53 protein-coding genes are annotated in these 51,614 nt (G+C 64.9%); 25 read left to right on the top strand and 28 right to left on the bottom strand.

Translation table 11 applies throughout. The annotated features are described in order from the left end of the window. The 12 genes from A9W95_RS09825 to A9W95_RS09770 all read right to left on the bottom strand — a co-directional run. Positions 1-324: helix-turn-helix domain-containing protein (locus A9W95_RS09825; RefSeq protein WP_156746104.1), on the bottom strand; the 324-nt coding region annotated here is incomplete at its 3' end. A gap of 85 nt (positions 325-409) precedes the next feature. After that, positions 410-1,357 carry an FAD-binding oxidoreductase gene (locus tag A9W95_RS09820; RefSeq protein ID WP_067411407.1) on the bottom strand — a complete coding sequence of 316 codons (948 nt, stop codon included), beginning with the start codon at positions 1,355-1,357 and terminating at the stop codon, positions 410-412. Between the two features lie 12 nt (positions 1,358-1,369). After that, positions 1,370-2,587 carry a GNAT family N-acetyltransferase gene (locus A9W95_RS09815; protein ID WP_067411449.1) on the bottom strand — a complete coding sequence of 406 codons (1,218 nt, stop codon included), beginning with the start codon at positions 2,585-2,587 and terminating at the stop codon, positions 1,370-1,372. Between the two features lie 103 nt (positions 2,588-2,690). Further along, complete coding sequence (locus A9W95_RS09810; RefSeq protein ID WP_067411404.1) at positions 2,691-4,319, bottom strand: FAD-binding protein; 1,629 nt, start codon at positions 4,317-4,319, stop codon at positions 2,691-2,693. Between the two features lie 91 nt (positions 4,320-4,410). Beyond that, a complete protein-coding gene (locus tag A9W95_RS09805; RefSeq protein WP_067411401.1) occupies positions 4,411-5,163 on the bottom strand; it encodes a PP2C family serine/threonine-protein phosphatase in 753 nt (250 codons plus the stop codon). 10 nt (positions 5,164-5,173) lie between these two features. After that, positions 5,174-6,514 (bottom strand): SRPBCC family protein, encoded by a 1,341-nt coding sequence (locus tag A9W95_RS09800; RefSeq protein WP_067411398.1) that lies wholly within the window; start codon positions 6,512-6,514, stop codon positions 5,174-5,176. A gap of 9 nt (positions 6,515-6,523) precedes the next feature. After that, positions 6,524-8,296, bottom strand: coding sequence for an amidohydrolase family protein (locus A9W95_RS09795; RefSeq protein ID WP_067411395.1), 1,773 nt, complete (start codon positions 8,294-8,296; stop codon positions 6,524-6,526). A 145-nt stretch (positions 8,297-8,441) separates the two neighbouring features. Next, the gene (locus A9W95_RS09790; RefSeq protein WP_067411392.1) at positions 8,442-8,897 is read right to left on the bottom strand and encodes an ATP-binding protein; all 456 of its coding nucleotides are present in this window, start codon (positions 8,895-8,897) and stop codon (positions 8,442-8,444) included. 46 nt (positions 8,898-8,943) lie between these two features. Beyond that, complete coding sequence (locus A9W95_RS09785) at positions 8,944-9,321, bottom strand: STAS domain-containing protein (RefSeq protein ID WP_067411446.1); 378 nt, start codon at positions 9,319-9,321, stop codon at positions 8,944-8,946. A gap of 213 nt (positions 9,322-9,534) precedes the next feature. Then, entirely contained in the window at positions 9,535-10,872 is a 1,338-nt protein-coding gene (locus A9W95_RS09780; protein WP_067411443.1) for an acyltransferase, read from the bottom strand. A gap of 83 nt (positions 10,873-10,955) precedes the next feature. Beyond that, complete coding sequence (locus tag A9W95_RS09775) at positions 10,956-12,107, bottom strand: hypothetical protein (RefSeq protein ID WP_156746103.1); 1,152 nt, start codon at positions 12,105-12,107, stop codon at positions 10,956-10,958. A gap of 130 nt (positions 12,108-12,237) precedes the next feature. Then, entirely contained in the window at positions 12,238-12,618 is a 381-nt protein-coding gene (locus A9W95_RS09770; protein WP_082982993.1) for a hypothetical protein, read from the bottom strand. A 196-nt stretch (positions 12,619-12,814) separates the two neighbouring features. Between A9W95_RS09770 and A9W95_RS09765 the strand changes: the two genes are divergently transcribed. The 6 genes from A9W95_RS09765 (at position 12,815) to A9W95_RS09740 (ending at position 18,233) form a co-directional block, all read left to right on the top strand. Then, on the top strand, positions 12,815-13,930 hold the full coding sequence (locus tag A9W95_RS09765) for a catalase family peroxidase (protein WP_253851610.1): 1,116 nt from the start codon (positions 12,815-12,817) through the stop codon (positions 13,928-13,930). Beyond that, on the top strand, positions 13,927-14,499 hold the full coding sequence (locus A9W95_RS09760) for a cytochrome b (RefSeq protein ID WP_067411387.1): 573 nt from the start codon (positions 13,927-13,929) through the stop codon (positions 14,497-14,499). Before A9W95_RS09765 ends, A9W95_RS09760 begins: the two co-directional genes overlap by 4 nt. A 2-nt stretch (positions 14,500-14,501) precedes the next feature. Further along, positions 14,502-15,122, top strand: a complete 621-nt coding sequence (locus A9W95_RS09755) for a cysteine hydrolase family protein (RefSeq protein WP_067411384.1) — start codon at positions 14,502-14,504, stop codon at positions 15,120-15,122. Between the two features lie 56 nt (positions 15,123-15,178). Then, a complete protein-coding gene (locus A9W95_RS09750; RefSeq protein ID WP_067411381.1) occupies positions 15,179-16,228 on the top strand; it encodes an ABC transporter permease in 1,050 nt (349 codons plus the stop codon). A gap of 2 nt (positions 16,229-16,230) precedes the next feature. Beyond that, positions 16,231-17,223: an ATP-binding cassette domain-containing protein gene (locus tag A9W95_RS09745; protein ID WP_067411378.1), complete on the top strand. Its 993-nt coding sequence runs from the start codon at positions 16,231-16,233 to the stop codon at positions 17,221-17,223. Positions 17,224-17,339: 116 nt separating this feature from the next. Then, complete coding sequence (locus tag A9W95_RS09740) at positions 17,340-18,233, top strand: fructose bisphosphate aldolase (protein WP_067411434.1); 894 nt, start codon at positions 17,340-17,342, stop codon at positions 18,231-18,233. Between the two features lie 73 nt (positions 18,234-18,306). Here the strand turns inward: A9W95_RS09740 and A9W95_RS09735 are convergent, their stop codons facing one another. Next, complete coding sequence (locus tag A9W95_RS09735; protein ID WP_067411376.1) at positions 18,307-19,068, bottom strand: SDR family NAD(P)-dependent oxidoreductase; 762 nt, start codon at positions 19,066-19,068, stop codon at positions 18,307-18,309. Between the two features lie 164 nt (positions 19,069-19,232). Between A9W95_RS09735 and A9W95_RS09730 the strand changes: the two genes are divergently transcribed. Continuing rightward, positions 19,233-20,729 carry a DUF4185 domain-containing protein gene (locus A9W95_RS09730; RefSeq protein ID WP_067411373.1) on the top strand — a complete coding sequence of 499 codons (1,497 nt, stop codon included), beginning with the start codon at positions 19,233-19,235 and terminating at the stop codon, positions 20,727-20,729. A 17-nt stretch (positions 20,730-20,746) separates the two neighbouring features. On the opposite strand, the gene A9W95_RS09725 is transcribed toward A9W95_RS09730, so the two are convergent. Beyond that, complete coding sequence (locus A9W95_RS09725; RefSeq protein ID WP_067411371.1) at positions 20,747-21,577, bottom strand: alpha/beta fold hydrolase; 831 nt, start codon at positions 21,575-21,577, stop codon at positions 20,747-20,749. Between the two features lie 222 nt (positions 21,578-21,799). On the opposite strand from A9W95_RS09725, the gene A9W95_RS09720 reads away from it, so the two are divergent. Together A9W95_RS09720 and A9W95_RS09715 are read left to right on the top strand one after the other, a co-directional pair. Then, the gene (locus A9W95_RS09720) at positions 21,800-22,405 is read left to right on the top strand and encodes a TetR/AcrR family transcriptional regulator (protein WP_067411368.1); all 606 of its coding nucleotides are present in this window, start codon (positions 21,800-21,802) and stop codon (positions 22,403-22,405) included. A 190-nt stretch (positions 22,406-22,595) separates the two neighbouring features. After that, positions 22,596-23,198, top strand: a complete 603-nt coding sequence (locus tag A9W95_RS09715; RefSeq protein ID WP_067411365.1) for a hypothetical protein — start codon at positions 22,596-22,598, stop codon at positions 23,196-23,198. 13 nt (positions 23,199-23,211) lie between these two features. Here the strand turns inward: A9W95_RS09715 and A9W95_RS09710 are convergent, their stop codons facing one another. The 3 genes from A9W95_RS09710 to A9W95_RS09700 form a co-directional block, all read right to left on the bottom strand. After that, positions 23,212-23,766 (bottom strand): DUF3558 domain-containing protein, encoded by a 555-nt coding sequence (locus A9W95_RS09710; RefSeq protein WP_067411430.1) that lies wholly within the window; start codon positions 23,764-23,766, stop codon positions 23,212-23,214. Between the two features lie 50 nt (positions 23,767-23,816). Next, positions 23,817-24,626, bottom strand: a complete 810-nt coding sequence (locus tag A9W95_RS09705) for a polysaccharide deacetylase family protein (RefSeq protein WP_067411427.1) — start codon at positions 24,624-24,626, stop codon at positions 23,817-23,819. A gap of 210 nt (positions 24,627-24,836) precedes the next feature. Continuing rightward, positions 24,837-25,391 (bottom strand): pyridoxamine 5'-phosphate oxidase family protein, encoded by a 555-nt coding sequence (locus A9W95_RS09700; RefSeq protein ID WP_067411362.1) that lies wholly within the window; start codon positions 25,389-25,391, stop codon positions 24,837-24,839. Between the two features lie 120 nt (positions 25,392-25,511). Between A9W95_RS09700 and A9W95_RS09695 the strand changes: the two genes are divergently transcribed. Then, entirely contained in the window at positions 25,512-26,114 is a 603-nt protein-coding gene (locus A9W95_RS09695) for a TetR/AcrR family transcriptional regulator (protein WP_067411424.1), read from the top strand. A gap of 23 nt (positions 26,115-26,137) precedes the next feature. Here the strand turns inward: A9W95_RS09695 and A9W95_RS09690 are convergent, their stop codons facing one another. Together A9W95_RS09690 and A9W95_RS09685 are read right to left on the bottom strand one after the other, a co-directional pair. Next, positions 26,138-26,635 carry an ester cyclase gene (locus A9W95_RS09690; RefSeq protein WP_067411359.1) on the bottom strand — a complete coding sequence of 166 codons (498 nt, stop codon included), beginning with the start codon at positions 26,633-26,635 and terminating at the stop codon, positions 26,138-26,140. Next, positions 26,632-27,372 (bottom strand): cutinase family protein, encoded by a 741-nt coding sequence (locus A9W95_RS09685; RefSeq protein ID WP_067411357.1) that lies wholly within the window; start codon positions 27,370-27,372, stop codon positions 26,632-26,634. The genes A9W95_RS09690 and A9W95_RS09685 overlap by 4 nt, the downstream gene beginning before the upstream one ends. Before the next feature lie 266 nt (positions 27,373-27,638). Here A9W95_RS09685 and A9W95_RS09680 point away from each other — a divergent pair, with 266 nt between their 5' ends. Both A9W95_RS09680 and A9W95_RS09675 read left to right on the top strand, forming a co-directional pair. Beyond that, positions 27,639-28,721 carry a sulfate ABC transporter substrate-binding protein gene (locus A9W95_RS09680; RefSeq protein WP_067411354.1) on the top strand — a complete coding sequence of 361 codons (1,083 nt, stop codon included), beginning with the start codon at positions 27,639-27,641 and terminating at the stop codon, positions 28,719-28,721. 16 nt (positions 28,722-28,737) lie between these two features. Continuing rightward, positions 28,738-30,507: a SulP family inorganic anion transporter gene (locus A9W95_RS09675; RefSeq protein ID WP_067411351.1), complete on the top strand. Its 1,770-nt coding sequence runs from the start codon at positions 28,738-28,740 to the stop codon at positions 30,505-30,507. 6 nt (positions 30,508-30,513) lie between these two features. Here the strand turns inward: A9W95_RS09675 and A9W95_RS09670 are convergent, their stop codons facing one another. Next, entirely contained in the window at positions 30,514-31,335 is an 822-nt protein-coding gene (locus tag A9W95_RS09670; RefSeq protein ID WP_067411348.1) for an SDR family oxidoreductase, read from the bottom strand. A 113-nt stretch (positions 31,336-31,448) separates the two neighbouring features. Here A9W95_RS09670 and A9W95_RS09665 point away from each other — a divergent pair, with 113 nt between their 5' ends. Beyond that, a complete protein-coding gene (locus tag A9W95_RS09665) occupies positions 31,449-32,042 on the top strand; it encodes a bifunctional 2-polyprenyl-6-hydroxyphenol methylase/3-demethylubiquinol 3-O-methyltransferase UbiG (RefSeq protein ID WP_082982996.1) in 594 nt (197 codons plus the stop codon). On the opposite strand, the gene A9W95_RS09660 is transcribed toward A9W95_RS09665, so the two are convergent. Both A9W95_RS09660 and A9W95_RS09655 read right to left on the bottom strand, forming a co-directional pair. Next, the gene (locus A9W95_RS09660) at positions 32,039-32,857 is read right to left on the bottom strand and encodes an SDR family NAD(P)-dependent oxidoreductase (protein WP_067411345.1); all 819 of its coding nucleotides are present in this window, start codon (positions 32,855-32,857) and stop codon (positions 32,039-32,041) included. The two genes, A9W95_RS09665 and A9W95_RS09660, sit on opposite strands and share 4 nt — an antisense overlap. 5 nt (positions 32,858-32,862) lie before the next feature. Then, complete coding sequence (locus A9W95_RS09655) at positions 32,863-33,270, bottom strand: nuclear transport factor 2 family protein (RefSeq protein WP_067411343.1); 408 nt, start codon at positions 33,268-33,270, stop codon at positions 32,863-32,865. A gap of 133 nt (positions 33,271-33,403) precedes the next feature. Between A9W95_RS09655 and A9W95_RS28300 the strand changes: the two genes are divergently transcribed. The 4 genes from A9W95_RS28300 to A9W95_RS09635 all read left to right on the top strand — a co-directional run bounded on the left by A9W95_RS28300 (position 33,404) and on the right by A9W95_RS09635 (position 37,777). Further along, positions 33,404-34,369: a LysR family transcriptional regulator gene (locus A9W95_RS28300; RefSeq protein ID WP_067411341.1), complete on the top strand. Its 966-nt coding sequence runs from the start codon at positions 33,404-33,406 to the stop codon at positions 34,367-34,369. An 84-nt stretch (positions 34,370-34,453) separates the two neighbouring features. Beyond that, on the top strand, positions 34,454-35,860 hold the full coding sequence (locus tag A9W95_RS09645; protein WP_067411339.1) for an MmgE/PrpD family protein: 1,407 nt from the start codon (positions 34,454-34,456) through the stop codon (positions 35,858-35,860). Between the two features lie 56 nt (positions 35,861-35,916). Further along, positions 35,917-36,687 (top strand): DUF2127 domain-containing protein, encoded by a 771-nt coding sequence (locus tag A9W95_RS09640; RefSeq protein WP_067411337.1) that lies wholly within the window; start codon positions 35,917-35,919, stop codon positions 36,685-36,687. A gap of 358 nt (positions 36,688-37,045) precedes the next feature. Continuing rightward, a complete protein-coding gene (locus tag A9W95_RS09635) occupies positions 37,046-37,777 on the top strand; it encodes a 5'-methylthioadenosine/adenosylhomocysteine nucleosidase (RefSeq protein ID WP_156746106.1) in 732 nt (243 codons plus the stop codon). Here A9W95_RS09635 and A9W95_RS09630 read toward each other — a convergent pair. Then, a complete protein-coding gene (locus tag A9W95_RS09630) occupies positions 37,770-38,348 on the bottom strand; it encodes a CGNR zinc finger domain-containing protein (RefSeq protein WP_253851609.1) in 579 nt (192 codons plus the stop codon). The genes A9W95_RS09635 and A9W95_RS09630 overlap by 8 nt on opposite strands. A gap of 87 nt (positions 38,349-38,435) precedes the next feature. Here A9W95_RS09630 and A9W95_RS09625 point away from each other — a divergent pair, with 87 nt between their 5' ends. The 3 genes from A9W95_RS09625 to A9W95_RS09615 are packed head-to-tail and all read left to right on the top strand — an operon-like array spanning position 38,436 to position 40,474. Further along, on the top strand, positions 38,436-39,128 hold the full coding sequence (locus tag A9W95_RS09625) for an SDR family oxidoreductase (protein WP_067411414.1): 693 nt from the start codon (positions 38,436-38,438) through the stop codon (positions 39,126-39,128). A gap of 27 nt (positions 39,129-39,155) precedes the next feature. Continuing rightward, on the top strand, positions 39,156-39,638 hold the full coding sequence (locus tag A9W95_RS09620) for an SRPBCC family protein (protein ID WP_067411333.1): 483 nt from the start codon (positions 39,156-39,158) through the stop codon (positions 39,636-39,638). A gap of 29 nt (positions 39,639-39,667) precedes the next feature. Next, complete coding sequence (locus A9W95_RS09615) at positions 39,668-40,474, top strand: SDR family oxidoreductase (RefSeq protein ID WP_067411330.1); 807 nt, start codon at positions 39,668-39,670, stop codon at positions 40,472-40,474. A gap of 4 nt (positions 40,475-40,478) precedes the next feature. Here the strand turns inward: A9W95_RS09615 and A9W95_RS09610 are convergent, their stop codons facing one another. Beyond that, positions 40,479-41,123, bottom strand: coding sequence for a DUF5134 domain-containing protein (locus tag A9W95_RS09610; RefSeq protein WP_067411328.1), 645 nt, complete (start codon positions 41,121-41,123; stop codon positions 40,479-40,481). Between the two features lie 114 nt (positions 41,124-41,237). On the opposite strand from A9W95_RS09610, the gene A9W95_RS09605 reads away from it, so the two are divergent. Beyond that, complete coding sequence (locus A9W95_RS09605) at positions 41,238-43,151, top strand: cytochrome c oxidase assembly protein (RefSeq protein WP_067411410.1); 1,914 nt, start codon at positions 41,238-41,240, stop codon at positions 43,149-43,151. Positions 43,152-43,158: 7 nt separating this feature from the next. On the opposite strand, the gene A9W95_RS09600 is transcribed toward A9W95_RS09605, so the two are convergent. Genes A9W95_RS09600 through A9W95_RS09585 form a run of 4 tightly spaced genes read right to left on the bottom strand, consistent with a single transcriptional unit; the run spans position 43,159 to position 47,645 of the window. Further along, on the bottom strand, positions 43,159-43,377 hold the full coding sequence (locus A9W95_RS09600) for a heavy-metal-associated domain-containing protein (RefSeq protein WP_067411325.1): 219 nt from the start codon (positions 43,375-43,377) through the stop codon (positions 43,159-43,161). Continuing rightward, positions 43,326-45,641 (bottom strand): cation-translocating P-type ATPase, encoded by a 2,316-nt coding sequence (locus A9W95_RS09595; RefSeq protein ID WP_082982992.1) that lies wholly within the window; start codon positions 45,639-45,641, stop codon positions 43,326-43,328. Before A9W95_RS09595 ends, A9W95_RS09600 begins: the two co-directional genes overlap by 52 nt. A 58-nt stretch (positions 45,642-45,699) precedes the next feature. After that, positions 45,700-47,064, bottom strand: coding sequence for an adenylate/guanylate cyclase domain-containing protein (locus tag A9W95_RS09590; protein ID WP_067411323.1), 1,365 nt, complete (start codon positions 47,062-47,064; stop codon positions 45,700-45,702). Between the two features lie 2 nt (positions 47,065-47,066). Continuing rightward, on the bottom strand, positions 47,067-47,645 hold the full coding sequence (locus tag A9W95_RS09585; RefSeq protein ID WP_371328045.1) for a TetR/AcrR family transcriptional regulator: 579 nt from the start codon (positions 47,643-47,645) through the stop codon (positions 47,067-47,069). Positions 47,646-47,760: 115 nt separating this feature from the next. Between A9W95_RS09585 and A9W95_RS09580 the strand changes: the two genes are divergently transcribed. From A9W95_RS09580 to A9W95_RS09565, 4 genes are all read left to right on the top strand, one after another. Then, positions 47,761-48,714: an oxygenase MpaB family protein gene (locus A9W95_RS09580; protein ID WP_067411318.1), complete on the top strand. Its 954-nt coding sequence runs from the start codon at positions 47,761-47,763 to the stop codon at positions 48,712-48,714. An 81-nt stretch (positions 48,715-48,795) separates the two neighbouring features. Next, positions 48,796-49,560 (top strand): SDR family oxidoreductase, encoded by a 765-nt coding sequence (locus A9W95_RS09575; protein ID WP_067411315.1) that lies wholly within the window; start codon positions 48,796-48,798, stop codon positions 49,558-49,560. A 37-nt stretch (positions 49,561-49,597) separates the two neighbouring features. Beyond that, the gene (locus A9W95_RS09570) at positions 49,598-50,446 is read left to right on the top strand and encodes an NmrA family NAD(P)-binding protein (RefSeq protein WP_067411313.1); all 849 of its coding nucleotides are present in this window, start codon (positions 49,598-49,600) and stop codon (positions 50,444-50,446) included. Positions 50,447-50,603: 157 nt separating this feature from the next. Further along, complete coding sequence (locus A9W95_RS09565) at positions 50,604-51,491, top strand: SDR family NAD(P)-dependent oxidoreductase (RefSeq protein ID WP_067411310.1); 888 nt, start codon at positions 50,604-50,606, stop codon at positions 51,489-51,491. Positions 51,492-51,614: the final 123 nt, after the last annotated feature.

Below are 51,614 nucleotides of genomic sequence, written 5' to 3'. Positions count from 1 at the left end.
CTCGCGCCGGGTTCCGGAGCGCTGTACAAGCACTTCGCGTCCAAGAGAGACCTGCTGGAAGCCGCCGTTGCGCACCGCGTCTTCGACGCTGGCTGGCTGTTCGGCGTCGTACTGCTCGCGTGCGTCGACGATGCTGTTCATCCGGTGCGCAACGGCGGCTTCCAGCAGGTCTCTCTTGGACGCGAAGTGCTTGTACAGCGCTCCGGAACCCGGCGCGAGGCCCGACGCGCGCTGGATGTCAGCCACCGACGTCGCTCCGTATCCCTTGTCGGCGAACAGCTTGAGCGCTGCGGCCAACAACCGGTCACGGCCCGACGATTGCATGGTGAGAGAGTACTCACTCACTGCACCGGGCCGCTAGACGGTTGTTGCCTTTATCACTCGACTCGCCGGCGCGGCGGGACCGCGTTCAGCCCAGCAATAACTCGCCGGGCGGCTCGTTCTCCAACACCGACCTGGCCAACAGGGCGCCGAGCAGCGGCCCGAATTTCATTAAGTTGCTGCCGACGAAGGCGACGACCCGCCCCCGCCGGGCGACTGTCCAACCGTCACCGCCGGTGTCCAGCCATGGCGCGCGCACGGTGACGCAGTCGACTTGGTCCACCGGCGACAGGGTAGGAAACAGCGCGCGTACCGCGTCGGGGTCCGGTTCCTCCTGACCAAAAGCCCAGCGGCCGGTGCTGCCCAAAGGTAAGCCGTATCCCTCGGGTGCCGACAGGCATGCGGCGCCGGTGGCGTCGGTGCCCTCGTAGGTGAAGCGCGTGTGGGGACCGAATTCGACGTCGAGCGGACCGAAAAGTGCTTCGGTCTGCACGCCGGCACAAATGAGCACGCGCTCGCCGGTCAACATGGTTCCGTCGGCGAAGGTGACCGAGCCGTCGTCGGCCACTGTCACCGCCTCCGCCCGATGAATGTCGGCGCGGCGCGCCAGGGCGCTCAACGCACGGCGGATGCGCAGACTGCCCCCCAGGGGATCGAAGAGTCCGGTCTCCCACGGCGCGGCAAGAAACGGTATTCGGGACCGGATGTCGGCCCGGTCGAGGTGGGAGAACGCGGCGTCGGCCGCCGCCATTGCCGCAGCCGTGTCCTCGCGGGCGCCGGCGGCGATGAAGCCTTCCGAGCCCAGCAGTCGCCCCACTCCCAATTCGGCCTCCCAGCGCTGCCAGCCCGCGCGGGCCTGCTTGGCCAGATCGCACAACTCCGGCCGCTGGTGGGCGATGCGGAATATCCGAGCCAGTCCGATGGATTGTTCGGCGAACGGCGCACCGCGTTCGACAACGACCGCTCGCTGTCCACGCCGCAACACTTCGTAAGCGGTTGCCAGCCCGCAGATTCCGGCCCCGATGATGATGATCATGCTGTTCCCGCGTTAGAAGTAGAATCCTGCATGCGGAACATCGGTTACGGCGAACAGCCGATCGGCCGTGGCAACTGCGTCCGATTCCGCCGGCTCAGCCAGCCCGGCGAAGGCAACACCACGCCAGGTCGCACCGCCGAGCAGGACAGCCGCAAGTCCGGCCGCTCCGACTTTGAGGTCAGCGGGCCGATCGGTCGGTTCGGCGCCTGCGCCGGTAATGGTGAATCTGGCCGAATTGTGTTGCAGCACCGGATCATCGATGGCAATGGTAACGGTGCCGTCACCGGTATACCGGCGCTTGGTGAGCGCATGGTGGGCGTCGATGACCCGCAACCATGTTTCATCGTGCACCGCGGTCACCCGCGCGGCCCGCCGGTCAGCAAGCAGCCAAGGTAACGGGTCGTCGATAGGTAGCGACCAAAACACCACGCGGTCAATGAGATCCAAGCCGAACAGAAAGCGCATGAGGCCTAGATACGCCGCAGCGGAAGGGGCGAAGAAGTCCTCGACCACGATGGTGCGCTGTTCGCTGATGAACCATCGGTCGGTGTCGATGGGCCGGTAACGCGCGAATCCCGACTCCGACCCCGGTTCGCCGTGCACCGCAAAGTAAGACGGCTCGGGGGATGATTCGCTGCGCAGGCACCGGCTCTGCCACCAAACACCCGGGCGGTCAATGGTTCCCGGTCGTGCCGGTCGATGTTCGGCGTAAATGCGGGGCAGCACGTCCCAGGCCTCGGTCGCGTCGAGCAGACGCACCCGCCCGCCCGTAGCAGCGCCGGACCGCAGGGTGGCTCGTGCGGTCTGTACCTCCACGCTCTGCGAGGAACTGGCCACCCCGTAGCCGTAGCGTTCATAGATCGTCGCCTCGGAGGCGCGCAGCGTCGCGACCACTTCCCCGCGCGCGGCGATGTCGTGCAACTGGTGGCGGACCAACGCGGTCGCGATCCCGCGCCGGGTGAACGGCGGTAACACGCCGATGTGCGTCACGCCCGCGTGGCCCACGATCGCCCCGCCGGGTAGGGTCAGTCCTCCGCTGGTCGCATCCGCGGTGCCGACGAGCTGCCCGTCGACGAAGGCGCCGATGGTCCGTCCCGGTTCCAGCAAGGTGGTGATCTGGCCGGGGCTCAGTTTGGACACCGGCGGAAGGCCGATCATGGCGGCGCGGAAGACGTTCGCCGCGGCGACCAGGTCGCTCTCGGATTCCAGAACGCGGACTTCGGGGTTCATGCGGCTGGCGAGATCGCTCATGTTCCCTTCTGGCGTTCGGCAGGGTTGGCAACCCACCTGAGCGTGGCAGATGTCGAAGCGCTACCGCAATCGCAGGCGGTGGTTAGCCGGCGATCTGATGTGCCGGTCTCGATGTGGCCGCGCACCTTCCGGCGCGGCGCCCCGAGAACACGCAGTCGGCCAGGGACAGCCCGCTCACGTAGGAATTGGAGCACACGCCCAGCGCCGTTCGCCCGGCGCTGAACAATCCCGGAATCGGATTTGCCGCCTGGTCGAGAACCGCCCCGGTGCCTTCGTCGACTCGGATGCCGCCCAGGGTGAGCATGGGCGTGGGGTTGATCAAGCTGGGTCGTACCGAAATGTTGAGCAAGGTGTAGGGCGGCCGGCTGATGCGGCACACGAACTCCTTGGGCTTCCCGGCGGGGTCTGGATTTCCGGAGTCAAAGGCCTCGTTGTGCGCTGCCACCGTCGCCAGTAGACCGTCGGGGTCCACGCCGGCGGCCCGCGCGACGTCGGCCAACGACGACGCGCGCACCGAGTCGGCCGCCATCAGCGCGGCCGACTGGGCACGCTGAAACCACAACGGTTGCCTGACCAGCTGTCGCCGCGCCGCTTTCATCAGCGCGGCATCGGCGAGGATCCATCCCTTGCCGTCGTGCTGGCGGACCATGGCTTGGCCGACGGCCGCGCCGTACCGAGTTTCGTCGATGATGCGGCGCCCCTGTTGGTCGACGATGATCGCGCCGATGAACGCGCTGGGGGGACTGATGAACCGCCAGGCCGAGACGTTATCCATCCGGTCTGCCACCGCACCGACGCTTAGGGCGAGCTTGATTCCGCTTCCGTCGTCACCGCTGGTTCCCAGCTGCAGTCCGTTCAGGTACTGCGGCGCGTACCGGTGGATCCACTCCCGGTTGGCGATGAAGCCCCCCGCGCAGAGGATGACCGCGCGCCGGGCCTCGATCCGCACCGGTCGGGCATAGCGCCGTTCCAGCTCTCTGAGACGTCGCTCCATCGCACGGCGCAGCGGAGGGTAATAGATACCCGGTTTGGCCGACAACTGCGCCATACCGGCGTATCGGCGGCGGATGCGCGGCGGTGCGTAATGCATTGTCAGTGCTTCGATTCCGGTTACTCGACCGGTCGAATCTTGAATGAGCTTGGTCGCGGTGGTGTGCGGGTGCAGTCGAACGCCTTGCGCCAGTGCAGCTTTGGCCAGCGGCGCGTACAGCTGCTTGCCGGAGGTGCCCTTGCCCTTTACCCGGTGGCCGCGCTGGACCGGCGGGGTGTGCTCGCGGAACGCGCCGGCGTTCTCACTGCCCGAGTGATACAGGTAGTACCGATTGTTAGGGAACGACGTCTTGTAGGGACACAGCGTGGCATCGAACGGCACGCCGTGGTGGCGTAGCCATGTGATCATTTCTGGGCTGTTGCGCACGAACGACTCGAGTGTTTGGGGGCTGACCGCGTCGCCCACCTCGAGGCGCAGATACGTCAGCATCTGCTCAACTGTGTCGTTGACGCCGGCTTGTTTTTGGATCGTCGTGCCGGCACCGGCGTAGATGATCCCACCGGAAAGGGTGGTTGCACCGCCACCGTTGGCTCGGTCAATAGCAATGACGTCCGCGCCGTGTTCGCGGGCCGTGATGGCCGCGCACGCGCCAGCGGCCCCGAAACCCACCACAACCACGTCGGCGGAGGTGGCGAAGGTGGCCGTCTCGTCAGCTGCCATGCGTTACCCCAATCGTTGCCCGCGCGGCCGACTGTAACAGGTTCTAGTTTGGTTCACACGCAGGTCGAGCGGGCTTATTTGGTAAGGCTGACTACGTATCGTCGTCCGCGATGTCGACGATGACGGCCGTGATGTTGTCCGGCCCACCGGCTTGATTCGCCGCGTCGATCAGCGCCGCGCAGGCGTCCTCAGCGGTGGCGTGGGTGGCCAATATCTGCGCCATATGTGTTTCATCGACCGGTCCGGAGAGGCCGTCGCTGCACAACAAGATCCGATCGCCGGTTTCCAGTGCGACAGTGGTGGCGTCCGGCAATGCGCGTGGGTACATCGCTACATGGCGGCTCAACGTGTTGCGGGCCGGGTGCTGATTGGCTTCTTCCGGGTTGACCGCGTTGGCGTCGATCAGGTCTTGCAGCACCGTGTGGTCTCGCGTGAGGCGCTGCAGTTGACGTTCGCGGAACAGGTAGGCGCGGCTGTCCCCGAGGTGGGCGACCAAGGCGCGGCTACCGGAAATGACGACCGCCACCACCGTGGTGGTGGCGCCGACCGCGCGTTCGTCGGTCGCGCTGTAGTCCCGAAAGTGATCGGAGAATTCCGCGACGGCACGACCCAGCGACTCATGCGCGTCGGAGCCGTCCAAATCGGCTGGCTTGAGGTGGCGTGCTACATAGCTGGGCAGCAGTTCGACGGCCAGGTGAGCGGCCAGCGCACCATCGGTGCTGCAGGCCACCCCGTCGGCGACGATGAACAGGGCTTGCTCTGGGTCGGCGCCCCAGCGGTCTTGGTTGGAGGATCGATAAAGACCGATGTCGCTGCGACCGGCGTAGCGCACCGCGCTGCTCACCGGTACGACGTCACTGTTGGGCGCACGCGCGGCCGCCGGTCATCCGTTGGGATTCGGGCAGGTCGAGGTAGCGCTCCAGGTTGCGATGCAGGTTGATCACGCGCCGCTCCTCGCTGGATAACACCAGATGCGAAAAGCCGGGTTGGTGCAGGCCACGCTGTAATCCTGGCAGGATCTGCAAGTCCTGGGTGAGCACCACGCCGGGCTCGGCATCGGCGGCGGCCATGCGCACGTCCGTTGGTTTGTTGTGCGGCGCGCCCGGTGGCATGCGCGTCATCAAGAACATCACCAGCTCACCATGATCGGGATCGGGTCCCGGCCGTGAGCACATGATGGTCAAGTGGTCGGCGTTGGCCAGAAGCGTCATGTTGGGAAAGACGTTGTACTGGTGCAGTCGGGTGATGCGGTCGGTGTCGGCCCAGCTGAGGTCGACCCCGCGGCTGGCCGCGAACGCCCTGGTGTGGTCGGCGATCAGGTCAGGGACTGTCTGGCCGGGCTGCCGCTCGGCGGGAAACGGCGTCCCCGGCGCGGCGCCCATTAACGCGCCTTGGGTGTAAACGTATGCGTCCCAGACCTCTTCGTCGGTCAGCGCACCGTCGAAACGGGGGCTGGGCACGCCATAGGGCTGATCGGATTTGCCGGCGTGGCCCCAGATACGTTGCGGTGAATGGACATCGTCGACGCAGCGCAGTAGTTCAGGGTGCAGCGTCTGGACGTGGTACGTCTCGCTGTAGCCGTCGGCGATCGTCTTCCAGTTCGCCGCCACGTCGACCGTCAACGTGGCGTAGCAGCGGAAATCCTCCAGATGGCACCAGGCGATGTCCCCGGGTATCGCCTCCAGGTATTCGGTCAGTGACATCGCGTCCCGGTCGAGATTGACGAAGACCATGCCCGCCCACACGTCGACGCGGGCTGACAACAGCGGGAAGTCCGACATGCGCAGCGCCCCAAAGCCTTTGCGATGGGGTACGCGTTTCAGGTCTCCAATCAGGTCCCACGTCCACCCGTGGTAGCCGCATTTGAGTTCTCGAAGTCCCGAGCCCGACCCGACGCACAACGAATTGCCGCGATGGCGACAGGCGTTCTGGAAGGCGCGCAAGACTCCGTCGTCGCTTCGGACGATCAGCACGTTGTATGGACCACAACGGTATTCGAAATAGTCACCCGGCTCGGCGACGTGGTCGACCATGCAGGCCAGCTGCCACACCCTCGGCCACATCCGCTCAACTTCGAGGCGGGCGAATTCCGTTGAGTAGTAGCGTGCGGCCGGTACCAGCGTCGGGGAAGGGGGCGGAGTACCGATCGCGTCCTCGTCTCGCGGACGGATCGGATTCCCAACAGCCAGATCCATGGCCGGCTCTTAACGCGCGCCGCGGACCAAGCGGCCGGGCCGCGCCCCAGTATCGACGTCGTTGCGCCGAGTCACCGTCCCACTGACCACGGTGGCCCGATAACCGGTGGCGCCTTGCAGGATCCGTCGACCGCCTGCGGGCAGGTCGTAGGCCATCGCAGCCGGATGCAAGGTGAGAGCGGCCATGTCAATGACGTTGAGATCAGCCTTCTTACCGACTTCGATGGTGCCGCGATCGGTGAGACCGAACAGGTGGGCGGTGTCGCGGGCTTGTTTGCGGATGACGTATTCGAGCGAGAACTGCTCGCCACGTCGGCGATCGCGCGCCCAGTGGGTCAGCAGAAACGTGGGATACGAGGCGTCGCAGATCATTCCGCAGTGCGCGCCGCCGTCTGACAGACCCAGCACTCCGGCCGGATGCAGCATCATCTCCCGTATCGCGTCGTGGTTGCCGTCGGCGTAGTTGTACAACGGCAGCATCAGCATGGCGCTGGTATTCGACTCGAGCATCAGGTCATACAGCGTGGCCAGCGGATCCTCGCCGCGCGCTCGGGCGATCGCGGCGACCGTGCGATCCGGGGTGGGTTCGTAGTCCGGCGGATCGCCCAACGCGTAAAGCCGCTCCAGGGAATGCTGGACGAACACGCCCATGCCGTCGAAGAGAATCGACGGGTCGATGGGTAGATCCTCCTCCGACAGGATCGCCGCCTTCACCGCCTGCTCGGCCAAGCGCTGGGCCAATTCTTCCCGGCTGCACTCGGCCTTGAGTTTGCAGTAGGTCGGCCGGTGGGTGAAGGCGTGATGTCCTTGGAAGCCGATCATCATGCCGAACGGCCGCGCCGCGATCTGCGGGTGCAAGCGACTGCCTGACTCATGGGCAGCGGCGGAGACGTCCAACTGCTCGCGCCACAGGTTCGGGTCGGCATCGACTTGAATGAGCGCGAACGAGAGCGGTCGGTCAATCTCGCGGCCCAGCCGCCGCATCCAATCCAGTTCCTTCTTCGGGCCGACGATGTCCTCACCGGCGGCGCCTTGCGGAGCCAACTCGAACACCGCCTGCCCGCCGGCGGCCATCGCGCGGCCTAGACCGAACAGTTCTTCTTCGGCGGCGAACGTTCCGGGCACCGGTTCGCCGTCCATGGCGCGATGGGCAATCGTCCGCGACGTCGAGAACCCGAGCGCACCTGCTTCTATCGCCTCGGTGACCAAGCGGCTCATGGCCGCGATGTCCTCGACGGTGGCGGGTTCGTTGCGGGCGCCGCGCTCACCCATCGCGTAGGCGCGCACGGCGCCATGGGCGATCTGACTGCCCACGTCGATGGCGAAGTTCTGCTTGCCGATCATGTCCAGATATTGGGGGTAGGTCTCCCAGCCCCAGGTGATGCCTTCGGTGAGGGCAGTGCCGGGGATGTCCTCGACCCCTTCCATCAACTTGATCAGCCATTCCTCACGGCCCGGACGCACCGGCGCGAAACCCACTCCGCAGTTGCCGGTGATCACCGTCGTCACCCCGTGACCACTGGACGGCTCAAGCAGGCTGTCCCAACTCACTTGTCCGTCGTAGTGGGTGTGGATGTCAACAAAACCGGGGGCGACTATCTGATCGGTCGCATCGATGGTTTCGGCGGCCGCTGCCGTTTCCAATCCACCCGGGCCCGTCTCGTTGGCTCCCCGGCGTACGACATCGACGATCTTGCCGTCCTTGACGCCGATGTCAGCGCGGTAACGCGGCGCGCCGGTGCCGTCGACGACGGTGCCTCCGGTGATCTTCAGATCGAACACGAGTTTTCTCCGTCGCTTCTTGGTCGCCCGCTGCGAGCTGACCGGCGTTTCCGGGGCGCGGCGGGGCGGCGAACCTGGACTGAACGGTGATTACGCTACGCCCAGGAGCGAAAATTCTGAAGGAGTGCGACGGGCAGAAGTCAGGTCAGACGGTCGGACTTTGCCGCGTGAGATACGTCCACCGCAATGTGACATGTGTTCCGTCAGGTGTGCGGTCGATGACCGCCTCGTCAGCAAGTGCTTGCATGAGCGGGATGCCGCGTCCCCGAATCTGAAACCGCCGGTCGGGGGTCCGCTCCGGAACGCTCGGACGCCACCGGCCGCGATCGGCAATCGTCACGGCCAGCGAGTCCGAATCGACGTCGTAAGCGGCGCTGAAATCCATCGTCCCGGGCTGCCCGGAGTCGACGTAGGCGAATTCCGCGGCATTGGCCAGCGCTTCACTTACCGCCAGCAGCAGGTCGCTGAACCGTTCAGGACCCAGCGTGAAGTGTCGATCAAGCCAGCTGCGGAACTCAACCCGGGCTTGCGTCGCGCTATGCGCATCTGCGGCAACTCGCATCCGCACGAAGCGGGTTCGGTCATCAACGTGAGACGTCATATGCGGGCTGGTGAAAAAGCGTCCTGCCGTCCTTCTTCGTCAAAAATCACGCGCCCTGGACACCGCTGAGCGCGGTATCCAGCGTGCGGTAGAGCGGGAACACACTATCGATTCCCATGAGTTTTATCGGCCGACTGGTCGCCGGGCCGTCCGCGACGACCGCAAAGCGAGTGGGTGGTACCACCTCCGACTGCGCCGCCACCAGAACGGTCATCCCCGCCGAGGCCAGAAAGTCCACCTTCGACAGGTCAACGATCAAAGCCGCGGGCTTGGTGGCCAGCGCGCTACTGATGGCCTCGGCAAGCTGCGGCGCGCTGAGCATGTCCACTTCACCAGAGACGGCAAGTACGGCCGCCCCCTCCGCCTGGTAATTCCCGACCTCGAAAGCCGTTCGATCGACGGGATTACCCGATTTTTCGACCATGCGTATCTCACATCTGTCCCTCGGGGGACACCGCGTTTCTTCGATATCCACTCTTGACCCGGTGGCTGTTTATTCAACCTTGCCGAACGCACCTGCCTGTAGCGAGACTCACTGCTGTGTGTGCAGTTCGGTGGAGGCGCAGCGACACACCGTTGGCGGTTAGTTTAAGGCACGCAGGTAGGTGAACATGCACCTGTGCTCGGCGGGGCGGGTTCAAGTCGCCTGAGATGCCGGTTCGAGTCCACGGGTCAGCGGCCGAACCGGCTGGGCGAAGCTCAGTCCCCGAGCGAGCACCAGGGCAGCCAACATGGTGGCGACGCAGACCAGCCCGTCGTCTTTGAGGCCCCACTTCACTGCGGCGAGGATGGCCGCTCCGGCCACGCTGAGCAGCACGCCCACCAGGACGCCGCGCCGGGCGTCGGCGATCGTGGCCGCGCCATCCCAACCCGGGAGCGGATTGTTCTCCAGTGGCCGAAGCGTCAGGAATTGCACGGCGACCACGGCCACCATGATCGAGAGCTGGGCGAAGCTGATCAACGCGAAGTACGGCTGCCCTGGATAACGCGGATAGCCGAGATAGTCGAAGGCCACGTGCACGGCCAGCAGCGCGGGCATGTGCCAGAGATAGAGGGTCATCGCCCCGGAATTGCCGATCGCCGTCAGCCACCACACGCGCGGCCGCTGTGCCCACCGGCGGATGGCCGGCGCTGCTGCCACCGCCAATGCACTCAACAGCACGGCATGGCCCGCCAAGAGCAGCGAAGGTGGCGTCATGTTGGGCAGGCGTTGGCCTTCGATGCCCACCAGGCTCAGCTCGTACGGTCCCCAGCGCAACAGGGCGACGTTGACCAGCAGCATGGTCAGCGCCGTGAGCAGCGCGCCGCGGGTTGTGAGCAGGTTGCGCCGATAGGCGACGCCGAACATGCCGGGAATCACCCACACACTGAGGTTGAGATAGCCGAGCGGCGCCGCGGCCGACCAATGCAATCGGACCGCGTCGATCAACGCCACCGCGCCGTATCCGGTGATGACCCCGGCTGCCAGCCGGCCCGGGGTGTTGATGTGCCAGAGGGCAGGCATGGCGGCCAGCACCAGAACGTAGGCGCCCAGGAACCACAACAGTTGGATACTGATTCCGGCCAGGGGCTCATAGATGTGTTCGGGCAGTACCGGATACAACGCGGTCAGCGCGACCGCCCAGAAGCCGAGATAGTAGAAGACCGGCCGGAACAGCCGGGTGCATCGGTTCATCAACCAGCTGCCCCAGGAAGTGCCCGGGCGCCAGGACGTCACGCAGGCTGCCGCGCCGGCGAAGAAGAACAGCGGCATGATCTGGAATATCCAGGTCAAGGCTTGGAATGTGGTTGAGGTGGTCAGCAGATTGTCCCAGATCAGCACGTCGTCGCGGATGACGCTGGTGGCCATGACGGTATGGCCGATGACCACGCCGATCAGCGCGGTGATGCGGATGACGTCGATGGCTCGGTCGCGATCGGCCGGGGTGCGCGCGGCCAGTTCAGCGGGGCTGGGGAAGCGAAGCGGAGTTGTCACGCCCACAGCATCACTGCCCGGGCAGGGCTGACACTTGAGTAGTTCTACCCGCGTCGGCTGAGTAGTTCGGCGCGGCGGCGGCGTCAGGCAGGCGGCGAGTTCAGCGTGACGAATTCATAGAGGTTGAAACCGATCATCACCAGCCTGCCGCATGGCTGGAACGCCAAGACTGACCCCAGCGGGTTGGTCGCCTCCTGGTAGCCGATCACCGACAATCCCTGGGCTGAGTCAGCCGTGCCCATCCACAGAGCGCCTTCCTCGGTCGAGGAGAACCAACACGGTCCGTCGTCCGTTCGTGCCCACACGACACAAAAATTGAATGCCTGCGGCCGATGGGGATTGACCTTCAAGTCGACTCTGTCGCGTAATGCGATGTTCGCGGCGTCAACATCCATACGGAAATACCACAGGTTGTAATCGCTCGATCCAACCGAACAGTTGGCCACCAGTAGGTCTCGATCGCGCACCGCGATGCTGTTAATCCCGCGTCGCGCCGCATCGTTGAAAACGGTGCGGGACATGATCTTCCCATCCGGTATCCGGACGAAGCACAGTTGTCCGTTCTCCGAGGCCGTCACGACGAGCGCGGACGAGTGCTCGGCGTAGACCAGGTAAACATCGTGAATGTGCTGCAGTCCAAAGGGGTTTACCGGAGCCGCCGACTGCAGATCAACCGCGACGACGAAGCGCAGCGGCGTGGTGGTTGCCGGGCTGGACCAGACCGTCAGAAAACCCGATGCGTGTCCGACAACCAGATAATGATGTCCACCGACGGCGAACGAGTCGCCACCGGTGGCCACACCGAATTCCGCGTCGTACCGCAATGTTCCATCGGGTCGGATCTCTGACCAGTCCCGGCCTACCGATCGACTCCAGACCACCATAGATTGCGAATCATTCGAGCTGACAAACGAATTGGCTGACAACCGAGTGATCATCTGAACACCGATGGCGGATGGACTGCTGACCGCGGTTCGAATAAGCGGACCCGAGGAACGGGTGGGGGTGTATCGAAACACGTCGAGCGAACCGTCCCACCGCCCCACCGCGAAATGATCGGTGTCCAGCCAACGCACGTCTTGCGCCATGCTGAAGGTGGTGCCGTCATCGGCGATAGGCAACTGGACGGCCGCCTGCGCATCTTCGGGCAGAAAGCGGATGCCGTGCGCCTCCAGTTCTCGACGGGACCGCAGGACGGGCGGCAGCGCCGCCGCCCGTTGCTCGAACTGTCTCATGGACAACTCCGCATCGCGCAGTGGGCGCAACGCGTTCGGCACAACCTCAGGCGCATGCTCATCGGCGCTGATCCGACGCGCGGGCAGCCTGCCGCGGTCGATCGTTGCCGGACATCGCCGGGTTTGACGGTCAGTACGGTGCGGTTTGTTGGGCGAGATTCAAGAACACGTAAGCAATGCAGAAAAGGAAATTGAGCACGACAAGCACCAGGCCGGCGAATAACAACGACATTGTGCCGCGGCGCCGCAAACGCTTGACCTTCGCGGCCCGTTTTTCCCGAACAATCTGACTGGCGATCAGAGCGAAGTTGACGTCCGTCAGTTCGCCGTCCACCGGCGGCGCACCGGCCGCCAGGTGTTGCAAACGTTTGGGCGGGATATCGACACCGACGTGAGCGAAGCGGCGGCACAGTCGTCGCGCTTGCCTTCGTCCCAGGACCGGCCCTCGCATCTGCAATTGATGCGGCAGCTTTTTTCGTTCATCGCCCCACGGGTTGGACGCCGTCGTCACAAGCGGGAGTCTAGATCGATTTCGTGATCAAAAGGAGACCTTCTCGCAATGTCGGCGCCGCGAGTTTTGCCTATACGAGCTAACAAAATTGGCCGAGATGCGCTGCCCTGGACCGCGGTACAGACTTGAACGAATTCGTGGGCCGCCTCGTGGTGGCGGGTGGGCGTTGGTCGCCGCTGACTCAAGGACGGTGGATATGGAGACCGGTCAATCCGACGGTGCGCAGGATTCTCGCGATGCGGCGGGGTTGCTGCGCGGCGCGCTGACCCGCCGGGGTGCGTTGTGGGGACTGGGTGCCCTGGCCGGTGTTGCCGCGGTAGACGTCGGCGGGTTCGCCTACGCCGGCGGTTGGTTGCGGCCAGACGCACTTACCCCGTCGCGATTCGCCGACAGGTTCGAGGCCGTCTATGGCCGCCATGACGGCTTCCGCCGCAATCACGCGAAAGGCCTCAGCGCGACAGGCACTTTCACCAGCACCGGCGCCGGCGCCGCCGTGTGCCGGGCGGCGATCTTCCAGCCGCGAACGGTCCCGGTGATCGGTCGCTTCTCGTTGGGCGGCGGTCTGCCGGATCAGCCGGACAAGCCGGACACCGTACGGGGACTGGGCCTGGCCTTTCAGGTCGACGGCCAGCAGTGGCGCACCGCCATGATCAACATCCCCGTCTTCACCGACAGCACCCCGCAGGGGTTCTACGAACGGCTGCTGGCCGGCAGACCGCGGCCGGACACCGGGAAACCCGACCCGGCGGCCATGGCATCGTTCCTCAAGCGCCACCCAGAGACCGCGGCGGCAATGAAGATCATCAAGTCGTCCCCACCGAGTGCGGGATTCGCCGACAGCACGTACTACGGACTCAACGCCTTCAACTTCACCAACAGTGCCGGCGCCACCGTCGCGGTGCGCTGGTCAGTCATAGCGCAAAGTTCCGGCGCCGCCCCTCGGCCGGCGGTGCCCGGCAGAGACTTTCTCTTCGACGACCTCATCCGCACGGTGGCCCAACGGCCACTGAGCTGGCGGCTGATGCTCACCATCGGCGAACCGGGTGACCCGACCAACGATGCCACCAAACCTTGGCCCGCATCGCGGCGCACCATCGACACCGGCACCCTCACCCTCACCGCTGTGCACACCGAAGAACCCGGCAACGCGCGAGACATCAACTTCGATCCGCTGGTGTTGCCTGACGGCATGACGCCTTCTGACGATCCATTGCCCCCGGCACGCTCGGCCGTCTACGCGCGTTCGTTCACTCGCCGCGCCGAGGAACCCAAGACACCGAGCGCGGTCAACGTCACCGCGGTGACGGCATGACCGACGCAACCGTTCCGGCCCGTTTCGCTCTCCCGTCGCGCGTGCTGCACTGGCTGATGGCACCGATGGTCATTGCGCAACTGTTCATTGGCGTCACTATGGTCGCTTCGCTGAGCTATTACCCGCTCCTGCTGTCCATTCATCGGCCCTTGGGACTGCTGATTCTGATCTTCGCCGGGATCCGGCTGGCCAATCGGCTCACCCACACGCTGCCGCCGTTTCCCCCGACGATGCGCCCCGCCGAACGCCGTATCGCCTCGTGGTCGGAATACCTGCTGTACGCGCTGCTGATCGTGCAGCCGCTGACCGGTTGGGCGATGCTCTCGGCCGCAAAGCTCCCGATCACCATGGTCGGGCCTTTTCGACTACCCACGATCGCCCCGTACAGCCTCGATGTTTACGGGGTGCTCCGCTTTTGCCACGGTCTATTCGGATACGCGCTGTTTCTCGCCTTCACCGCGCACCTTCTGGCCGTCCTTTTCCATACGCTAGTTCTGCGCGACCGGCTGATTAATCGAATGGCGGTGTGGCCCACCAAACCCGCATCCGCGCAACCGAACGAGGTATGACGATGGAGTATGACAAGGATCACACCGGTCTTGTCGTGATCGATCCGTACAACGACTTCATCTCCGAGGGCGGCAAAGTGTGGGACCGTCTCAAAGCCGTCGCCGAGGCTAATCGGTGCGTTCCACATATGCGGGAAACGCTCGAAGCTGCGCGGTCCGCCGGAATTCGGGTGTTCTACGCGCTGCACCGCCGCTATCGACCCGGCGATTACGAAACTTGGAAGTACATCGCGCCGATTCAGCAAGCAGCCTGGTCACGGCAGACGTTCGCCTACGGGTCCTGGGGCGGGGAAATACGTTCAGAATTCGAGCCGAAGCCGGGTGACATCGTCGCCGACGAGCACTGGTGCTCTAGCGGTTTCGCCAATACCGACCTCGATTTACAGCTCAAGCGACACGGCATACATCAACTCATCGTGGTGGGCTTGATCGCTCATACCTGTGTCGAATCCACCGTGCGGTTCGGCGCCGAACTCGGTTATGAGGTCGTGGTGGTGAAGGACGCAGTGGCCAGCTATTCGGATCGCGAAATGACGGCAGCACTCGAAGTCAATATGCCCAATTACGCCAGTGCCATTGTGACCACAAGCGAGGTCGTCGCTGCCATCTCCGCAGCGCACTAGCCGACCGAGCACCGACGACCCGCCTTGCGGATTGCAGCCATTGGTAGGTTCTGAGCATGCTCTTCGCGGCTTTGCGCGACATGCAATGGCGGAAGCGTCGCCTGGTGATTGCCATTGTCAGCACCGGACTGATTTTCGGCATGACCCTCGTGCTGACCGGCCTGGCCAACGGCTTTCGGGTCGAGGCTGAGAACACTGTTGATTCCCTCGGCGTCGACGCATTCGTCGTCAAGGCGGGCGCCGCGGGACCATTCCTTGGCTCCACGCCGTTCGTCGACGCCGACCTAGCGCGCGTGGCCACTGCGCCCGGCGTGGTTGCCGCGGCCCCGCTTGCCTGCGTCGGGACCATCATGAAAGACGGCGCATCGGGCCGAAACATCACCGCCTTCGGCGCACCCGACCGTGGCCCCGGCATGCCACAGGTATCGGTGGGCAGGGCGCCGTCGCGTCCCGATGAGGTTGCGGTGTCCAGCACGCTGGGGCGCCGCGTGGGCGACACCATCCAGGTAGGAGTGCACGAACTGCGAATAGTGGGTCTGGTGCCGAACTCGACCGCTCTCGCCAAGATCCCCAACGTCTTCTTGACTACACAAGGGCTGCAACAAGTTTCCTACAACGGGCAGCCGATGATCACCTCGATCGGGATCGTCGGAACCGCGCAACGGCTGCCGGACGGCTACCACAGCTACGATCGCGCCGGCGCCGTCAATGACTTGTTGCGTCCTTTGAAGGTGGCGGTGAATTCGATTTCCATTGTGGCCGTGTTGTTGTGGATCGTGGCAGCGTTGATCGTGGGATCAGTGGTGTACCTCTCTGCGCTCGAGCGCCTGCGGGACTTCGCGGTATTCAAGGCGATTGGTACGCCGACACGTTCCATCATGGCCGGACTGGCCCTGCAGGCACTGGTCGTATCGCTGTTTGCCGCGCTGGTCGGGATGGTCCTTTCCAAGCTGCTGGCACCGCTGTTTCCGATGATTGTCGCGGTGCCGATCAGCGCGTATGCGGCGTTGCCGGGTGTGGCCGTCGTAACCGGACTGCTGGCCAGCCTGGCAGGGTTGCGGCGGGTCATGGCCGTCGATCCTGCGCTCGCGTTCGGAGGACCTTGACCATGGGCGATCTGTGTATCCAGAACTTGGTCGTCGAGTACTACAGCGGCGGATACGCTTTGCGGCCCATCAACGGGCTGAACCTCGATGTCGAAGCCGGGTCGCTGGTCATCCTGCTCGGCCCCAGTGGGTGCGGGAAGACGACACTGCTGTCTTGCCTTGGCGGCATTCTGCGGCCGAAGTCGGGAGCGATCAAGTTCGAGGACGTCGACATCACCACGCTCGAAGGCGCCGCACTGGCCAAGTACCGGCGCGACAAGGTGGGCATCGTCTTCCAAGCGTTCAATCTGGTGCCCAGCCTCACCGCGCTGGAGAACGTGATGGTGCCGTTGCGTTCGGCCGGATGGTCGCGACCCGCGGCACGCAAGCGCGCCGAAGAATTACTCGAGCGGGTCAATCTGGGCGAGCGGATGAAACACCGACCCGGAGACCTCAGCGGCGGGCAGCAGCAGCGGGTGGCGGTGGCGCGTGCCATTGCACTGGATCCGCCGTTGATCCTGGCCGACGAACCGACGGCGCATCTGGACTTCATCCAGGTCGAGGAGGTCGTGCGGCTGATCCGCGAACTAGCCAATGGCGAGCGGGTAGTGGTGGTTGCGACTCACGACAGCCGGATGCTGCCGATGGCCGATCGCGTGGTCGAACTGACGCCCGACTTCGCCGATACCAACCGGCCACCAGACACCGTCCAGTTGAGGGCAGGCGAGGTGTTGTTCGAGCAGAGCACCATGGGCGAGTTGATCTACGTGGTGACCGACGGCGAATTCGAGCTGGTGCGCGAATTGGCCGACGGCGGTGAGGAATTGATCAAGGTCGCCACCCCTGGTGACTACTTCGGGGAGATGGGGGTGCTGTTCCATATGCCCCGGTCGGCCACCGCTCGTGCTCGCACCGACGCGACGGTGGTCGGTTACACCGCGCAAGCGTTCCGCGAGCGGTTGGGCATGGGCGGCGTCCACGACCTGATCGAGCACCGCGAGTTGGCCAGCGATTGATCGATCCGCGACGCGGGTACAACACCAAATCCTGAGGGGTTGCCGCCCGTCAGTGCGGATACGGCCGAATATGATCAGGCACGGAGCAACGAGCCGACCACAAGGAAGTGGAGAAGATGCCGAACGAGCAGCAAGCGGACCGGATGTCGTCGGGCAAGGGATTCGTGGCGGCGCTCGACCAAAGCGGCGGGTCGACGCCCAAGGCGTTGCGTCTGTACGGCATCGAGGAGGACGCCTATTCCTCCGAGCAGGAGATGTTCGACCTCATCCATCAGATGCGCTCGCGGATCATCACTTCCCCAGTGTTCACCGGTGACCGGGTGCTGGCGGCGATCTTGTTCGAGCAGACCATGGATCGCGAGATTGCGGGCGCGCCGTCCAGCACGTACCTCTGGGAAACCAAGGGCGTGGTGCCCATCCTCAAGATCGACAAGGGGCTGGCTGAGGCGTCCGACGACGTGCAGTTGATGAAGCCGATGCCGGGACTCGACGATCTGCTGAAGCGTGCCGTGACCAAGGGCGTATTCGGGACCAAGGAACGGTCCGTCATCGGAGGCGCCAATCAGGACGGCATTGCCGCCATCGTCGCCCAGCAATTCGACGTGGCTCACCAGGTGTTGTCGCACGGCTTGGTGCCGATCATCGAACCGGAAGTGACCATCTCCATCTCGGATAAAGGGCAGGCCGAAGAGATCCTGCGCGACGAAATCGCCAAGCGGCTGGACACGGTGCCCGACGGGCAGCAGGTGATGCTGAAACTGACTTTGCCCACCGAGGCCAATCACTACCGGCCGTTCGTCGACCATCCCAAGGTGATGCGGGTCCTTGCACTCTCCGGTGGTTACTCGCGGGACGAGGCTAACGAGTTGTTGGCGAAGAACACCGGAGTGGTTGCCAGCTTCAGCCGTGCGTTGACCGAGGGCCTTTCGGTCGATCAGTCCGACGAACAGTTCAACGCCACGTTGGACGAGGCGATCCAGTCGATATACGAGGCCTCGGTCGCTGGCTGAGCTGCCCGTATCGACGGTTCAACTCTCTTCTGGCCCGGCTCGATTGGCGTGTTGTGGTGGTGGCCAGGTGGCTTCAGGCGCCCAGCATCATCAAGCCGCCGTCCACGGCGATCAGTTGGCCGGTAATGAAATCGGATCCCGGGCCGGCCAGGAACACCAGCACCGGCCCGACGTCTCGGGCCGGGTTTCCCAACGCGCCGCCCAGGGGAATCATCGTTTTGAGCTGTTGGTCGATCAGCGCGCCGGCGTCCGGGCCGAGGAATTCCCGCAATCGGTCGGCGCCGGGCGTCTGCACCGCGGGCGCCAGTGCGTTCACCGTCACCTGGTCGGCAGCCCAGGCGCGTGCCGCTGACCTGGTCCAGGCTTGAACTGCTCCTTTGGTGGCGGCGTAGACAGCCGAAATCGGGCTTCCGACAACGGCTTCCGATGAGCCGAAGTTAACGATCTTGCCGCCGGTCTGCTTCATGACGGCGTGGGCGGCCTGATTGGTCAAGATCGTGGCTTTGACGTTCGTGTCCAACAGGAATGAGATCGCGTCGCCATCGATGTGACCCGGTATGCCGGGCTGCCAGAGGCCCGCGGCGTTGACCAACACGTCCAGTCCGCCCATGTGCGCTGCGGCGTCGTCAACCATTGCGGTGACGGCGACGCCGTCACGCACGTCGCACTGCAGCCAGCTGGCGGGTAGGTCGTCGGGTGGCGGCGTGCGGTGGTAGGTGGCAACCACCTGCGCTCCCGCTTGGCCGAGCGCCCCAACGGCTGCCGCGCCGATGCCGGTTGCCGCGCCGGTGACCAGGATTCGTCGGCCGCGCAGCGTCGTCGTCGTTTCTGCCATGGCCGAAACGCTATCCGACTAGCGCTTCGGACAGGCCTGTTGCGACACGGTCACGGCTGCATACCTATCCGTTAATCACTGGTCACAAGCACCTCAGCCATCACTATCGTCACAGAAACGAACTGCGGGCGTCAACGCGACGTCTGTTTCAGGGAAGGTGTGAGATGTCGGCGATTCCTCGCTTCGTTTCGGTATCGCTGGCAGCGACGGCTGCTATCGGGCTGATCCTTCCGATCGGCTTGGCGCCGACAGCGCATGCGTTGCCGTGCAGCGCACCGGAAGCGAACGTTCCGCCCCCGGCGAATGCGGTGGTAACCAACCCCGGGGGCAAGGTGCTTGGCCCGATGAATCGAGGACCTCGGCCCCGCGGGGCAAACGAAGGCGCCCCTCGGCCCAGGCGGGGCCCGCTACAGCGGGTACAGCAACCGGGCCAGCGCTACTCCGCGCCGGTACAACAGCAAGCCCGCGTCCCAGGCGCCAACCCCGGGCCCCCTGCTCCCACTCCACCCACCGCGGGCCAGCAGCCTCCCGCCGAGCAGTTGACTCCGCCCGGTGGCGCTGCTCAGCCGCCGAATCCAGCACCGGCACCCGCGCCGGCCGGAGCGCCCGACGCCGGTGACGCGCTCGGCGGCTCGAACACCTCGCTGGTCGAGTGGGTGACCGGACCGGACGGCCCGAACAAGACACTGGAGCGTTTCGGCATCTCCGGCACGGACCTCGGAATCCTGTGGGACAACGGCGATCCGGCTAACCACCAGGTGCTCATGGCCTTCGGCGACACCTTCGGCTACTGCGCCGTCCACGGTGACCAATGGCGGTACAACGTGCTGTTCCGCAGCAACGATCACGACTTGTCGCACGGTCTGCATGTGGACGCCGGTGACCCCTCCAACCGGTATGCCGGCTCTCCGACGCAGCAGCCCGGCTTCTCCCGGCAAGTCATCAACAGCATCAAATACGCCAACGAAGAGACGGGAATCATTCCGACCGCTGCCATCTCGGTCGGCAAGACGCAATACATCAACTTCATGTCCATCAAGCAGTGGGGCCGTGATGGGGAATGGTGGACGAACTATTCCGGGATAGCGATGTCCACCGACAACGGCCAGAACTGGGGGGTTTATCCCGGGACCATCCGCGCGGCGGGACCCGACACCGGGCGGGTGCCCTACGTCGAGGGCAACGAGAATTTCCAGATGGGCGCGTACGTCAAGTCGAACGACGGCTATCTGTATTCGTTCGGCACCCCGTCCGGTCGCGGTGGTTCGGCGCACCTGTCGCGAGTGCCTCAGCGGTTCATCCCGGATCTGACGAAATACGAGTATTGGAACGGTGATTCGAACTCCTGGGTGCCGAACCGGCCGTCAGCGGCCACTCCGGTCATCCCCGGCCCGGTGGCCGAGATGTCCGCCCAGTACAACACCTACCTCAAGCAGTATCTGGTGATGTACACCAACGGCGCCAACGACGTCGTGGCCAGGACCGCTCCCGCCCCGCAGGGACCGTGGAGCCCCGAGCACCTGATGGTGTCATCGTGGTCGATGCCCGGCGGTATCTATGCGCCGATGATGCATCCGTGGTCGACAGGTAAAGACGTCTACTTCAACCTGTCACTGTGGTCGGCATACGACGTGATGTTGATGCACACCACGCTTGGGTAGCAGCAAGGGGCTGCTCGTCAGGCGCGCGCCGCGACGGTGGACACCAGATCGGCCAACCGTTCGGGTTGGTCGACCATCGAAAAGGTCCGCGCTCCCGCGATGACCTCCAAGCGGGCATTGGGAATCGTCGCGGCTAGTCGTCGGCCGTCTTCTTGCTCGAAGAAGACATCGTCGGCCGACCACGCGACGAGCGTGGGCTTGTCGAACTCCGGCAGTCGGGCCGCGACGCCGAGGGTGACTTCGGTGCGCAGCGATAGCGAAAACCTCCGCAGGTTTTCGGCTATCGCGGCATTGGACAGCGCTGGCTGCACCCAGACGCGGGTGAGCGCGTCGATGTCTTGGTGGGCCAAGCCGGCGTAAGCGCGCCGCCGCGCCACCGGCAGTCGCATTGCCTGGATGGCGGAGCGGAACACCGCCTTCGACTTCGCCGCCAGTATCACCGGTTTCAGTATCGGCGGCGGAAAGTGTTCGAACGCATCGCAACTCGTGAGCACCAACGCCCCAAGCCGCTCCGGATGATGCACTGCCACCAGTTGGGTGACCACTCCACCGGTGTCGTTGCCGACGAGCACCACGTCGTTGAGGTCGAGGGCGGTCAACACGTCGGCCACCACGTCGGCGACGCCGGTAATGGTCGGGTCAGCGCCGGGGCGCAGCGGCTCGGGGTGTGCGCCGAGTGGCCAAGTGGGGGCGATGCAGCGCAGGCCCAGGTCGGCGAGAGGCTTGCTGACTTGCCGCCACAGCTGACCGCCCATCATGTATCCGTGCACGAACACCACGGGCCGTCCGTTCTCGGGTCCGGTTGCCTCGTAATGGATTGTTCCGGCGTTGATGTCGATCGTCGGCATGTCTGACTCCCACTTCCTAACTTTACGTACAACCTGCCGGTAACTTACCAACAGGTTGTACGGAAATCAACAGCCGGTGCTAGATCAATCGTCCGGTCATGCCCGCAACGCGGGGTGTAGACGGGCGCCCCTGACGTGGAAGTGCTTCGCATTGGTGTGTTTCGGCGTTAATGTCGATCGTTTAGGTGCAAGCCAGCTACTGCGATGCCTGCGACAGGTCGGATGGAAGTCAAGAGACGCACTCAGGAGGAGCGCTCCGCGGCAACCCGCGCGGCGTTGATTTCGGCTGCTCGCAAGCTGTGGGGTCAACGCGGTTACGCAGAGGTCGGCACACCCGAGATCGCCAAGGAAGCCGGCGTCACCCGCGGGGCGATGTATCACCAATTCACCGACAAGGCTGCGCTTTTCGGGGCGGTGGTGGAGGCGGTGGAAGACGACGTGATGCAGCGGATGGCCACCGTCGTGGCGTCGTCCGGAGCTGCGTCGCCCGCCGATGCGATCCGCGCCGCCGTCGACGCGTGGCTCGAGGTGTCCGGTGACCCGGAAGTTCGCCAGCTCATTCTGCTCGATGCACCTGCGGTGCTGGGCTGGGCGGGATTTCGGGCCGTTGCCCAGCGATACAGCTTGGGCATGACCGAACAGCTGCTCACCGAAGCCATCCGGGCCGGCCAATTGGCGCGTCAACCGGTGCGTGCACTCGCGACGGTCATGATAGGTGCGCTCGACGAGGCGGCCATGGCCATCGCCACTGCCGATGAGCCCAAGCGGGCCCGGCGCGAAATCCGGCAGGTGCTTCAACGGCTCATCGACGGGCTGCTCGACGACTAGCGAAGCCGGCCGAGTGTGCATTGGCGGCTTCGGGTGAGCGCCCACGGCGGGATTCCGAGCCGTTCGCCGCCGTCGGCTCACACTGGAAGCCAAGGTTGCACACTGACCGCCATGGTGCGCCCCTACGAGCGCGTTCCGGGCCCGGGTCGACCGCCAAATATGATCGTCAACCGTGAGACCTCGGATTGGCATGGGTATCGCGGCACTTGCCTTCTCACTGGCGGCCAGCGTTGTTGCCCCCGCAGCGCAGGCTGACCCAAGCGTCGGCCTGCCACCGATCGCTACGACCGGAGCCGGCCCGATCATCGGTGGCGGTGATGACGCGGAGCAAGCGCGAATCGCCCGGCAGCTGAGCAATCTTGACGAACCGGACATCCAAGAAGGGGACGGCTCGGACGCGGCGGCGTTCATCGGTGCGGCCGCTTCGACGAAGAACTCGGCACTGTCGTCGGCCTTCGTGCCGCTGCAACGAGCGCTGGGCTGCCAGAAGGACAACACCCCCTTCGGCGCTCGCGCGTATCGGCGCGCCGACGGCCAGTGGGGCGGGGCGATGCTCGTCATCGCTCAGAGTGCGACGACCAATCTCGACGCCCTGACCGCATGCATCAAGTCGAGTTGGCCCGCGCCGTCGCCCGCAGGAACCACATCGATGTGTACCAGCGGATGGACCTACCCCACATCCGGTGAAAACCACCGGCCCGAAACCTATTACGTCCTGTTGGCGGGTACCGCGGGTGACTTCTGCGCTGTCCTCAACGAGAGCTACGGCAACTTCGCCACACCCTGGCCCTGACCGACGCGGACGCCTATTTGGCGGCCGCTATCGATTGCTTGGACAGTTCGACGGCGATCTCACATGGGTCGTGCAGCGGTCTCTTCTGATAGCGAATCGACCATTCGAAGAAGTCGTCCTGATATTGGATGGCGACGTCACACAACCGGTTACTGGCCTGGGTCACCGACGCGACGGCGATGAACCCGTGGTGACCGTCGATGGTGATGTCTTCAACGCGCGGTCGCATCCGCTCTTCGCTCTTGCGTTCCCGGCCGATCGGGCTGCCGCGAAACCAAGTGAACGAAAACCATGGACCGTCGATGGATCCGCGCGCCAACCACTGACACCCCGCGGAGTTGCGGGCGGTGGTCACCAATCCCGGCACGCGGGTCAGCCGGCTGACGGTTTCATCGGTCACACCACCGCATTCGGGGAAAAGCGGTCCATGTCCGGCCGTACGGGTTGTCGATGGGGCCGACGAGCGCGCTTCATTGGAGTTACCGCCGCCCGAGCAGGCGGCGAGCAGCGGCGGGAGCAGCGCGGCCACAATCGCCAGAGCGGCCACCGCACGCGGATGTCGGGACATGTTGGTAATCACTCATACCGGAAAGTGCGGAGCAAAGCCCGCCTGCGCTGCTACGGCGTCTTGAGGAAGACGTCGTTGAGGGTGACGGAGCGCAAGTTGCGCGCCCGGATGATTTCGACGAGCTGGGGATAGACGTGAGTGATCGGCAAATGGTTGAGGTGTCCGATCACGATCCCCTGCGGGACGAAGTACTGATCGGCCATCTTGACGATGTATTCCTCGGTGATCAGCGTCGAGTCCGACAGCGATCCCGACCAGAGCACCGGAACCGCGTACCCGAGATCGGTGGCGACCGAATCGACGTTGGCGTCGTGCTTGGCGTAGGGCGGGCGCCAATACGGTTTGGCGCCAACTCCGTACGTCTTTTTCAGGAAGTCATCGTTGCGCACCAGCTGCTGGGCGATCTGCCCCTTGTTCAGCGTCGTCAAGTCGGGGTGTGACCAGGTGTGGTTGCCGAGCTGGATCTGTCCGGAATCGACCAGGGGTCGCAGCAGCTTCAGGTTGTCGGTCCACGAGTCGTAGACGCCGTTGACGAAGAATGTCAGCCGCATGCCGGTGTCTTTGGCGAATTGCGTATAGGCGCGTACGACCTCGGAGTTGACGCCGTCGTCGACGGTCAGCGCCAGCAGGTCACCCTTCCCGGGTAACTTGTTGAGCACCCCACCACCGGGCAGTCGGATGCGCGCGCTCGGGGGCGGCGGCGGCAAGAGACCGGCGACGGTCGGACCAGGGGCCGGGTTGGCTGCCGCTGCGGGCGCCTGGGCGAACGTGCGAGGTTGCGGATCGACCATGCAGCGCGCCGCGCCCACGCTGACCACCGTGGCTGCAGCGAGGGATCCGAGGAACCGGCGCCGGTTCAGCTCTGACATAAAACGGCCGCGATTCTGCTGCGCCGCCAACCAGGCAATCCCGCGTGCAGGACTCCTAGGTTGACTAACGACGACGCCACAGCAGCGAACCGTACCATGACCAGGCTCGATCGATGTGGACCCGCGCGCGTGTTGACCAGGGCGGCAAGCCGCACGATACGGCGCCCACGCCGGGATAAGTCGACGTCAGCGTGAAGTCGGTCAAGCCGGGTCGTCGGCGTCCCACGGCATGACACCCGAGACCCAGTGGCTGAGCTGCTCCACTTGGTCGTTGCGGTGCAGGTGGCGTGGTGGGGTGGCGAAGCTGGAGTAGGGGCGGCAGCGAATCACCACCCGGTTTTCCCGCGCGCACATCTGCGCGATGGCCGGGCGAGCGTCTGCGCCAAGTGGTTCACCGGACATTCGCCCGGCGACGGCCATCATGACGTCAACGGCGAGATCCGGGTCGGGATCCAGCGTCGCGTCGGCGTAGACCTGCAGATAGGTGAACGGCCATCGCTCGTCGAGGACGCACAGGCTGACCTTGTGGTCGCGTTGGATGATGCGTGCCTTACCCCGGCCCGCCATCGTCGAGACCAGCAGTTCGTCCTCGTCGGTGGGGACGTAGTACACGATCGACATCGCCGGACCGTCGTTGCGGCGGCGGTAGCCGAACACGCAGGTCCGGTGGGTGCGCACGAATTCCCGTCGCTCCGACGGGAGCATGTCGCGATCAGTGGGAGCCGTGTAGGGCTCGGGTGCCAGAGGCAACAGCATGGGGAGGTCCTCGGGTGAAGGGCGTTGACCGCCCCAGCGGATAATGGTTACAGTGTTGCCATTAATCATCCGAGTGTCAACCAGTCGTCGGGCCGTCCACGCGGCCGCCCGGCTGTGCCGCTGGACCGGATCCTCGCCACAGCACTCGAAATCATCGACGAGCAGGGAGCCGACGCGCTGTCGATGCGCTCGCTGGCGCAGCGTCTCGGGTCCGGCACCGCCACGCTCTACCGGCACTTCGCCGGCCGCGCGGAACTGGTCGCGATGGTTGTCGACCGCATGCTCGGCGAAGTGAAGATCGACACCGCCGAACTGTCCTGGCAGGAAGCCTGTACTTCGTTGGCCCGCCGGATGTTTGACGCGCTGGAGCGACACGGCAATCTCGCGCCGCTGTTGATCGGCCACGTTCCGACCGGTCCCAACGCGTTGGCGCAGCGGGAGTTCCTGTTGTCCGTGCTGCTGCGAAACGGGTTTGCATCGGTCACCGCAGCGCATGCCTACGCGACGTTATCCCGGTACGTGCTCGGATTCGCGATTCAAGCCTCGAGGTCAGCGGCAGCGGAGCGCGACGACGCCGACGTGTCGGCAACGTTTCGCGACCTCGATCCGGCACAGTATCCGGCCACGGTGGCGGTCGCTGACGAGCTTCCGGTGCCATTGGCCGAGGAATTCAACTTCGGGTTGCAGTTGATCGTGGCGGGGCTGGCACAGCTGCGACGCTGAGCGCGACAATCACCTCATGTCGTCTAGCCGGTATGGCTCAGGCACTCCCGGGTTGGCCAGCCGAGTTGCTCCCACATGGACAGCTTGTTCCATTCTTTGATGAATTCGGCGAGCTTCCCGTCCTGAACCACGAAAAGCGCCGCCGCTGACCACCTCGCAGTCCGGCCGGTAGGCTGCGTGTCTCCGTGTGGCTTACCGCCATGAGTGCCTTCGGCGGAATAGCGAACGCACACCCGGTCGTCCTTGGCGAACAGCACGTCGAAGCTGACGATGTGTAGATCGTCCACTTGCTCCATGAGTCGGCCGTGGTCCTCCGCATAGTCCTCAAGGGTGTGGACGTCCGGGAAGGTGGTCGGCGCAATGAAGCGATTGTTCGGCGCACACAGATGCTCGACGGCTTGGGCACTCGCGCGACCGGGGGTGTAGGAGATCTCGATGTATTCGCGGACGAGGTCGATGTTGGATTGCTCGGCCGGCGTATGACCATTACCCGATCCGCTGCCCGCGGCTTCAGCGCTCACTCGCCGAAGCCGGCGAGCTGAGCCGGCGACGGCGCACCGGCAGGATTACCACCCACAGAGCCGGCGGCAAAGGCGGCGCCCTCATCGATCATTGACCGGTCGTCGGCGTAGGTGTTGTGCGCGGCGAAGTTCAGACCGTCGGAGCACACCGGGTCGCCGGTCTCACATACCTTCAATGTCTTCGATTGGTACAGCGGACCGATGGCCAGCGGCGGCTGGCCGAGGAATTCCATGGCCCGTGGGTTGGGTGTGCCGAACAGGACAACTGAGGAAACGTGGTCTGCCATTTGAGGATCGAGTGGCCTGGGGACACTGGCCGGATCGACGCCCTCGGGCACTGCAGCGGAAGTGACGAACCCCATCACGGCAGCGCCCTGGGAGTATCCGCTGAGCACCATGTGTGTCTGTGGGCAGTTCTGCGCCGTGGAAAGGACATGTGCGCCCGCATCCCGGACGCCTTCCACGCCGGTGCCCCATTGGTCGCTGGCAGGGTAGTTGACGGGGTACACATCCATCGACCGATCGCCCAGCCGCGGACGGAGATCGTCGACAAAGGCTTGCCCGGTCGCTCCCACTCCGGGCGCCTCGCCGGTGCCGCGGGCGAAAAGCACCTCAACGTCGGGGCACGGGGAGGCCGAGGCGGAGGGCAGGGCGGAATCGAAAAGGGCCAAACTGCCGAGGCCGGCGGCGGCGAATGCTGCAGGGACGAGAAAACGAACAACGTGGCGTGAAATCATGGGCAGGAGGTGCCCAGGGAATTCTGCGCCAAACACCGAGTTTCCTGTCAATTATTCAAGTTGCCGCGGGAATGGCTTGGACGCGAATCCGGTCGTCGTCGCCACTCTTGCACCAATACAGCGCCGAACTGAAGCCGAACTGAACCCGTGCATACGCCTCACGTTGGGTCGCACTTAACCTCAGGCTGATTCTCACCGCTGCCCACTGACGGCCCAATCATTAACCTACTGAACAACTTCGGACCGCACAGAATCGACAGACACCGATGGCAGAAGCCCACCGGCCAGACCGGCGTTGGCATCGGCGGCTGCGCATCCCATGGCTGAACCTCCTTGGTGTGGTCGCCATCGTTGCTGCCGCCACCGCGATCACGACCAAGAACTTGCCCGACGACCGACCGAACCAGCTCCTCAACGTCTCCTACGACCCGACCAGGGAGTTGTACGCGGCCCTAGACCAGGCGTTCACCGCGCAGTACCGGACTCAGACCGGCACGAGCCTGGAGATCAAACAGTCACACGGCGGGTCGGGTCGGCAGGCCCGCAGTGTGGTCGATGGCTCGCAGCGCGCCGATGTGGTGTCTTTGGCACTGAGCAGCGACATCGATGTGCTGCGCAAGCGCGGGTTGGTGGCGGCCAACTGGCAGTCCCGGCTACCGAACAATTCCGTGCCGTACACCTCGACGATCGTGTTCCTGGTCCGCAAGGGCAACCCCAAGGCCATCCACGACTGGCCGGACCTGGTCAATGGGGACGTCTCCATCGTGACGCCTGATCCGCGGTCCTCGGGCAATGGGCAACTGAGCGTCCTGGCGGCGTGGGGATCGGTCACCACTCGCGGTGGTAGCCCAGAGCAGGCGGCGAGTTTCCTGCGATCGCTGCATCAGCATGTCGCGGTGGCCGACGCCGGCGCGCGTGGTGCCGGCATCAGCTTCTCCGTCCAGCGTATCGGTGACGTCCAGTTGACTTGGGAGAACGAAGCATTGCGCGAGGTCGCCGCGAACAAGGACGAAGTGGAAATCGTCTATCCGCCCGTCAGTATTCGCGCCGAGCCGGCTGTGACGTGGGTGGACACCAACGTCACCGACCCCAAGGTGGCCACGCACGCGAAGGCGTACCTGAACTACTTGTTCACCGACGTGGCCCAGGACTTGATGGCGCAGAACGGGTATCGGCCGGTCAAGCCGCAGATCCTGGCCAAGTATGCCAACCGACTGCCCGACCTCGGGCTTTTCCCCATCACTGACATCGCCAACGACTGGGCGGACGCGCGGGAGAAGTTCTTCGGCGACTACGGAATTTACGACACCATCACCGCGCCGCCGGTCACCCCGGCCCCGGCGACCTAGCGGAAAGACTGAATACGTGGGTCTTGCTTCGAGTTACAACTGGGTCAAGGGACGTAGCGATATTGTCGCCGGACTCACCGTCGCCGCCATATCGTTCCCGCAAGCCATCGCGTATGCGTTGATCGCCGGGGTGGATCCGAAGTTTGGTGTCTATTCGGCCATTGTGGTGACGGCTGTCGCATCGATCTTCGGGTCGTCGTCGCATCTGATCAACGGGCCGACCAGCGCCATCTCGCTGCTCGTGTTCACCGCGCTGGCGTTCATCGACTCGGAGAACTCCAAGGAACTCTTCGAAGCGCTGTTCCTGTTAGGTGTCCTCGTGGGCGCGATCCAGATCGTCATCGCAGTGTTCAAGCTGGGCAACCTCACTCGGTATATCTCCGAGTCGGTCATCATCGGATTCATGGCGGCCGCGGCCTTCCTGCTGGCGGTCGGGCAGATCGGAAATGCGCTGGGCGTCAAGGACAAAGGCAACGGGCACATGCACGTGCTGCACCGGGTCTGGCTCACCCTGACGCACGGCGACCGGGTCAACTACCGCGCCGTGATACTCAGCGTCACGGCGGTGCTGCTGGCGGTGGTGCTTCGCCGAGTCGTGCAACGCTTCGGGTGGCCGCAGATCGACATGCTTGCCGTACTGGTCATCACCGCAGCGATCGCATACCTTGCGGGCTGGTCGACGCCGGGTCCCAACGGCCGCACCACAGTGTCGCTGGCCGGCAAGGTGCCGCGCAGCCTGCCTACCTCCCACTTCCCTGAAGTGCACACCAGCTGGCTGCCGCACTTGTCGGTGGGCGCCCTTGCCATCGCGTTCGTCGGCATCATCGAGGCCTTGTCGATCGCGAAAGCGATTGCGCACCAGACCCAACAGAAGATCGACTACAACCGGCAGATTCTGGCTGAAGGTCTGGCCAACCTCAGCGGGGGCTTCTTCCAAAGCCTGCCCGGCTCGGGTTCACTGTCGCGATCGGCAATCAACTTCCAATCAGGCGCCGCCACAAGGTTTTCCGGGATCGTCTCGGCCGCCACGGTTGCCGTCGCGTTGCTCGCGTTTGCGCCGTTGCTGCGGTATGTCCCCCAGCCGGCGCTGGCGGGGCTGCTACTCATCACCGCGGCCCGGCTGGTTGACGTCAAGCGCCTGCTCTACACGCTCAAGGCGTCACGCTACGACGCGGGCCTGGTCATCGTCACGGCGGTCACCGGCGTGGCGATCGACTTGGACAAAGCGGTGGTGCTCGGAGTGATTCTGTCGATAGTGCTGTTTGTGCCCCGCGCGGCGAAGCTGCGGGCCACCGAGCTGATCGTCACCCCCGACCGTGTTGTCCGCGAGCGTATTCCCGGTGATTCCACAGATCCGCAGACGGTGATCTACGACCTGGAAGGCGAGTTGTTCTTCGGAGCGGCACCCGAACTAGACCGTCACCTCAACGACCTCAGGGACCGAATTTCTGCCGATGACAACAGGTTTGTCATCCTGCGGCTCAAACGGGTACGGCACCCGGACGTGGTGTGCATCGAGCGCATCGAGCACTTCTTACGCGACTTGACCGAACGAGGGGTGGTTGTTGTCTTGGCCGGGGTCCGCCCGGACACGCTGGCTGTCTTCGACAATGTCGGGCTGCACCGGTGGTTCCCGGAGGAGCAGGTCTTCCCCGAAGAGGACAAGCAGTACTCCGCGACGTTGAAGGCGGTGCGCTATGCGCACTTGCGGCGCGCGTCCGACCACCCCAGCGCGCAAGCGCAGCAATCGGCGGAACGCGACACGGACCTGTACTACCTGGTCTGATTACCCTCAGGCGGTGGCGCCGGCTTTCACGGCGGCGACCACGCCGCCATCGACCAGAAGATCGGTGCCGGTGATAAAAGTGGCATCCGGACCGAGCAGGAAATCGGTTGCCGCGGCGATGTCGTCTGGCGTGCCGATGCGCCCGGTCCCGGACATGGCGATCATGGCTCGCATGCCGTCGCCGACCGGGGAAGCGAGTTCCTGTTGTCCCATCGGCGTCGAGATGATGCCGGGACTGATCGAGTTGATGCGGGCGCCTCGTCGTCCCCACGGTGCGCTGGCGGCCCGTACCCGAATGTGATTGGCTTGCTTGGCGATCGCGTATGCCAGGCCTGGGTCGGTGGCGCTGGACAGGAAGTCGAGGCCGAGCAACTCGGTGGGTGAGGTGTGCGCCAACGCGTGTTCTTGGTCGGCGGTCAGGGGCGGGAACAGATGCCCGGCCATGCTGGCGATCACCACCCCGGCGCCCCCAGGGGCCACGACTTGCGCGAATTCCTGCAGCACCAACGCGACGCCGACCAGGTCGACCGCGAGAATGGCCTGGGACGTGGCTTGAGCCGGGGAGAGACCTGCGGTATGGGCCACCTGGGCGACGTCTCCCAGGCTGGCCGAGAATTCGGCGAGAGAGCGGACGGATTCCGGCGAGGCGACATCGACGCGACGGGTCTCGACTCGGTGGCCGTCGGCAGCCAAGTTCTGGGCGACCGCCTGCAATGCGGCTTCGTTGTAATCGGCCAACAGCACGGTCTTGCCAGCTCCCAGCCGCCGCGCAATGGCGTAGCCCATACCGCCCGCACCGGTCACGACGAGCACTTGCCGGGTCGTCATACGATCACCACCGAATCAGGCTCCCACACCCACCGGCTTAGCGAGATAGGAACATGGGTTGCCTGCGCGCACACCCGACCGGGATCCGCATCATGGTTGTCATGGCCGCAGATGTGACGCAACCGTGGAACCTCAACATCCACTACGACGCGCTGCTAGATGCTCAGATCCCGCGTGGTGCGCGGCGCGTCCTGGACGTGGGTTGCGGAGATGGATTCCTGGCGGGCCGGTTAGCTGAGCGCTTACCGGAGGTCACGGCCATCGAACTGGACGCTCCCGTTCTGCAGCGAGCGCAGGCCCGCTTCGCCGCCGCGCCGATCCGGTGGGTACAGGGCGACGTGATGACGGCCGAGTTGCCGGCCGCCGGATTCGACGCCGTGGTGTCCAACGCCGCGCTGCACCACATCCCGGACACTCGAGCCGCACTGGGCAGGCTCGCGGAATTGATCGCACCGGGTGGGACGCTGGCCGTCGTCACCTTCGTCAAAGCGTCGTGGCGAGAAGGCCTATGGCACCTGTTCAGTGCCGTGGCCTGTCTCCTGGTCAACCGCGTGAAGGGTAAGTGGGAGCACACCGCTCCCATCAAATGGCCGCCGGCGTACACCCTGCGGCAACTGCGCGACCATGTCAGGGCGGTATTGCCCGGCGCGCAGGTGCGTCGGTTGATCTTCGGGCGAGTGCTCGTCACCTGGACGGCACCGGGCTAATCGTTGGAGCCCATCGACGCTGCGCTGGCTTGCCGCATCAGTTCGACCGCCTGATTGCGGGGCAGTGAACCAAGCATCTGCATTGCGGCGCGCAGATTTTCCCCGACGATCCAGGTGGGACCATTGGCGAGGTTTTCGAACGCCTCGGTGATGACGTCATCGACGGCGGCCGCACCGGGCGGCACATCGTCGGGGGATGCGATCTGGCCTCGGCGGTATTCGAGTTCGCGAAGCGCGGGTGTGTTGGTCTTGCCGAGGATCAGTCCCAAGACGTCGACGCCCTTGTCGTGCAATTCGGTCCATAACGCCTCGGCGAACACCATGTCGAATGCCTTCGAGGCGCCGTAGACCGCCATGTTGGGTCCGCCCGCGAATCCCGCGCCGGATCCGAATAGCACGATCCCGCCACTGCCCCGCTGCACCATGGCGGGCGCATAGTGATGGCATAACCGCATGGGCACCAAACAGTTGCGGTACACCATCGCATCGGCGTCGGCGAGAGGGTTTGAGAGGAACGGCTGAAAGTTGGGGTCGGCGCCGGCGCAATAGACCAGTGACCCCACTTGTAGATCGGCGGTGGCCTCGATGATTGAGGGGATCGCTTCGGGTCGTGCCAGGTCTACCGCAAGAGTGCGGGTTTGCGCCGATGTGGTCGAAGTGATCTCGGCGGCAACGTCATTGAGGACGGCTTGCCGACGCGCCAGCAGCACCACGTTGATCTCACGCTTGGCCAGTTCCTTGGCGAAGGCGGCGCCTAACCCGTCGGAGGCGCCCGCGACCACAGCCCACGGGCCGTATCTCGCCGCGAAGCTCACCGCGGTCAGCCCACCGTGCTGACGCGCACCGAGGTGAACCGGCGCTGGGCGATACGCCAGCCCTCGACGGTCCGGACCATATCGTCGTCGTAGAAGCCGATGCCGTTGACGCCGGTTTGGTTGTCGGCGGCCATCACCAGTACGTCGACATAGGTACGAGCCGTCGCGTTATCGCCGTCGACTGTGATGGCCTGGTTGGTGATGCGGTGCAACGTGTGCCCCGCGGCCGCATGAATCTTGTCCATGAAGTCGGTCACCGCGTCGATGCCGTCCCACGCCCCGATCACGCCGTAGTCGAGATGACAGTCGTCGGTGAACACGGTGCGAAACAGCGGCCAGTCGCGCCGGTCGATGCCGGTCGCGTAGCGCACCAGCAGGTCCGAGATGTCCTGCCGGTCTTCCCGCTCGGTCATGGGACGTCTCCATTCGGTGAGATCAGCGTCCGCGACGTCGTCGAGACTAGTGAGGGCACCGACGCTCGGCAATGGGTTCAAGCCTGGCCCAACCCAACTATCTAGCCCCAGCGATCCACCCTAAACTGCCCCCATGGAACTGCGACAGCTGCGCTATTTCGTAGCCGTTGCCGAGGAGTTGCATTTCGGCCGTGCCGCGAAACGCGTGCACATCTCGGGTCCCGCGCTCTCGCAGCAAATCCTCGCGTTGGAGCGAGAATTGGGCACCGACTTATTCATTCGAGACCGGCGCAGTGTTCGGCTCAACCAAGCTGGGCGGACACTGCTGGCGGACGCACGCAGATTGTTGGCCCTGGCCGACGATGCCAAGAATCGAGTGATGCGCACAGCCGCCGCCAGCACACCGCTGCGGCTGGGTTATGTCAGTTGGCTACCCGACGAATTGAAGGCCGCGGTCGGCCCGTCGGTCGAGTTACGTATCGACGAATGGGTGTTGCCGTCGCACGCGCAGGCGGATCGCGTCGCGGAGGGCACCTTGGACATTGCGCTGACCTGGGTGACCGCAGCGCAGGCCGGCGACCGCGGCTTAATAGCGCATCTGTTACGCGCCGAAGCGCTGCGTGCCGTGCTACCAGGCATCGGCTCCACCGAACCCATTGCCGCACAGCGACTCTCGGTACTCATCGATGCTGACGAGTCGGCGTGGTCGTCGTGGAACCGGTTCGCGACGGAATTCGCCGCCCACGCCAAAGCCCGCGTCGTCCACATTGACGACGGCGGAATCACCGGCGACGCGTTCTACGCGCACGTCCGTCGGCTCGGCTCGGCGGTCCTCGCTTCACCCAAGCGTCATACTGCGCCGTCGCCGCCCAGCTTGGGGCAACGGCCCATCACCGAGCCTCTTCCGCTGTGGACGTGGTCGCTGGTACACCGCGAAGACGACGACCGGCCCGGCGTGCGGCAGGTGGTGGATTCGTTGCTATCACTGGCCGGCAGCAGAGATTGGCGCGTACCTCCGGTACCGCACTGGTGGATACCGGCGGATGATCCGCATCGCGCCGTGCTCTCCAACAACGCCGGCCGGCGTTTGGAACCTTGACTAACTTCAGGTAAGAAAACGGTCCTGGACGGTCCGGCCTGATCGCGCTTGAGTCGAGGCTGACGACAGCAAAGGACATAAGCCATGGGACAAGAGCACCTGGTGCGAAACCTCGCCGAATTCGCCATCGGCGCAGACTCGCAGGACCTCAGCGACCACCATCGGCTGCTGCTCAAGCGCAACGTACTGGACAGCATCGCCTGCGCCATCGCAGCGTTGGACGGCGAACTCGTTGCAGCCATTCGCGAGCACACCGAGCAATTCAGCGGCCGGCCCACTGCGACACTTGTCGGGGGTGGCCGGGCATCGGTCGATCAGGCCACCTTCTTCAACACCGTTCTGGTGCGCTACCCCGACCTGCTCGACACGTATCTGACCGTCGGCGGATTGTGCCATCCCGCAGACAACTTCGGTGCGCTCCTCGCCGTCGGCGAACACGTCCACGCCCACGGCGAGGAGTTCCTGCTCGCCCTGGCGGTCGCCTACGAGATCCAATGTCGGTTCAGCGCAGCGGTTCCGGTGATGGCGCGCGGCCTCAACCACGCTTTACAGCTGGCGATGTCGGTTGCGGCCGGCTCGGGCAGACTCCTCGCCTTCGACGCGGGACGCACGGCCAACGCGATCGCGGCCTCGGCGGTGGACAACGTCTCCCTGTCCACCGTTCATGCCGAACCGGTGTCCAACTGGAAGGGAATATCACCCGCCATGACGGCGATGCGGGCCGTGTACGCCACCATGTTGGCCGGGCGTGGAATCACCGGGCCGATGTCGTTGTTCGAGGGGCCGCACGGCCTGACGCAGTTGCTGGACCAGTCAATCGACTTCCATACCGAAAACCGCGCGCTGACCGCCGTGGAACAGACCTACCTCAAGCAATACTGCGCGTTGATTCACGGCCAAGCAATCATCGATGCCGTCTTGGCGATCCGCGAGAAGTACCAGCTCTGCGGTGACGACGTTTCGCGGGTCCAGCTCGAGGTGTTCCAAGGGGCATATGACTTCGCCGGTGGCGGCGCCTACGGCGACAAGAGCCGACCCCGCACCAAGGAGCAGGCCGACTACAACCTCAAATACCTCACCGCGGTGGCACTGCTGGACGGGGCGGTCGGTCCCGAGCACCTGGAAAACGAGCGCGTCAACCGCCCCGACGTCCAAGCCCTGCTGACCCGCGTCGAAGTCGTGCCCGCTGCCGACCTGACCGCCGACTACCCGCACCGGACCGCAGCGCGCGTGCATATTTTCACTCGCGACGGAAACGAAAGATGTTATAAAAGCGGTGATTACGAAGGGTCGCCGACCAGGCCTCTGACCTGGTCGCGGGTTGTGGACAAGTTCCACTGGCTGACCGAACCGTTCTGCGACGACCGACTGCGCAGCCGAATCATCACGGCGGTCGAACACATCGACGACAACCCCGTTACACACCTCACCGGTCTTCTCGGTGAGGTGAGTCCCGTCGTCGCGCGCCGACGCAGCCGCCACCGCTTGTAGAACGCAGTGTGCGAGTCCCCTTGCGTGCTTTGCTGTCCGCACTGAATGATCGGCGCATGGCCAAGCCCGAGAAACGCGGAACCAACCGGTGGGAACTCGTCACCTGTGCGCTGGGCGGTCACGCCACTTACGCACCCGACGACCAGGCGCTCGCCGACCGACTCAGCGCCGACACCAAGCTCGGCGAAGTTTGGCGGTGCTTGCGTTGCGGTGACTTCGCGCTGGGCGATCCGCATGGCCGCGGATCGGTCGACGAAGCGCCGATGATCATGCGCGGCAAAGCCTTACGGCAGGCAATAATTATTCGCGCGCTCGGCGTCGAGCGGTTGTTTCGTGCGGTGGTGCTCGCCCTGGCCGCATGGGCGGTGTGGACCTTCCGCGGTTCCCGGGGCGCCATTCAAGCCACGCTGGAACGGGACCTGCCGATCTTTCGTGCTGCCGGGTTCAAGGTCGATCAGATGTCGGCGGTTCACCACCTAGAGCAAGCGTTGGCCGCGAAACCTTCGACGTTGACGCTGATAACGCTGATGCTGGTCGCCTACGCGGTGTTGCAGGTGGTGGAAGGCGTTGGTCTGTGGCTGCTGAAACGATGGGGCGAGTATTTCGCCGTGGTAGCCACCTCGATCTTCCTGCCGCTGGAAATCTACGACTTGACCCGAGGCATCACGATGACTCGGGTACTGACCTTCACGATCAACGTGGCTGCCGTCATCTATCTGTTGGTGTCCAAGCGGCTCTTTGGGCTGCGCGGCGGGCGCCGAGCCTACGAGGAGGAACGGCACGGCGAGCAGCTGCTGGACTTGGAGCGCGCGGCCATGGCTTCCTAGCCCCAACTGTGACGCTCGCCCTCCCGGGCGTCCGTTGTGTCTGACGCCACAAACACGCTTTCCGTGGTGTTTACCGCGGCGCGGCAACCACGTAAAACGACTAGGGTGCAATTTAATTCGGGCGATCCACTGTTGGCAGACTGACGAAGGAAGTAGATCAGTGTCAGTGAACCCCACCGGCCTTGGCGGCCTCGGTGGCCGTGATGTGGTCGCGCCCATCAAGGCGCGGGCCTGTGACGCCTTCAATGCAGTATGGCGAATCAGGCAACGCCAGTTGGCGGAACGGCCACGCCTCATGCGCCGCGGTGTCGAGCGCTGTTGAGGCGTCGATAGAATCGCGCGAGTGACTATCGGTGTCATGTGCGCCATACCGCAAGAATTGGCATACCTGCGGGGTGTGTTACGTAGCGGCCGAAGCGAACACATCGCGCAGCTGTCGTTCGCTGCCGGCGAGTTGGACGGTCAGCAGATCATTTTGGCCGAAGCGGGTATGGGCAAGGTCAACACCGGCTTGGTCGCGACGCTCCTTGCCGATCGATTCGGTTGTCGCAATATCGTTTTCACTGGCGTAGCCGGCGGCTTGGATCCAGAGCTCCATATCGGTGACATCGTGATTGCCGACCGGGTGATACAGCATGATTTCGGTCTGCTGGCTGACGAACGGCTGCATACCTATCAACCTGGCCACGTGCCGTTCATCAAACCGACCGAGCGGCTCGGCTACTCCGCCGATGCCGCGTTGCTCGACCGCGTCAAACAGCGGTTGGGCGGTTATGTGCTCCCGCCGCTGCAGATCACCGATAACCGGCCACCACGGATCACCTACGGCACGGTCCTCACCGGTGACCAATACGTACACTGCGAACGCACTCGCCGGCGACTGCACAACGGATTCGCCGGGCTCGCCATCGAGATGGAGGGCGGTGCGCTCGCGCAGGTCTGCGAGGCCTTCTCGATCGGATGGTTGGTGGTACGGGCGCTCTCCGACCTCGCCGGCGCCGACTCCGGTCTGGACTTCAACCGATTCGTCTCCGAGGTCGCCATCAGCTCGGCGCGGGTGCTACGCCGGTTGTTGCCGGCGCTCAGCTAGTCACGTCGCGGCGGCGGCGCGCCCTCGAGGCGCGCAGATTGGCGGCGTTACCGCACGTCTTGACGTCATGCCAGACCCCACTGTTGTTCTTCGAGCGGTCATAAAACGTTGCTGCACAACGAGGATTGCGACAATGCTTGATCCGTCGCCAGGTGCCGTCGCGCTGACTCAGCAATATCTCGGCCCAGATAGCCGAGGCGAACCATCCCCAGCCGCTGCCGTTCGGTTCCAGGCGCACCTCGCCCGTCTTCGAGACCTCCAATGACGCCGGCACGGCGCCTGCGTCGGCCGCAATCGATTCCCCGGCGACCACCTTCCTGACCGTGTCGCGCAATGCGCGCAGCTTGGGCAAGTCCGCGTCGACCAAAGGCGGTGCTGTCGCGGCATGGCCGCGTTCGGCCGACCAGGTTTCGACTGTAGCCCTCATCCAGGCGTCGGCCTGGTGCACGTCATCGAGCAGGTCGGGGGCGTAATCACCGATGCCGACGGTGTTGAGGAAGTCCTGGATCAGTGCGAGGCTTCCCGGTGCCGGCGCGAGTCCGTAGCGGTGTGACGCAAGCCATGTGGACATATTCAAAGGGTACTTGCCTATGTCACCGACGCCAAGTAGCGTGACACATCTAAAGCAAGTTCACCTATGTCAATGGGAGCGTTCATCATGGTCAACATCAAGGGGTCAACGGTAGTCGTCACTGGCGGCCAACGGGGCCTCGGCAAGGCAGTTGTCGAAGAGCTGTTGGAGCGCGGCGCCGCCAAGGTCTACGCGACGGCACGCAATCCACAGCCCAGTCAGGATCCGCGAGTCGTCAGTGTCGCCCTGGATGTGACCGACGCCGAATCCGTTGCCGCGCTGGCTAAGACGGCTTCGGATGCGCAAATCGTCGTCAACAATGCCGGCACCCTGGGCGCCACCAAGCTGCTCAGGAGTGACATCGAGGAAGTCAAGGCGGTGTTCGAAACCAACTATTTCGGGGCGTTGCGGGTGGCGAAGGCTTTCGCATCGATCCTGGCCCGCAACGGCGGCGGAGCGTTGGTCGACATCCACTCGGTGCTCTCCTGGGTGGGCGGCTTCGGGGGCTATGGGGATTCGAAGGCGGCCTTGTGGTTGGCCACCAACTCGTTGCGCATCGAACTCGAGCCGCAGGGCACCTTGGTGACCGGCGTGCACCTGGGCTACACCGACACCGACTTGGTATCCGACCACGACGTGCCCAAGAACGACCCGAGGCAGGTGGCCCGCGAAATTCTCGACGGCATCGAGCGCGGCGACGCTGAGGTCCTGGCCGACGAGATCAGTCGGACTATCAAGGCCTCGTTGTCCGGACCGGTGGAGGCGCTGCGCGCGAGCTAGCGGCGGTCGTCGTGTTGAATCTCGAATGTGGCGGACGCGGATATCGATGGCGCTGAGCGGGTTGTCAGCGCCACACGCGAGGTAGCGGCGAGCGCACAACGGATCTTCGACTTGATCGCCGATCCGTCGCAGCAGCCGAGCTGGGACGGCAACGACAACCTGGCGCACAGCCCGCAAGGCCAGCGGGTGCGACAGATCGGTGACGTCTTCACCATGACACTGACCAATGGCGCGGTCCGGGACAACCACGTCGTCGAATTCGCCGAAGGTCGTCGAATCGCCTGGCGCCCAGCCGAACCGGGCAAAGAGCCGCCGGGTCACCTCTGGCGTTGGGAGCTCACACCGCTGAGTTCTGCCGGCACCAGGGTGACCCATACCTACGACTGGACCGAGCTGAGCGACGAAACGCGGCTGACCCGGGCACGGTCCACGACTACCGACAAGCTCCTCACCTCGATCGACCGGCTGGCCGCGATCGCAGAGGAGTCACAGGCGGGCAGCGAGGAGTAATCGCTGGCCCCGCCCGGTACGGTCACCGTATGGCTCTTCCACCACCGGGAAACGACCGAGCTGCAATTATCACCGGAGCTTCCTCCGGTATCGGGGAGGAGTTCGCCCGGATCCTCACCGAACGCGGCCACCACGTCGTCTTGGTGGCCCGCCGGGCCGAGCAGCTGGAGCGCATCGCCGGACGCCTCGGCGCACAAGCGCACCCGCTACCCGCGGACCTGTCCGATCGCAACGACCGAGCTTCTCTGTCATTCCGCGTCGCGGCGCTCGGTCTGGTTCCCGACATCCTGATCAACAACGCCGGGTTGTCGACGTTGGGTGTTGTCGCGAAATCCGTTCCGGAACAGGAACTCAACTTGGTCGAAGTCGATGTAGCGGCGGTCGTTGATCTGTGTAGCCGGTTCTTGCCCGGAATGGTCGATCGGCGCCAGGGCGCCGTGTTGAACGTGGCGTCCATCGCCGCTTTCGGCCCGCTGCCCGGACAAGCCGCCTACGGTGCCGCAAAAGCGTTTGTGCTGTCGTATACCCATAGCTTGCGCGGCGAACTGCGGGGCACCGGAGTGTCGGCGACTGCGCTGTGCCCCGGACCGGTGGACACCGGATTCGGCGAGGCGGCGGGCTTCACCAAGGAGGAAGCTGAACAGAGCCTGCCGCCGGTGATGTGGGTGCCCGCCGACCAGGTGGCGCGGGCGGGGATCGACGGCCTGGCCGCCGGCAAAGCCGTCGTCGTCCCCGGTCGGGTGAATCGTGTGGCGTCGGCCTTGTTCCGCGTCGCGCCACCCGAACTGCTGCTGCCGATATTGACGCGCAACCACCCTGGCGTGAAGCGGGCGTGACGACTCAGGCCAGCAGCAACGTCACGCCGAACATGATGGCCATTCCGGAAGCCATCGTCGCCTGCACCGCGTTGTTCAGCGACCTACGCCAGCCGGCCATCCGACGGCGTCGACCCGTACGACGCTGCTTCGCAAAACGGTAACCCCAGATCACCGCGGCGAGCACGAAGACGGCCGTCCAGAGCCCATTGCCCAGGTCGATCCATCCCGGCCAGGTGTCCTCGGTCGGCACCTCCATGCCACTGAGGTCCATGTCCGGCGGTTGCGGATGGTGATGGTGGTGGTGTGCCCCGGCGCCCAGCGCGTCGGTCACCGCGTGGCCGGGCACGACGGCATACATCCAGACCATCGCCAACATGGTCAGCGCGTTGTACCCGCCGACAATGCGCTGTTTGACGACGCGAGCGGTCAGCAGTGCCGTCATCACGAACCACAACGCCGCGGCCAGAAAGAGGATCTCGGGCACCGTCGTGGGTAGCCGTAATCCCTGTGGCCAAGCCATGGCGGCCATCGCAACGGCCATCGCCAAATGCAGTGCATGGCTCAAGATGGATGTGGCCGAGCGGCGATTGACCGCGATCGCGAAGCCGGCGCCACTGAGCAAGAACAGTCCGGTGACTATCCAGCGCAGCGGCAGGTCATCGATCATCACCGACCACTATGCACTCCGGGGCCGACGCCACCTTCTCCTAAGCTGGCAAGAGTGGACAGTGACGCGCGGCCAGTTGACCCGACGCCGGCTGCGCGGGTTACCCGGCCTCGTCTGGGAGGGGCCGCAGCCAAGGCGTCCTCGGTATGCGGACTCCTGGCAATTGCGATCACCGTCGCGGTCTACGGGCTGCTATCTGGTCACCGCCGCTACACCGAAACCGGCAACGCCGATCCCGGTGCGTTCGTCAGTGCCGCCGAACCGGTGGGTTTCTTTCTCGCCATGATGTCGGCGTCCGTCTGCTTGGGCGCGCTGATCTTTGTGGTGATGGCGTCGCGCCCCGAGCCTGATGGTCTGATCGATACGGCGGCGTTCCGCATCCACGTTGTGGCCGAGCGAGTTTCGGTGGCATGGGTGGTTCTGGCCGTGGTGATGGTGCTCATTCAGGCATCGCACGATTCCGGCCTACGGCCGGGTGCGCTAGTTGCGGGTGGGGGTTTGGCCGACGCGGTAGCCGCTTCAGAGGTGAGCCGCGCCTGGATCGTCGTGGCTATCTGCGCGCTGCTCGTTGCGGTGGCATTGCGCTTCGTCACCCGATGGGTGGGGCACGTGGTGCTGCTGATTCCCGTCGTGATCGCCGTTGTCGCACCCGCGGTGACCGGTAATGCCGGGCAAGGTCCCGACCATGACTATTCGACCAACGCGGCCATCGTCCTCGCGATTGCCGTCAGCGCGATGACCGGATTGCGGGTGGTTGCGGCGTGGACGGGTGCCACGCCCAACCGGAGTGTCGCGGTGACGCAAGTGGTCTGCGGTGGGTTGACGCTGATTTACGGTGCGGCGTTGCTGTATCTGCTGATCCCGGGGTGGGCGCTGGGAACGACGTACGCCCGACTCGCGCTGCTCGCCGGGGTGGTCGTGGCGGCAGTGGTGTGGGCGGACTGGCGCGGTTGGTTGACACCGCCGCGCTGGGCCGTCGTCGCCGGCTTGGCGACGAGCGCTGTGCTGGCAGTGGTCGCCGTCCTGGCGGTCATGACGGCGCCGCGGTTGCTCGTTCACCAGTTCACCGGCTGGGACGTGTTGCTCGGTTACGCGCTGCCCCATCCGCCCACGGTGGCCACGGTGCTCAGCGTGTGGCGTTTCGACGGACTGATCGGAACCGCCGGAATAGTGCTGGCGATCGGATACGTCGTGGCGTTCATCCGGTTGCGTCGGGCGGGAAACGCTTGGCCGGTCGGGCGACTTGCGGCCTGGCTGATCGGTTGTGCCGCATTGGTATTCACCAGTAGTTCAGGGATGCGGGCCTACGGGTCGGCGATGTTCAGCGTTCACATGGCCGAGCACATGACACTCAACATGTTCATTCCCGTGCTGTTGGTGCTCGGCGGTCCGGTCACGCTGGCGCTTCGGGTATTGCCGGTCGCCCGTGACGGGCACCTTCCCGGTCCGCGAGAGTGGTTGATGTGGCTGCTGCACTCACGGGTGACGACATTCGTGTCCCACCCGTTGATCGCCTTCGTCCTCTTCGTCGGCTCGCCCTACATCGTCTATTTCACACCGATTTTCGACACCCTGGTTCGCTACCACTGGGGTCATGAGTTCATGGCCGTCCATTTCCTTCTGGTGGGCTACTTGTTCTACTGGGCGATCATCGGCATCGACCCGGGGCCGCGCCGGCTGCCGTACCCCGGTCGCATCGGACTTCTGTTCGCCGTCATGCCATTTCACGCCTTCTTCGGCATCGCACTGATGACCATGGCATCGGCCGTCGGCGGCACGTTCTACCGCGCCCTTGGTCTGCCCTGGCTGCCCGACGTCGTCGCCGACCAGCACCTGGGCGGTGGAATCGCTTGGAGCTTGACGGAATTGCCGGTGATCATCGTCATCGTGGCGTTGGTGACCCAGTGGGCGCGACAAGACAGGCGCGTCGCATCGCGTAGCGACCGCCATGCCGACAGCGACTACGCCGACGACGACTTGGCGGCCTACAACGCGATGTTGCAGGAACTGTCGCGGATGCGCCGATAGCCGGCCCTCAACCGACGACGGAGAAATTTCCTTCGCCGTCGAGTGCCGCCTGAACCTGGTCGCGGGTCAGTTCGGCGCTGGTGGAAATCCGGACCGTTGAACTGCCGGCGCTGTCCAAGTCGACGTCGACGTCGCTGACGGGCTCGAGTGCGGAGAGCGCAGCGGTGACGGTGGCTACGCAGCCTGCGCAGTGCAGTCCGTCGACGGAGAAGGTCTGTTCGGCCATGTTGTCATCTCCTTGGTGGGCGCTTCGGCGCCGGATTTGCGCAGCCGCAGGCTGTTGGACACGACGAAGAACGACGAGAAGGCCATGGCGGCCCCGGCGATCAGTGGGTTGAGCAGGCCCGCCGCGGCGATTGGGATGGCAGCGATGTTGTAGCCGAACGCCCACACCATATTCATCCGGATGGTCCGCATGGTCGCCCGCGCCAGGTCCAGCGCTTGGGGCACGATGTGCAGATCGTCGCGCACCAAGATGATGTCCGCCGCGCCGATCGCCACATCGGTCCCGCGTCCGATTGCCAAGCCGAGATCCGCAACCGCCAGCGCGGGGCCGTCGTTGATGCCGTCACCGACCATCGCCACCGTCCGGCCCTGCTCGCGCAGACGCTGGATCACCTCGACTTTTCCTTCGGGCAGCACCTCGGCGATCGCGGTGTCGATGCCGACCCGGGCGGCCACCGCGTCGGCCGCTGCCTGGTTGTCGCCGGTGAGCAGAATCGTTTGCAGTCCCCGGCCGCGCAGCGCCGCGACGGCGTCGGCCGCCGATTCCTTGACGGCGTCGGCGATGGCGATGGCCGCCCGGGCAACTCCGTCGACGGCCACGAAAACGACAGTCTCTCCGCGGGACTCGCCCTCCCGGCGAGCGCGCTCCAGCGGGTCGGTGGCCGGCACGCTGCGGGTGATCCACGAGGGCTTGCCCACTTCGACGCGGTTCCCACCGACCAGCCCGGAAACCCCGCAGCCCGGCACCGCGACAAAATCGGTCACCGGCGCCGGATCAGGGGAAGCGGCGACGATCGCCGTCGCCACGGAGTGTTCGGAGGCCGCCTCCACGGCGGCGGCCAGCGCGAGGATGCGGTCGCGGTCCTGCCCGTCGACCGCCGTGACCGCACGCACGGTCAGTTGGCCGACCGTCAGCGTGCCGGTCTTGTCGAACACCACGGTGTCGACAGCGTGGATCGTCTCCAGCGCTCGATAGCCCTTGATGAAGATCCCCAACTGCGCACCCCGGCCCGAGGCCACCATCATTGCGGTCGGCGTGGCCAACCCCAACGCACACGGGCAAGCGATCACCAGCACGCCCAACACCACCGAGAAAACGCGATCGGCGCTCGCCCCGCTGATCAGCCATCCCGCCCCGGCCACGGCGGCGATCGCGAAAACGATCGGGACGAAGACGGCCGAAATTCGGTCAGCGAGGCGCTGGGCGCCGGCTTTCTGGGCTTGGGCCTCCTCGACCAGGCGCACCATGGCGGCGAACTGGGTGTCGGCACCGACGGCCGTGGCTTCGATGATAAGGCGACCGTCCAGGACGACGGTCCCGCCCACGACCGTGGTCTGCGGGTGGGCGCGGACCGGCTCGGCCTCACCGGTCATGGCGCTCATGTCGATCGCCGCGCTGCCCTCGACGACGACCCCGTCGGCGGCGATGGTCTCACCGGGCCGCGTCACGAACCGCTGCTTGGCCTTCAATTCGCCGGCCGGAATGACCAACTCCGCGCCATCGGACAGCAGCACGGTCACACTCTTGGCGCCCAGTGCGGCCAGCGCCCGCAGGGCACCGCCGGCTTTGGACTTGGCGCGAGCCTCGAAGTAACGGCCGGCCAGCACGAAGACGGTCACACCGGCGGCGACTTCGAGGTAGATGGCGTCACTGTGCAGGATCGCCTGCCAGATGCCGTGAGTTGGCCGCGGCTGCGGGTGCATCAAGACCGTCCATAGTGACCACGCGGTGGCCGCGGTGATGCCCACCGAGATGAGCGTCTCCATCGACGCGGTGCAGTGGCGCGCGTTGCGCAGCGCGATGGCGTGGAACGGCCACGCGGCCCAGGTCACAATGGGTGCCGCCAAGGCGAGCAGCAAGTAACCCCACCCGGAGAACCGGGCGCTGGGCACCATCGCGAACATCGTCGACAAGTCGGCGAGGGGCACGAACAACACCGCCGCGACCAGCAGGCGACGCAGCAAGCCACGGGCGTACCGGGCGTCGGGGTCGGGGGTGTCGCCGGCATCGGCCGCCGCGTCGGTACGCGCCACGGCGTGGTACCCGGCTTGCTCAACGGCCGCACACAGCTCGTCGACGGCCGCGTCGGTCGCGTCGATGGTCGCGACCCGGGTGGCGAAGTTGACCGACGCGCGGACCCCGGGCACCTTGTTGAGCTTGGTCTCGACCCGGCCGGCACAGGCCGCGCACGACATGCCGGAGATGTCGAGTTGGATACGCCGCACGGAGCGAGGATCGGCGTCCTCCACGATCGGAGCCGTCACGGCCCTCCTTGAACTTGAGCAATTTGCGGCGGGGTCAAACGCCAGCGTACAAGCGCCGCTAAGGCCGGCTGGTCGCCTGCGCTCGCACCAGCGCGCACAACTGCCAGCGCCCAGGCACGCCTTTGAGTTCGCGTTCGCCGCGATCGGCGAATCGGTGCCTTGATCCGGTGACGATGTCGCGCACCGTCGAGGACACCAGCACCTCGCTGGGGTCGGCGAGCGCCGCGACCCGGGCCCCGATATGCACGGCCATACCGGCCACGTCGGCGCCCCGCATCTCGACCTCACCCGCGTGAATCCCGACCCGCACTTGGATACCGAGCACCCGAACCGCCTCGACGATCTGGTCGGCGCAGGCGATCGCGGCGCTGGGACTGGTGAAGGTCGCCACGAAGCCATCGCCGGCGGTGTTGACCTCGCGCCCGCCGAAGCGGTCGAGTTCGTGGCGCACGATGCTGTCGTGGTTGTCGAGCAAGTCGCGCCACCGGTCGTCGCCGAGGGCAGCGGCACGTTGAGTTGAACCGACGATGTCGGTGAACACGATGGTGGTCAACACCCGCTCGGTGTCGAAGCCGCGGACTCCGGTGATGAACTCTTCGATTTCGTCCAGCATGGCGGCGGTCTCGCCGACCCAGTAGAGCGCGTCTGCGCCTGGTAACTCGACGAAGCGCGCGCCGGCGATGTGGTCGGCCAGAAAGCGACCGTGCCGGAACGGGACGAACCGGGAACCCCGACGATGCATGATCAGCGTCGGCGCGGTGATCTTGGCCAGCGAGTCGCGCGCATCGGCGTCGCGCAAGGCGTTGACGAAGGCGCGAGCGCTGCTGGGTGAGGCCGCCCGGTTGCCGGCGAGGTCCCACCAGGATCGGAACGCGTCGTCGTGGGCGACGCTGGGCGCCAGGATGCCGAGCACGTCGAACCCGCGTTCCACTGCGTCGGGCTCGATGCCGATGGTGAGGAAGGGATCGGCGGTGTCGAGGTCGGCGCCGATGTCGTAGTCGGGTGCGCGCAGAGTCCGCGCCGAACCGTTGACGATCACCAGGCTGCGGACCCGTTCGGGGTGTTCGGCCGCCAGTACCAAGGCGCTGGTGGCGCTGAACCCGTTGGCGAAGATGGCGGCCTGCTCACAGCCGACGGCGTCCATGACCGCAATTCCGTCTTCGGCCCAGAATCTGGGTCCGAGCATTTCGAACGACGGCACCCGCGACGATAGGCCCACTCCACGGTGATCGAATCGGATCACGCGACTGAACGAGGCCAACCGCCGGTGAAAGCGATACATCGACGGCTCGGCATCGATGGTGTCGATGGGAATATTGGGGCCCGGCACGACCAGCAGGTCGATCGGTCCTTCACCCATGACCTGGTATGCGATGTCCAGGTCGCCGCACTTGGCGTAGCGGGTTCGGGGAAGCTGCGCCACAGTTACAGGCTAATGATGGGCACGAGGTATCGAGCCGCGTAATCGCGCACTGCGGCCTCGTCGGAGGTGTCCAGACGGTCGGTCGGGAACACAATGATGCCGACAGCGACCCGCAACAGAATCTCGGCGACGTTGATCAGATCGGCGTCGGCCATCGCCGCACCGCAACGACGCAGCGTGTGGGCGATCCCATCGGCGAACTGGCCGATCGGGAACACGTGTGACCGCGAAAACATGCCGAACAATTCGGGCTCGCTCTCGGCGATACGCGAATACAGCGGCGAGTCCTCGATGAGCCGAACACCTAGGGCGAACGCCTCCACCACGGCCTGCTGTGGATCACGGCCGCTGGTGGCCTGGTCCAGCGTGGTGAAGAACAATTCGGCCTCGCGCCGAACCACCCGTTCGAAGAGCTCGTCTTTGCTTGGAAACCGCCGGTAGATGGTGCTGCGGCTGACACCGGCGCGGGCTGCGACGTCCTCGATGTTGGCCCGGCGCACCCCGTAGGTTTCGAACACCGTGCGCGCGGTGTCCAAGATGAGGCGGTCGAGCTCGGTGACCGATTGAGTTTCAGGGCTCATTCTGGTGTGCATGGTAGTTCCGCCTGTCCGCCCCGGCCGTGTTGCGAGTGCACGCTCCGACACCTAGGGTGACACAAAAAGACAGATTTGTTTCTCTGCTTCACGAGAGGGCGGTATGTCCACAGGCCACGCGTCGAGTTTCGACACCGGTGTCGGGGAAGCGCTGCCGGTGCTAGTCGACGACCTGTCGGATGACGACGTGGCCCGGCTTGGACCCGACTCGCTGATCTGGAAGTTCTACGGAGACAACCGCACCCAGATCTTCGGCTTTCAGCGCGTCGCCGGCACCGAGAACTGCATCGAACAGCTGGCCCAAGGCGTGTTCGATCACTCGGTCATCTTCAGCGACACGCTGGGCAGGGCGAAACGAACCGCGCCCCCGCTGATGCGGACCGTCTACTCCGACGATCCGCGCAAGTGGGGCCGCACAGTGCGGGATTTCCACAAACCGATCAAAGGCACCATCAGCGACGGCTCGCGTTACCACGCCCTGAATCCCGAGTTGTTCTATTGGGCGCACGCCACATTCGTCGACCAGGTGCTCTACAACGCCGACATGTTCATCCGGCGGCTCTCCCATGCCGAGAAGGAGCAAATCTTCGAGGAAAGCAAGATCTGGTATCGCCTTTACGGTGTCAGTGACCGCGGGCAGCCTCAGACCTACGACGAATTCGTGGCCTACTGGAACGGCATGCTGGACCGGTTCGTGCCGCACAAGACGGTCCTGTACGGCACCGGTTACCTTCGCAAAGGGATACCGGGTCCGCGCAGGATTCCGCGCCGGCTCTGGAAGACCGTGTCGGCACCACTGAACGCCTACGCCCGCCTGGTGATCGTGGGCACCTTGCCGCCGCAGATGCGCCAGGTGTGCCAGCTGGAGTGGGACAACAAGCGCGAGAAGCGTTTTCAGCGCTTCGCCGCCTTCGTGCGAGCGCTGAATCCGGTGATCAACCGGTTACCCATCAGGGCGGTCTACACGCCCTGGGCGGCGGAGGCGTGGCTGCGCCGGGGCATTGATCCGCGCCAGCTGCACAACCGTCCCGCCAGATCCGCGACGGGCGGCGCTTAACCAAGACTCGCCACACCTTCGGCGATTATCTCCTGGCGCATCCGGGCATACGGCTAAGTCGGCGCAGCGAGGAGAGCAGCGATGCAGATGACGGGCAATACCGTGCTGGTCACCGGTGGCGGAACCGGGATCGGTCGCGGGCTGGCTGAATCCTTTCACCGGCTGGGCAATCAAGTGGTCATAGCCGGTCGTAGGCGCCAACCACTGGATGAGGTGGTACGGGCCAACCCGGGGATGCAAATGTTGCCGCTCGACCAGGGCGACGCCGCCGACGTCCGACGGTTCGTCACCGAACTGGTCGACGGATACCCGCAACTCAACGTGTTGGTCAACAACGCCGGCGTGCAACGAGTGGAGAACTTGCTGACCGGTGACCTCGAAGCGGCGGAGGCCTCCGTCGCGACGAACCTGCTGGGTCCCATCAGGCTTACCGCGGCTCTGCTGCCGAGCCTGCTCGCCAACCCCGAAGCTGCGATTCTCAACGTCACATCCGGCCTGGCCTTCATGCCCAGCGCGCTTACCCCGACGTACTGCGCGACGAAGGCCGCACTGCACTCTTACACCGAATCTCTGCGGTTCCAATTGCGCGACAAGGGCATTCAGGTGATCGAGATCATTCCGCCGAAGGTGCAGACCGCGTTGCAGGGTGACCGAGGCTTTGATCCGAACGCGATGCCGTTGAACGAGTACGTCCGCGAGACGATGATGCTGCTGCAGACAAGACCGCGTGCTGACGAGATTGTCGTCGAACGGGTCAAGCGGTTCCGCTTCGCCGAGCGCGACGGACTCTACGACGACATCTATCCGGTTTTCAACGAAGCCAGCACAGCCGGACTTCACCGCTGAACGGGTCGGTGGACCTCATGCGAACTGAAAGAACCTCATGCGCGTTCTGATGGTAGGCGCAACCGGGCGACACGCCCACTGGGTATTGCCTGAACTTCTCACTCGAGGCGTTCACGTACGTGCGCTGGTGCGCGACGAGCAACGGGCACAACAGGCGCGCGACAACGGTGCCCAGGAGGCGGTCATCGGTGACCTCGCCGACAAAGCCGGTTTAGCGGAGGCGGTCACCGGTATGGACGGCGTCTTCCACATCGGTCCGGCACATGCGGCGAACGAAGCGCAGCTGGGTCTGTCCCTGGTGAACGCGGCGAAAGCCGCGGGCGTGCCGAAGTTTGTCTACTCGGGCGTCATCCACCCCTCGATCTCCGCGATGACCAACCATGCTGCCAAGCTGGCGGTCGAGGAAGCTCTCTACAGCTCCGACATCGATTTCACGGTTCTGCAGCCGGCCCGCTTCATGCAGAACTTCGAGCAGTCCTGGTCGGACATCGTCGAACACGACCGACTGGCACAGCCCTATTCGTTGACGGCCAAGTTCTGCTCGGTCGACTACCGTGACGTCGCCGAGGTCGCCGGCATCGCCATGACGGAAAGCGCACTCAGCCGGGGCACCTTCGAACTGTCCGCGCCGGGCATGCACGACACCCATCAGACTGCGGCCATCATCAGCGAAGTCCTGGGACGGCCGATTCGGGCGGTGCAGATCTTGTTGGACGATTTCGCCGCGCAACTGCCAGAAGGACCGTTTCGAGACGGCATGACGCGGATGATGGCGCACTACGACCGGCACGGGTTGCCCGGCGGCAATGCTTTGGTGCTACGCGCGATCCTGGGTCGCGAGCCGCGATCGCTCCGGGGATACTTCCAGGAACTGGCCGCACGTTGAGCTGCGCGATCGAGGCGACGTCATAAGTCCCGCATCGGGGGGTCACCGTTCGGTCTGACAAGCTCTTTTGGTAGCTGTAATTTACGAGTCAGTGGCGTTGGGAAAGCAGCGCGGCACCAAAGACTTGGCACGCCTTCTCGGTGAATGCGGGGTGTAGGTGAACGTGATTGCAGAGGCGCTGCGGAAGGCGACCGACCTGTTGGCAAACCCACCGCGGATTTCCGATCCGGACCGGCTGCGTAGCGCGGTGCGCGGCAAAACGGTGCTGGTGACCGGCGCGTCCTACGGGATCGGCGAGGCGACCGCCCGAAAAATGGCTGCCGCCGGAGCGACGGTGCTCATCGTCGCCCGTTCTGCCGACAAGCTCGACGATGTCGCGGCATCGATCAACGCCGGCGGAGGTAAGGCGGTTGCCTACCCGACCGACCTCACCGATGAGGCCGCAGTCAGCGCGCTGACCAAGCAGATCACCGAGAACCACGGGGCCTTGGACGTCGTGGTCAGCAATGCGGGCAAGTCGTTGCGCCGGTCGTTGCACGATCAGTACGACCGGCCGCACGACTTCCAACGCACCATCGACATCAATTACCTCGGGCCGATCTGGTTGCTGCTGGGCCTGCTCCCGGCCATGCGTGAGCAAGGCCGCGGACATATCGTCAACGTCTCGAGCGTCGGTGTCCGAGTGGCTCCCGGTCCGCAATGGGGGGCCTACCAAGCCTCGAAGGGCGCCTTCGACCGCTGGCTGCGCAGCGTGGGACCGGAGCTGCACCTCGACGGTGTGGATGTGACCTCGGTGTACTTCTCGCTGGTGCGCACCAGAATGATCGCGCCCACGCCCGTGCTCGGCGGATTGCCCGCTCAGACTCCCGACGAGGCCGCCGACACGATCGCCAAAGCGATCATCGAGCGCCCGCGCACCATCGAGCCGCTGTGGGTCGGACCCGCCGAGCTGGCCTCGGTGCTGCTCGCCGGGCCCGCTGATCGCGCGGCTCGGCTGTGGCACCGCCGCCTGGTCGCCGATTCCACCGACCCGGCAGCGAGTTGACGATGACGACGAACGGTGTGGCGGTGGCCGGGGTGCGCGGTGTGCTCTCGTCGGGACTGCTGGCGCTCCCCGGCCCGCTCGCAGCGGCGCGGCTGGTCCGCGAAATCACGCGCAGTGGCACGA

Origin of the sequence: Mycobacterium sp. 1423905.2, from assembly GCF_001673155.1 — a bacterium.
Taxonomy (GTDB): Bacteria; Actinomycetota; Actinomycetes; order Mycobacteriales; family Mycobacteriaceae; genus Mycobacterium.
This window is presented reverse-complemented; position numbering and strand designations above follow the sequence as displayed.

What these genes read in the sequence shown, in the direction of transcription:
- A9W95_RS09820 (WP_067411407.1), bottom strand. Translation starts at nt 1,357, where the DNA reads ATGATCATCATCATCGGGGCCGGAATCTGCGGGCTGGCAACCGCTTAC.
- A9W95_RS09815 (WP_067411449.1), bottom strand. Translation starts at nt 2,587, where the DNA reads ATGAACCCCGAAGTCCGCGTTCTGGAATCCGAGAGCGACCTGGTCGCC.
- A9W95_RS09810 (WP_067411404.1), bottom strand. Translation starts at nt 4,319, where the DNA reads ATGGCAGCTGACGAGACGGCCACCTTCGCCACCTCCGCCGACGTGGTT.
- A9W95_RS09800 (WP_067411398.1), bottom strand. Translation starts at nt 6,514, where the DNA reads ATGGATCTGGCTGTTGGGAATCCGATCCGTCCGCGAGACGAGGACGCG.
- A9W95_RS09790 (WP_067411392.1), bottom strand. Translation starts at nt 8,897, where the DNA reads ATGACGTCTCACGTTGATGACCGAACCCGCTTCGTGCGGATGCGAGTT.
- A9W95_RS09785 (WP_067411446.1), bottom strand. Translation starts at nt 9,321, where the DNA reads ATGGTCGAAAAATCGGGTAATCCCGTCGATCGAACGGCTTTCGAGGTC.
- A9W95_RS09775 (WP_156746103.1), bottom strand. Translation starts at nt 12,107, where the DNA reads ATGAGACAGTTCGAGCAACGGGCGGCGGCGCTGCCGCCCGTCCTGCGG.
- A9W95_RS09765 (WP_253851610.1), top strand. Translation starts at nt 12,815, where the DNA reads ATGGAGACCGGTCAATCCGACGGTGCGCAGGATTCTCGCGATGCGGCG.
- A9W95_RS09760 (WP_067411387.1), top strand. Translation starts at nt 13,927, where the DNA reads ATGACCGACGCAACCGTTCCGGCCCGTTTCGCTCTCCCGTCGCGCGTG.
- A9W95_RS09755 (WP_067411384.1), top strand. Translation starts at nt 14,502, where the DNA reads ATGGAGTATGACAAGGATCACACCGGTCTTGTCGTGATCGATCCGTAC.
- A9W95_RS09750 (WP_067411381.1), top strand. Translation starts at nt 15,179, where the DNA reads ATGCTCTTCGCGGCTTTGCGCGACATGCAATGGCGGAAGCGTCGCCTG.
- A9W95_RS09745 (WP_067411378.1), top strand. Translation starts at nt 16,231, where the DNA reads ATGGGCGATCTGTGTATCCAGAACTTGGTCGTCGAGTACTACAGCGGC.
- A9W95_RS09740 (WP_067411434.1), top strand. Translation starts at nt 17,340, where the DNA reads ATGCCGAACGAGCAGCAAGCGGACCGGATGTCGTCGGGCAAGGGATTC.
- A9W95_RS09735 (WP_067411376.1), bottom strand. Translation starts at nt 19,068, where the DNA reads ATGGCAGAAACGACGACGACGCTGCGCGGCCGACGAATCCTGGTCACC.
- A9W95_RS09730 (WP_067411373.1), top strand. Translation starts at nt 19,233, where the DNA reads ATGTCGGCGATTCCTCGCTTCGTTTCGGTATCGCTGGCAGCGACGGCT.
- A9W95_RS09725 (WP_067411371.1), bottom strand. Translation starts at nt 21,577, where the DNA reads ATGCCGACGATCGACATCAACGCCGGAACAATCCATTACGAGGCAACC.
- A9W95_RS09720 (WP_067411368.1), top strand. Translation starts at nt 21,800, where the DNA reads ATGGAAGTCAAGAGACGCACTCAGGAGGAGCGCTCCGCGGCAACCCGC.
- A9W95_RS09715 (WP_067411365.1), top strand. Translation starts at nt 22,596, where the DNA reads ATGGGTATCGCGGCACTTGCCTTCTCACTGGCGGCCAGCGTTGTTGCC.
- A9W95_RS09710 (WP_067411430.1), bottom strand. Translation starts at nt 23,766, where the DNA reads ATGTCCCGACATCCGCGTGCGGTGGCCGCTCTGGCGATTGTGGCCGCG.
- A9W95_RS09700 (WP_067411362.1), bottom strand. Translation starts at nt 25,391, where the DNA reads ATGCTGTTGCCTCTGGCACCCGAGCCCTACACGGCTCCCACTGATCGC.
- A9W95_RS09685 (WP_067411357.1), bottom strand. Translation starts at nt 27,372, where the DNA reads ATGATTTCACGCCACGTTGTTCGTTTTCTCGTCCCTGCAGCATTCGCC.
- A9W95_RS09680 (WP_067411354.1), top strand. Translation starts at nt 27,639, where the DNA reads ATGGCAGAAGCCCACCGGCCAGACCGGCGTTGGCATCGGCGGCTGCGC.
- A9W95_RS09670 (WP_067411348.1), bottom strand. Translation starts at nt 31,335, where the DNA reads ATGACGACCCGGCAAGTGCTCGTCGTGACCGGTGCGGGCGGTATGGGC.
- A9W95_RS09655 (WP_067411343.1), bottom strand. Translation starts at nt 33,270, where the DNA reads ATGACCGAGCGGGAAGACCGGCAGGACATCTCGGACCTGCTGGTGCGC.
- A9W95_RS28300 (WP_067411341.1), top strand. Translation starts at nt 33,404, where the DNA reads ATGGAACTGCGACAGCTGCGCTATTTCGTAGCCGTTGCCGAGGAGTTG.
- A9W95_RS09645 (WP_067411339.1), top strand. Translation starts at nt 34,454, where the DNA reads ATGGGACAAGAGCACCTGGTGCGAAACCTCGCCGAATTCGCCATCGGC.
- A9W95_RS09640 (WP_067411337.1), top strand. Translation starts at nt 35,917, where the DNA reads ATGGCCAAGCCCGAGAAACGCGGAACCAACCGGTGGGAACTCGTCACC.
- A9W95_RS09635 (WP_156746106.1), top strand. Translation starts at nt 37,046, where the DNA reads ATGTGCGCCATACCGCAAGAATTGGCATACCTGCGGGGTGTGTTACGT.
- A9W95_RS09630 (WP_253851609.1), bottom strand. Translation starts at nt 38,348, where the DNA reads ATGTCCACATGGCTTGCGTCACACCGCTACGGACTCGCGCCGGCACCG.
- A9W95_RS09625 (WP_067411414.1), top strand. Translation starts at nt 38,436, where the DNA reads ATGGTCAACATCAAGGGGTCAACGGTAGTCGTCACTGGCGGCCAACGG.
- A9W95_RS09615 (WP_067411330.1), top strand. Translation starts at nt 39,668, where the DNA reads ATGGCTCTTCCACCACCGGGAAACGACCGAGCTGCAATTATCACCGGA.
- A9W95_RS09610 (WP_067411328.1), bottom strand. Translation starts at nt 41,123, where the DNA reads ATGATCGATGACCTGCCGCTGCGCTGGATAGTCACCGGACTGTTCTTG.
- A9W95_RS09600 (WP_067411325.1), bottom strand. Translation starts at nt 43,377, where the DNA reads ATGGCCGAACAGACCTTCTCCGTCGACGGACTGCACTGCGCAGGCTGC.
- A9W95_RS09585 (WP_371328045.1), bottom strand. Translation starts at nt 47,645, where the DNA reads ATGAGCCCTGAAACTCAATCGGTCACCGAGCTCGACCGCCTCATCTTG.
- A9W95_RS09580 (WP_067411318.1), top strand. Translation starts at nt 47,761, where the DNA reads ATGTCCACAGGCCACGCGTCGAGTTTCGACACCGGTGTCGGGGAAGCG.
- A9W95_RS09575 (WP_067411315.1), top strand. Translation starts at nt 48,796, where the DNA reads ATGCAGATGACGGGCAATACCGTGCTGGTCACCGGTGGCGGAACCGGG.
- A9W95_RS09570 (WP_067411313.1), top strand. Translation starts at nt 49,598, where the DNA reads ATGCGCGTTCTGATGGTAGGCGCAACCGGGCGACACGCCCACTGGGTA.